The organism is Campylobacter ureolyticus (genome assembly GCF_027277485.1).
In the GTDB taxonomy this organism is placed as follows: domain Bacteria; phylum Campylobacterota; class Campylobacteria; order Campylobacterales; family Campylobacteraceae; genus Campylobacter_B; species Campylobacter_B ureolyticus_B.
The window spans coordinates 57,672-115,342 of sequence record NZ_JAPXGQ010000003.1; the positions used below are offsets into that span (position 1 = coordinate 57,672).

General features: G+C 29.9%; 61 protein-coding genes, 6 tRNA genes and 1 pseudogene (1 of these 68 only partly in view). 55 read left to right on the forward strand and 13 right to left on the reverse strand.

Going from position 1 to position 57,671, the window contains the following annotated elements; genetic code table 11:
• The first annotated feature begins 33 nt into the window (after positions 1–33).
• Genes O6B72_RS02245 through O6B72_RS02270 form a run of 6 tightly spaced genes read left to right on the forward strand, consistent with a single transcriptional unit; the run spans position 34 to position 5,274 of the window.
• On the forward strand, positions 34–1,338 hold the full coding sequence (locus O6B72_RS02245; protein ID WP_269492082.1) for a hypothetical protein: 1,305 nt from the start codon (positions 34–36) through the stop codon (positions 1,336–1,338).
• A gap of 3 nt (positions 1,339–1,341) precedes the next feature.
• On the forward strand, positions 1,342–1,953 hold the full coding sequence (gmk, locus tag O6B72_RS02250; protein ID WP_269492083.1) for a guanylate kinase: 612 nt from the start codon (positions 1,342–1,344) through the stop codon (positions 1,951–1,953).
• Between the two features lie 17 nt (positions 1,954–1,970).
• Complete coding sequence (locus tag O6B72_RS02255) at positions 1,971–2,180, forward strand: Sec-independent protein translocase subunit TatA/TatB (RefSeq protein WP_018712766.1); 210 nt, start codon at positions 1,971–1,973, stop codon at positions 2,178–2,180.
• A gap of 5 nt (positions 2,181–2,185) precedes the next feature.
• Positions 2,186–3,781: an arginine--tRNA ligase gene (gene argS / locus O6B72_RS02260; protein WP_269492084.1), complete on the forward strand. Its 1,596-nt coding sequence runs from the start codon at positions 2,186–2,188 to the stop codon at positions 3,779–3,781.
• Between the two features lie 3 nt (positions 3,782–3,784).
• A complete protein-coding gene (cmeU, locus tag O6B72_RS02265) occupies positions 3,785–4,018 on the forward strand; it encodes a CmeU family protein (RefSeq protein WP_269479784.1) in 234 nt (77 codons plus the stop codon).
• On the forward strand, positions 4,015–5,274 hold the full coding sequence (locus tag O6B72_RS02270) for a hypothetical protein (RefSeq protein WP_269492085.1): 1,260 nt from the start codon (positions 4,015–4,017) through the stop codon (positions 5,272–5,274). The genes cmeU and O6B72_RS02270 overlap by 4 nt, the downstream gene beginning before the upstream one ends.
• On the opposite strand, the gene O6B72_RS02275 is transcribed toward O6B72_RS02270, so the two are convergent.
• Genes O6B72_RS02275 through ribA form a run of 4 tightly spaced genes read right to left on the reverse strand, consistent with a single transcriptional unit; the run spans position 5,267 to position 6,973 of the window.
• Positions 5,267–5,650 carry a hypothetical protein gene (locus O6B72_RS02275; protein ID WP_101636975.1) on the reverse strand — a complete coding sequence of 128 codons (384 nt, stop codon included), beginning with the start codon at positions 5,648–5,650 and terminating at the stop codon, positions 5,267–5,269. The genes O6B72_RS02270 and O6B72_RS02275 overlap by 8 nt on opposite strands.
• 3 nt (positions 5,651–5,653) lie before the next feature.
• Positions 5,654–5,854 (reverse strand): PP0621 family protein, encoded by a 201-nt coding sequence (locus O6B72_RS02280; protein ID WP_101636973.1) that lies wholly within the window; start codon positions 5,852–5,854, stop codon positions 5,654–5,656.
• Positions 5,847–6,413, reverse strand: coding sequence for a 16S rRNA (guanine(527)-N(7))-methyltransferase RsmG (rsmG, locus tag O6B72_RS02285; protein WP_258298801.1), 567 nt, complete (start codon positions 6,411–6,413; stop codon positions 5,847–5,849). Before rsmG ends, O6B72_RS02280 begins: the two co-directional genes overlap by 8 nt.
• Positions 6,410–6,973 (reverse strand): GTP cyclohydrolase II, encoded by a 564-nt coding sequence (ribA, locus tag O6B72_RS02290; protein ID WP_050335490.1) that lies wholly within the window; start codon positions 6,971–6,973, stop codon positions 6,410–6,412. The genes rsmG and ribA overlap by 4 nt, the downstream gene beginning before the upstream one ends.
• A gap of 164 nt (positions 6,974–7,137) precedes the next feature.
• Here ribA and hemB point away from each other — a divergent pair, with 164 nt between their 5' ends.
• From hemB to O6B72_RS02475, 37 genes are all read left to right on the forward strand, one after another.
• Positions 7,138–8,103, forward strand: a complete 966-nt coding sequence (gene hemB / locus O6B72_RS02295; protein WP_269492086.1) for a porphobilinogen synthase — start codon at positions 7,138–7,140, stop codon at positions 8,101–8,103.
• A gap of 8 nt (positions 8,104–8,111) precedes the next feature.
• Positions 8,112–9,035 (forward strand): ornithine carbamoyltransferase, encoded by a 924-nt coding sequence (argF, locus tag O6B72_RS02300; RefSeq protein ID WP_269492087.1) that lies wholly within the window; start codon positions 8,112–8,114, stop codon positions 9,033–9,035.
• Between the two features lie 9 nt (positions 9,036–9,044).
• Complete coding sequence (locus O6B72_RS02305; protein ID WP_269492088.1) at positions 9,045–9,509, forward strand: DUF2603 domain-containing protein; 465 nt, start codon at positions 9,045–9,047, stop codon at positions 9,507–9,509.
• Entirely contained in the window at positions 9,484–10,857 is a 1,374-nt protein-coding gene (hemN, locus tag O6B72_RS02310) for an oxygen-independent coproporphyrinogen III oxidase (protein WP_269492089.1), read from the forward strand. The genes O6B72_RS02305 and hemN overlap by 26 nt, the downstream gene beginning before the upstream one ends.
• Complete coding sequence (locus tag O6B72_RS02315; protein ID WP_269483727.1) at positions 10,854–12,116, forward strand: (Fe-S)-binding protein; 1,263 nt, start codon at positions 10,854–10,856, stop codon at positions 12,114–12,116. Before hemN ends, O6B72_RS02315 begins: the two co-directional genes overlap by 4 nt.
• Before the next feature lie 76 nt (positions 12,117–12,192).
• Positions 12,193–13,653 carry an aldehyde dehydrogenase family protein gene (locus tag O6B72_RS02320; protein ID WP_018712754.1) on the forward strand — a complete coding sequence of 487 codons (1,461 nt, stop codon included), beginning with the start codon at positions 12,193–12,195 and terminating at the stop codon, positions 13,651–13,653.
• Positions 13,654–13,791: 138 nt separating this feature from the next.
• Positions 13,792–13,867: transfer RNA gene (locus O6B72_RS02325), tRNA-Thr, on the forward strand.
• 37 nt (positions 13,868–13,904) lie between these two features.
• A tRNA-Tyr gene (locus O6B72_RS02330) sits at positions 13,905–13,989 on the forward strand.
• A gap of 6 nt (positions 13,990–13,995) precedes the next feature.
• Positions 13,996–14,072 (forward strand) — tRNA-Gly (locus tag O6B72_RS02335).
• 125 nt (positions 14,073–14,197) lie between these two features.
• Positions 14,198–14,272: transfer RNA gene (locus tag O6B72_RS02340), tRNA-Thr, on the forward strand.
• Positions 14,273–14,344: 72 nt separating this feature from the next.
• Positions 14,345–15,544 (forward strand): elongation factor Tu, encoded by a 1,200-nt coding sequence (gene tuf / locus O6B72_RS02345; protein WP_024962200.1) that lies wholly within the window; start codon positions 14,345–14,347, stop codon positions 15,542–15,544.
• 60 nt (positions 15,545–15,604) lie between these two features.
• Positions 15,605–15,763 carry a 50S ribosomal protein L33 gene (gene rpmG, locus O6B72_RS02350; RefSeq protein ID WP_016646688.1) on the forward strand — a complete coding sequence of 53 codons (159 nt, stop codon included), beginning with the start codon at positions 15,605–15,607 and terminating at the stop codon, positions 15,761–15,763.
• An 8-nt stretch (positions 15,764–15,771) separates the two neighbouring features.
• A tRNA-Trp gene (locus O6B72_RS02355) sits at positions 15,772–15,847 on the forward strand.
• Between the two features lie 15 nt (positions 15,848–15,862).
• A complete protein-coding gene (secE, locus tag O6B72_RS02360; protein ID WP_018712752.1) occupies positions 15,863–16,042 on the forward strand; it encodes a preprotein translocase subunit SecE in 180 nt (59 codons plus the stop codon).
• Between the two features lie 9 nt (positions 16,043–16,051).
• A complete protein-coding gene (gene nusG, locus O6B72_RS02365; protein WP_016646689.1) occupies positions 16,052–16,582 on the forward strand; it encodes a transcription termination/antitermination protein NusG in 531 nt (176 codons plus the stop codon).
• A gap of 18 nt (positions 16,583–16,600) precedes the next feature.
• Positions 16,601–17,026, forward strand: coding sequence for a 50S ribosomal protein L11 (gene rplK / locus O6B72_RS02370; RefSeq protein ID WP_016646690.1), 426 nt, complete (start codon positions 16,601–16,603; stop codon positions 17,024–17,026).
• Between the two features lie 56 nt (positions 17,027–17,082).
• Complete coding sequence (gene rplA, locus O6B72_RS02375; protein WP_018712751.1) at positions 17,083–17,784, forward strand: 50S ribosomal protein L1; 702 nt, start codon at positions 17,083–17,085, stop codon at positions 17,782–17,784.
• A gap of 98 nt (positions 17,785–17,882) precedes the next feature.
• Complete coding sequence (gene rplJ / locus O6B72_RS02380; protein ID WP_024962198.1) at positions 17,883–18,362, forward strand: 50S ribosomal protein L10; 480 nt, start codon at positions 17,883–17,885, stop codon at positions 18,360–18,362.
• Positions 18,363–18,387: 25 nt separating this feature from the next.
• Complete coding sequence (rplL, locus tag O6B72_RS02385) at positions 18,388–18,765, forward strand: 50S ribosomal protein L7/L12 (RefSeq protein WP_018712749.1); 378 nt, start codon at positions 18,388–18,390, stop codon at positions 18,763–18,765.
• Between the two features lie 92 nt (positions 18,766–18,857).
• On the forward strand, positions 18,858–22,997 hold the full coding sequence (gene rpoB / locus O6B72_RS02390; RefSeq protein WP_269492090.1) for a DNA-directed RNA polymerase subunit beta: 4,140 nt from the start codon (positions 18,858–18,860) through the stop codon (positions 22,995–22,997).
• Positions 22,990–27,498 (forward strand): DNA-directed RNA polymerase subunit beta', encoded by a 4,509-nt coding sequence (gene rpoC, locus O6B72_RS02395; protein ID WP_101636955.1) that lies wholly within the window; start codon positions 22,990–22,992, stop codon positions 27,496–27,498. Before rpoB ends, rpoC begins: the two co-directional genes overlap by 8 nt.
• A gap of 87 nt (positions 27,499–27,585) precedes the next feature.
• Positions 27,586–27,984: a DoxX family protein gene (locus tag O6B72_RS02400; RefSeq protein WP_101636954.1), complete on the forward strand. Its 399-nt coding sequence runs from the start codon at positions 27,586–27,588 to the stop codon at positions 27,982–27,984.
• Between the two features lie 13 nt (positions 27,985–27,997).
• On the forward strand, positions 27,998–29,143 hold the full coding sequence (gene iadA, locus O6B72_RS02405; RefSeq protein ID WP_101636952.1) for a beta-aspartyl-peptidase: 1,146 nt from the start codon (positions 27,998–28,000) through the stop codon (positions 29,141–29,143).
• Between the two features lie 123 nt (positions 29,144–29,266).
• Positions 29,267–29,641: a 30S ribosomal protein S12 gene (gene rpsL, locus O6B72_RS02410; protein WP_016646697.1), complete on the forward strand. Its 375-nt coding sequence runs from the start codon at positions 29,267–29,269 to the stop codon at positions 29,639–29,641.
• Between the two features lie 77 nt (positions 29,642–29,718).
• Positions 29,719–30,189, forward strand: coding sequence for a 30S ribosomal protein S7 (rpsG, locus tag O6B72_RS02415; protein ID WP_016646698.1), 471 nt, complete (start codon positions 29,719–29,721; stop codon positions 30,187–30,189).
• A 12-nt stretch (positions 30,190–30,201) separates the two neighbouring features.
• Complete coding sequence (fusA, locus tag O6B72_RS02420; protein WP_101636951.1) at positions 30,202–32,277, forward strand: elongation factor G; 2,076 nt, start codon at positions 30,202–30,204, stop codon at positions 32,275–32,277.
• Between the two features lie 52 nt (positions 32,278–32,329).
• Complete coding sequence (locus O6B72_RS02425) at positions 32,330–32,764, forward strand: GyrI-like domain-containing protein (RefSeq protein ID WP_269492091.1); 435 nt, start codon at positions 32,330–32,332, stop codon at positions 32,762–32,764.
• A 4-nt stretch (positions 32,765–32,768) separates the two neighbouring features.
• A tRNA-Arg gene (locus tag O6B72_RS02430) sits at positions 32,769–32,845 on the forward strand.
• A gap of 661 nt (positions 32,846–33,506) precedes the next feature.
• Complete coding sequence (locus O6B72_RS02435) at positions 33,507–33,839, forward strand: Fic/DOC family N-terminal domain-containing protein (protein WP_269492092.1); 333 nt, start codon at positions 33,507–33,509, stop codon at positions 33,837–33,839.
• A 62-nt stretch (positions 33,840–33,901) separates the two neighbouring features.
• Complete coding sequence (locus O6B72_RS02440) at positions 33,902–34,333, forward strand: Fic family protein (protein ID WP_269492093.1); 432 nt, start codon at positions 33,902–33,904, stop codon at positions 34,331–34,333.
• A gap of 249 nt (positions 34,334–34,582) precedes the next feature.
• Positions 34,583–34,825 carry a type II toxin-antitoxin system RelB/DinJ family antitoxin gene (locus tag O6B72_RS02445; protein WP_269492094.1) on the forward strand — a complete coding sequence of 81 codons (243 nt, stop codon included), beginning with the start codon at positions 34,583–34,585 and terminating at the stop codon, positions 34,823–34,825.
• Positions 34,825–35,088: a Txe/YoeB family addiction module toxin gene (locus O6B72_RS02450; protein ID WP_269492095.1), complete on the forward strand. Its 264-nt coding sequence runs from the start codon at positions 34,825–34,827 to the stop codon at positions 35,086–35,088. Before O6B72_RS02445 ends, O6B72_RS02450 begins: the two co-directional genes overlap by 1 nt.
• 571 nt (positions 35,089–35,659) lie before the next feature.
• On the forward strand, positions 35,660–35,911 hold the full coding sequence (locus tag O6B72_RS02455; RefSeq protein ID WP_269492096.1) for a hypothetical protein: 252 nt from the start codon (positions 35,660–35,662) through the stop codon (positions 35,909–35,911).
• Positions 35,905–36,216 carry a plasmid mobilization protein gene (locus O6B72_RS02460; protein WP_269492097.1) on the forward strand — a complete coding sequence of 104 codons (312 nt, stop codon included), beginning with the start codon at positions 35,905–35,907 and terminating at the stop codon, positions 36,214–36,216. Before O6B72_RS02455 ends, O6B72_RS02460 begins: the two co-directional genes overlap by 7 nt.
• The gene (locus O6B72_RS02465; RefSeq protein ID WP_269492098.1) at positions 36,210–36,716 is read left to right on the forward strand and encodes a relaxase/mobilization nuclease domain-containing protein; all 507 of its coding nucleotides are present in this window, start codon (positions 36,210–36,212) and stop codon (positions 36,714–36,716) included. The genes O6B72_RS02460 and O6B72_RS02465 overlap by 7 nt, the downstream gene beginning before the upstream one ends.
• Complete coding sequence (locus tag O6B72_RS02470; RefSeq protein WP_269492099.1) at positions 36,698–37,246, forward strand: hypothetical protein; 549 nt, start codon at positions 36,698–36,700, stop codon at positions 37,244–37,246. The genes O6B72_RS02465 and O6B72_RS02470 overlap by 19 nt, the downstream gene beginning before the upstream one ends.
• 127 nt (positions 37,247–37,373) lie before the next feature.
• The gene (locus O6B72_RS02475; protein ID WP_269492100.1) at positions 37,374–38,720 is read left to right on the forward strand and encodes an ATP-binding protein; all 1,347 of its coding nucleotides are present in this window, start codon (positions 37,374–37,376) and stop codon (positions 38,718–38,720) included.
• Positions 38,721–38,750: 30 nt separating this feature from the next.
• Here O6B72_RS02475 and O6B72_RS02480 read toward each other — a convergent pair whose 3' ends face one another.
• Positions 38,751–39,290, reverse strand: coding sequence for a tyrosine-type recombinase/integrase (locus tag O6B72_RS02480; RefSeq protein ID WP_269492101.1), 540 nt, complete (start codon positions 39,288–39,290; stop codon positions 38,751–38,753).
• 327 nt (positions 39,291–39,617) lie between these two features.
• Here O6B72_RS02480 and O6B72_RS09515 point away from each other — a divergent pair.
• The 3 genes and pseudogenes from O6B72_RS09515 (at position 39,618) to O6B72_RS02495 (ending at position 41,230) form a co-directional block, all read left to right on the forward strand.
• Positions 39,618–39,885 (forward strand): annotated as a pseudogene (locus O6B72_RS09515) (SulP family inorganic anion transporter).
• 59 nt (positions 39,886–39,944) lie between these two features.
• The gene (locus tag O6B72_RS02490; protein WP_269492149.1) at positions 39,945–40,232 is read left to right on the forward strand and encodes a hypothetical protein; all 288 of its coding nucleotides are present in this window, start codon (positions 39,945–39,947) and stop codon (positions 40,230–40,232) included.
• Complete coding sequence (locus O6B72_RS02495) at positions 40,223–41,230, forward strand: SulP family inorganic anion transporter (RefSeq protein ID WP_269492103.1); 1,008 nt, start codon at positions 40,223–40,225, stop codon at positions 41,228–41,230. Before O6B72_RS02490 ends, O6B72_RS02495 begins: the two co-directional genes overlap by 10 nt.
• A gap of 36 nt (positions 41,231–41,266) precedes the next feature.
• On the opposite strand, the gene O6B72_RS02500 is transcribed toward O6B72_RS02495, so the two are convergent.
• The 5 genes from O6B72_RS02500 to rpe all read right to left on the reverse strand — a co-directional run bounded on the left by O6B72_RS02500 (position 41,267) and on the right by rpe (position 46,499).
• Positions 41,267–42,286: an AI-2E family transporter gene (locus O6B72_RS02500; RefSeq protein ID WP_050335386.1), complete on the reverse strand. Its 1,020-nt coding sequence runs from the start codon at positions 42,284–42,286 to the stop codon at positions 41,267–41,269.
• Positions 42,287–42,516: 230 nt separating this feature from the next.
• Positions 42,517–43,779, reverse strand: coding sequence for a saccharopine dehydrogenase family protein (locus O6B72_RS02505; protein WP_269490925.1), 1,263 nt, complete (start codon positions 43,777–43,779; stop codon positions 42,517–42,519).
• A gap of 171 nt (positions 43,780–43,950) precedes the next feature.
• Positions 43,951–45,081 (reverse strand): alanine racemase, encoded by a 1,131-nt coding sequence (alr, locus tag O6B72_RS02510; RefSeq protein ID WP_269492104.1) that lies wholly within the window; start codon positions 45,079–45,081, stop codon positions 43,951–43,953.
• A complete protein-coding gene (locus tag O6B72_RS02515; RefSeq protein WP_269492105.1) occupies positions 45,082–45,861 on the reverse strand; it encodes a 3'-5' exonuclease in 780 nt (259 codons plus the stop codon).
• Complete coding sequence (gene rpe / locus O6B72_RS02520) at positions 45,858–46,499, reverse strand: ribulose-phosphate 3-epimerase (protein WP_269492106.1); 642 nt, start codon at positions 46,497–46,499, stop codon at positions 45,858–45,860. The genes O6B72_RS02515 and rpe overlap by 4 nt, the downstream gene beginning before the upstream one ends.
• 159 nt (positions 46,500–46,658) lie before the next feature.
• Between rpe and rpmB the strand changes: the two genes are divergently transcribed.
• Genes rpmB through argJ form a run of 3 tightly spaced genes read left to right on the forward strand, consistent with a single transcriptional unit; the run spans position 46,659 to position 49,178 of the window.
• Positions 46,659–46,850 (forward strand): 50S ribosomal protein L28, encoded by a 192-nt coding sequence (rpmB, locus tag O6B72_RS02525; protein WP_018712735.1) that lies wholly within the window; start codon positions 46,659–46,661, stop codon positions 46,848–46,850.
• 23 nt (positions 46,851–46,873) lie between these two features.
• The gene (locus O6B72_RS02530; RefSeq protein ID WP_269492107.1) at positions 46,874–48,004 is read left to right on the forward strand and encodes a potassium channel family protein; all 1,131 of its coding nucleotides are present in this window, start codon (positions 46,874–46,876) and stop codon (positions 48,002–48,004) included.
• The gene (argJ, locus tag O6B72_RS02535; RefSeq protein WP_269492109.1) at positions 47,997–49,178 is read left to right on the forward strand and encodes a bifunctional glutamate N-acetyltransferase/amino-acid acetyltransferase ArgJ; all 1,182 of its coding nucleotides are present in this window, start codon (positions 47,997–47,999) and stop codon (positions 49,176–49,178) included. The genes O6B72_RS02530 and argJ overlap by 8 nt, the downstream gene beginning before the upstream one ends.
• Positions 49,179–49,267: 89 nt before the next feature.
• Here the strand turns inward: argJ and O6B72_RS02540 are convergent, their stop codons facing one another.
• A complete protein-coding gene (locus tag O6B72_RS02540) occupies positions 49,268–49,696 on the reverse strand; it encodes a hypothetical protein (protein WP_269492110.1) in 429 nt (142 codons plus the stop codon).
• A gap of 132 nt (positions 49,697–49,828) precedes the next feature.
• Here O6B72_RS02540 and O6B72_RS02545 point away from each other — a divergent pair, with 132 nt between their 5' ends.
• Positions 49,829–50,398, forward strand: a complete 570-nt coding sequence (locus tag O6B72_RS02545; RefSeq protein WP_269492111.1) for a PAS domain-containing protein — start codon at positions 49,829–49,831, stop codon at positions 50,396–50,398.
• A gap of 102 nt (positions 50,399–50,500) precedes the next feature.
• On the opposite strand, the gene lon is transcribed toward O6B72_RS02545, so the two are convergent.
• Positions 50,501–52,927 carry an endopeptidase La gene (lon, locus tag O6B72_RS02550; RefSeq protein ID WP_269492112.1) on the reverse strand — a complete coding sequence of 809 codons (2,427 nt, stop codon included), beginning with the start codon at positions 52,925–52,927 and terminating at the stop codon, positions 50,501–50,503.
• A gap of 16 nt (positions 52,928–52,943) precedes the next feature.
• On the reverse strand, positions 52,944–53,582 hold the full coding sequence (locus O6B72_RS02555; RefSeq protein WP_269492113.1) for an outer membrane protein assembly factor BamD: 639 nt from the start codon (positions 53,580–53,582) through the stop codon (positions 52,944–52,946).
• Positions 53,583–53,837: 255 nt separating this feature from the next.
• Between O6B72_RS02555 and O6B72_RS02560 the strand changes: the two genes are divergently transcribed.
• From O6B72_RS02560 to O6B72_RS02580, 5 genes are all read left to right on the forward strand, one after another.
• On the forward strand, positions 53,838–54,650 hold the full coding sequence (locus O6B72_RS02560) for a prepilin-type N-terminal cleavage/methylation domain-containing protein (RefSeq protein ID WP_269492114.1): 813 nt from the start codon (positions 53,838–53,840) through the stop codon (positions 54,648–54,650).
• Positions 54,651–54,654: 4 nt separating this feature from the next.
• Entirely contained in the window at positions 54,655–55,533 is an 879-nt protein-coding gene (locus tag O6B72_RS02565) for a type II secretion system protein (protein WP_269492115.1), read from the forward strand.
• The gene (locus tag O6B72_RS02570) at positions 55,533–55,991 is read left to right on the forward strand and encodes a hypothetical protein (protein ID WP_269492116.1); all 459 of its coding nucleotides are present in this window, start codon (positions 55,533–55,535) and stop codon (positions 55,989–55,991) included. Before O6B72_RS02565 ends, O6B72_RS02570 begins: the two co-directional genes overlap by 1 nt.
• 75 nt (positions 55,992–56,066) lie before the next feature.
• On the forward strand, positions 56,067–56,600 hold the full coding sequence (hpf, locus tag O6B72_RS02575; protein ID WP_269492117.1) for a ribosome hibernation-promoting factor, HPF/YfiA family: 534 nt from the start codon (positions 56,067–56,069) through the stop codon (positions 56,598–56,600).
• Between the two features lie 121 nt (positions 56,601–56,721).
• Positions 56,722–57,671 carry the 5' portion of a coiled-coil domain-containing protein gene (locus O6B72_RS02580; RefSeq protein WP_269492118.1) on the forward strand. Its footprint extends 6,055 nt past the window's final position, so 950 of the gene's 7,005 nt are visible here — the first part of the coding sequence; its start codon is at positions 56,722–56,724; its stop codon lies off the right edge, out of view.

A 57,671-nucleotide genomic window follows, 5' to 3' on the forward strand; every position in this document is an offset into this window, starting at 1 on the left:
ATCATAAAATATATTATAGGAAGGAAGTGCCAAATGAAAATTTTACTAAAAAGTGAAAATCCAGCAGTTTTGTCAATAGTTGAAATTTGTTGTGAGAGAGCTGGTTTTGATAGACCTTATGCCAAGGATGATGGTGAGTTTGATTTGGTGATACAAGATTGTGATAAATTAGAAGATATAACTGATAATAAAGAAACTCTTTTTTTAATTCCAAGAAATTTTGAAAATGAGGTAGGAAATGTAAATTTCATTATAAAACCTTTTTTACCCACTGAATTAATTAAATTTTTAAAAGATTTTGAAAGCAAAACAAATTTTAATGAAAAAAAGTCTTCATTAAATACTGAAGAGAGTCTAAATGATAAAATTAATTCACTAGCGAGTGAAGAAAACTTAAACGATAAAACTATGACTTTAAAGAATGAAGATAAAGCAAATGAGCTTAAAGAAATCGGCTCTTTAATAAATGAAATCGACGAGATGGATAGTTTAAAAACAAATGACGAAACTCTAGAAGAAGATTCTTTGGACGAAAATAAATTAGATGATTTACTTAAAAATTTAGATGATGATATGCCTTTAGATGAGCTAGTCAATGAGCTTGATGTGAATATTGATAACGAACTTTCTTACAGTGAAGATAAAAAAGAAGAAGTAAGTGATTTTGAGATTAAACCCATTCCCATAGATAGTGAGTGCCAAGACGAAAATTTAGATGATGTAATAGAGAATCACGATAAAGAAAAAAAATTAGAGCAAGAAGAGTGCGAAGTAGAAAAAACAGAAGACAATAAAGAGCTTGCAACTATTCCATTGGTTATGCACAATGAAGAAGATTTGGAAGATGAAATTTCTAAAGAAGATGAAGAATCAAAAAATATAGAAGAAGTTTTGAAAAATGAAGATTTAAAGACTATTGATGAGCTTTCTTTTTTTGATGAATATGATGAAGTACAGCCACATAATCCCCCACTAACAGCTCTTGATATTGAGGAGCTTGATGATAGGTGTGATGATGATACAAACAACCAAGATTTTAAAGATGAAGAATTAAATAATTATGACATTGATGATGAATTTGAAATCAAATTTGATGAGTGCAGAAACCAAGATGAGAAATCTTGCGAAACAAAAGATGATGTTTGTAAAAATCAAGGATTCGTAGGTTTAAATGACCTATTAAATAAAAAAGAAAATGAAATTTCAAACGAAAGTCTTAAAAAAATTGCCAAGAAAGAGATGGAAAAAGAACTTGAAGAAGCTTTAAAAAATGGCAAATTTAAAGAGATTTTTAAAGATATGCAAATTAAAATAAAAATTTCTTTCAAAGAAGACTAATAAGTGAAAAAAGCGATAATAATATCAGGACCAAGTGGAAGTGGAAAAAGTTCACTTATAAATAGGCTTTTAGAAGATGAAAAAGATATCTATTTCTCTATCTCGAGCACTACAAGAAATATTAGAGAGGGTGAAAAAGATGGAGTGAGTTATCACTTCATAAGTGAAGATGCCTTCAAAAAGGGTATTGAAAATGGTGAGTTTTTAGAATGGGCTCTTGTTCATAAAAATTATTATGGAACATCTTTAGTGCCAGTTCAAAAAGCATTAAGTAGTGGTAAATTTGTTATTTTTGATATAGACGTTCAAGGTTTTAAACTCGCAAAAGAGCGCTTAAAAGATGATATAGTTTCTATTTTTATAACAACTAAAAATAAGGGCGATTTAAAAAATAGACTTATCAAAAGAGGAACTGACTCAAAGGAAGACATAGAGCGAAGAGTTATAAATGCAGCAACTGAGATGGAACATTTAAACGAATATGATTATCTTATAATAAATGATGATTTTAATGAGTCTTATAAGGCTTTAAAATCAATATTTAACGCTATTAGGTATAATACTAAAAATTTAGAGCTTAGTGATATTATTGACAATTGGATATATGAAAATTAATTTTTAAGGAGAATGGTATGGTTAGTATGCAACAATTATTAATTGTTTTAATAATTATAATTTTGCTTTTTGGTGCAAAGAAAATTCCAGAACTTGCAAAAGGCGTTGGACAAGGAATAAAGGTTTTTAAAAAAGAGATGGAGAGTGAAGAAAAAACTGAAAAAGTTGAAGCTCAAAAAGACGAAGTTAAAAAAACTGATGAGATAAAAGAAGAAACAAAGGCTTAATAGTTTTGAAAGATATAATTTTCGACAAAATAAAAGAAATATTAAAAAAAGACTTTGTTTTAGAAAAGCCAAAAGATAAAAACTTAGCTCATTATGCTACACCTTTAGCTTTTTCTTTAGCAAAAGAATTTCGTAAATCACCAAAATTAATAGCTGATGAGCTTGCGTTAGAGTTTAACAATAGTGATATTTTTACAGCTAGTCCCCTAAATGGATATTTAAATTTTCGCTTAAAGCCTGAATTTTTAGATAAGCTTGCTACAAATGCTTTAAATTCAGGCAAAAACTTTGCAGAAGGTAAAGATAAAAAGGAAAAAATTTTACTTGAATACGTGAGTGCAAATCCAACAGGTCCTCTTCATATAGGTCACGTAAGAGGGGCTGTTTACGGAGATACATTAGCAAGAGTTGGAAGATATTTAGGATATGATATCACAACCGAATATTATATAAATGATGCTGGAAATCAGATAAACATGCTTGGGCTTTCTATATTTATAACAGGCGCAAATAAATTTTTAAACGCTAATTTAGATTTTGAAGAAAATTGCTACAAAGGTGATTATATAGAAAATTTATCAGATGAGGCCTTAAAAGAGTTCGGAAAAGATATTTTTAAAGATAGGCAAAATATAGAAAAATTAAGCCTTTGGGGAAAAGATAAAATGCTTTTGCTAATAAAAGATAATCTTTTAAAGGCTAATATTAAAATTCAAAATTGGGTTAGTGAAAAAAGTTTTGAAAATGAGCTTTTTGATACTTTAGATTGCCTTAAAAAAAATGGCGGAGTATATGAAAAAGACGGTAAAATTTGGATAAATTCTAGTGCACTTGGTGATGAAAAAGATAGAGTCATTATAAGAGAAGATAAACGACCTACTTATTTAGCAGGCGATATTGTCTATCACTACAATAAATTTAAAAGAGGATATGATCACTATATAAATATTTGGGGAGCTGATCATCACGGCTATATAAAAAGAGTAAAGTCAAGCATTCATTATCTTGGATTTGATGAAAATAAGCTTGAAGTTATTTTGGCGCAAATGGTTAGCCTTTTAAAAGATGGTGAAACTTTCAAGATGAGTAAAAGAGCCGGAAACTTCATACTTATGAGTGATGTTTTGGAAGAAATTGGAAGTGATGCTTTAAGATTTATATTTATAACTAAAAAGTGTGACACGGCTTTAGAGTTTGATGTTTCAGAACTTAGTAAAGAAGATAGTTCAAATCCTATATTTTATATAAATTATGCCCATGCAAGAATTCATCAAATTTTTGCAAAAAGTGGAAAAAAAATAGACGATATAAAAGAAGCTAGTATTTTAAATTTAAATGACGAAGCTTTAAATTTATTATTTGAAGCACTTACTTTAAATGAAGTTTTAGAAGACGCATTTTTAAGTAGAAATTTGCAAAAAATTCCTGATTATCTTAAAAATATAGCTTCAAATTTTCATAAATTTTATAATGAAAACAGAGTTTTAGGCAGCGACAATGAAGATGCTCTTTTAAAAGTTTTTGCTGTTGTGGCACTTTGTATAAAAACTGGCTTGTCTTTGATGGGAATTGAAGCTAAAAATATAATGACAAAGGAATAAATTTTGCAAAAAGAAGAAAAAAAAGAAGTTGTTAAAAAACTAAGGGAGTTATTTAGCTCAAGAGATGAGTTTTTTAACTATCTCGATTCTAAAGCTTCAAAGATACCAAATACAGATGTTTTAGATTTTGGAGACAATAAAGAATTAAAAGAAATTTATGCAAAATTTTACTCCTATGATTACTCTATAAGAAAGCTTTTGCCTTATCTCTATAAGGCTTATGAAATAAAAATATGAAAATTATTTTAATTTTATTTTTAGGTATTTTTCCTATTTTTGCAAGCACTCTTGAAATTTATAGTGATAAAGCCATACTTACAAAAAATATTAAGGAAAATAGTTTTATAGTTCCTTTCGAGCTTGATCAAAAAGATCTTAGTATAAACTCTAATTGCAATATAGAGGAGATAAGTTTTGGAAACAAAATAGAAGATGAAATCTCTTTAAAAAAACAGAGTTTACAAAATAAGTTAAAAGCACTAAAAGATAGTTATGAAATTATAAAAAACTCAAATTTAAACACTATAAATGACATAAAAAATTTAAGTGGCATTTTAAATGATAGCCTTACATCTCAAGCTGAGATTTCAAAAGAGATTGATAGTTTATCAAATGAACCAGCTTTTTATACTAAAAAAGTTACAATAAAACAAAGTTGTAAAAACCCAAAAACAACTATAAGCTATCCACTAAATGATGCCTTGTTTAAAACTTTAAATAGTGTAAATTTTAAAGATGGTAAAATTTCCATAAAACAAAGTTTAATAATTTCAAATTTAAAAGAAAACTTAGATGATGTTTTTATAAAAATCTATCCATATAGTGTAAAATCAAGCAAGACTCCTGGAAAATTTACACCTACTTTTATATATAGCGAGGAAACAACGAAAGTTTTCGATGCACCAGCTACGATGAGTATAGCTAAAAATGATTCCTTAAAAGCTTCAAATTTAGAAGTTAGCCAAAATCAAAATAAAATTAATTTTTTTGAAATTTCAAAGCAGCACTTAAAAGCCCTAAAAGAAAATATCATTATTTTAAATAGCCAAGTATTGGATGCAAATTTAACAAACTATATTGATGCATATAGTGGCTCAAAAGCTTATATTGCTGCCAGTTTTAGTCCTAAAAATGATATAAATGAGGCTTTAACTCAGTTTTTTTTAAATGATGTTTTTGTGCAAAATTCCTATGAAAGCAAGATATCAAAAAATAAAATTTCAACTTATTTTTTTGGGCTTAATAATTTAATAGAGGTCTCAAAAGTAGATCTAAATAATAATGAAGCAAAATTTAATATAAAAAATAACTCATCAGTAGATCAAAATATAACTTTTGTAACAAAAATTCCAGTAAATGTAGAGGTTGAAATTTTGGGTGATTTAAATGGAAGTGCTGGTTCAAATGGCAAAATAGAAAAAAATTTTGTACTTAAAAACAATGAAGAAAAGGTTATAAATTTTGGCTATAAGGAGATTAAAACTTCTAAATAATATAATTTATAATGTTTTTATAAATTACGGCATCTACTTTTAGGTTTATAGCATTTAGCAGGTCCTTTTCATAATTTTCAATAATTATGGCTATTTTGCTATCAAAAAGATAAAACTCAGCTAATTTTACAACTTCTTTTGCTATTGAAATATTATTTTTTTCTATGATTATAAATTTGGCTTTTAGTGCATTTGCTAAAATAGCTTCATTTAAATTCCTAGCAATGACGCTAAAAGTTTTGCCATTGTCTTTAGCATTTTTTATAAAATCTTCATTGTACTCAAAAATTAAATTATCAAAATTTAAGATATTTTCAACTGTTTGAATTAAATTAAAATTCTTGTATTCTATTAGTTTATGTCCTATTATTTGCATATTTTATTCCTTGTTTATGCACTCTTTGCAGATATAATCTCCATTTTTTATAACGCTTTCTTTTATGTCGATAAAAGTACCACATTTTTTGCATTCTACAAAATTTTGTATTTTTTTATCGCTATTTTTTGGTCTTTGAAATCTTGGTAATATAAAAAAATAAATTATTGCTATGATAATTCCAAGCATTAATATTTTAGCCATTTTTCTCTCCTTTAAAAGTTAGAAATACTCTATTTTGATATCTGTTAAGTCTATAATCTTTTAAATTTTTTATCTCATTTTCTGCATTTGAGCCTTTGTATAGTAAAAATAAAGTTTCTTTGTTGTAAAAACCTTTACAAATTTCTAAAAGCAAATCAGCTCTCATTAAAGCTCTTGATGTTATTAAATCAGCTTGAAATTTAGTTTCATCTTCTATTTTTTTCGAGTGTATTATAACATTTTCAAGTTCTAGATTTATTTTTGCATATGTTAAAAAAGATGATTTTTTAACATTTGGTTCAAATAAATGCCATTTACAATCTTTCAAAACAAGAGCTAAAAAAATAGCAGGAAATCCAGCACCGCTTCCAACATCAATTGCTATTTTTGGCGAGTTTGTTATAAATTTAAGTCCATTTAGGCTATCTTGCATTACAAATTCTAAATTTTCATACTTTGTAAGGCTATGGATTTTATTAAATTTAGATAGAATTTTACCAAATTTTTCAGTTTTTTGTTTAAAATTTGAACTATGAATAATTTCATCAAGATTAGTCATAAAAGATGTCCCATTTGACTTTTTTTAACTTTTAAATACTCCTCATTATAACTATTTGGTTTAATTATTAGAGGAATTCTTTTTTCTACTTTTATAAAATGAAGCCCTTTTAATTTATCTGGATTATTTGTTAACATATTTATTTTATCTATTTTGTAGTGTTTTAGGATAAAATCTACAATTTCATAAGTTCTTTCATCTGCCCTAAAGCCAAGTTGATGATTTGCCTCAATTGTATCAAGACCTTTATCTTGTAAGGCATAGGCATTTATTTTATTAAAAAGACCTATATTTCGCCCTTCTTGTCTTAAGTAAATTACCATTCCACCATTTTTAGAAATGTATTCTAAACTTTTTTGAAGTTGTTCCCCGCAGTCGCATTTAAGACTTCCAAGAGCATCTCCTGTTAGGCATTCTGAGTGTATTCTTACATTTACAATTTCGTTTAATGGCTCTTTTAAAATAACCAAATGTTCTTTTTCATTTTCTTTAAAAGTTTGCACTTTGAACTCGCCAAATTTAGTTGGTAAATTTGCTAAATTTGAGATTTTTATATCCATTTTTATCCAATCATTTGAAATTTAAGCTTGCATTATACCTAAATTTGACAGGTCTTTTATAATGAAATTAAAATATTAAAATTAAATTTTTAATAGATTATTTACTAGCTATATGATAAAATATAAACTTATTTTGATATTTGATAGATATAAAAGGATTATAGATGTTTAGAAGATTTAGAAGATTAAGAAGAAATGTAGCAATTAGAGATTTGGTAAGAGAAACACATTTGAGTGTTGATGATTTGATTTATCCACTTTTTGTTGTTCCAGGAAGTAGAGTAAAAAAAGAAACTCCTTCTATGCCAGGTGTTTTTCAGATGAGTATTGACGAGCTTTTAAAAGAATGTGAAGAAGTTGTAAATTTAGGTATAAAATCTATTTTATTGTTTGGAATTCCTGATGTAAAAGATAGTGTTGGAAGTGATGCATTAAGTGATGATGGAATTATTGCAAGAACTTTAAGAGCTATAAAAGAAAAGTTTCCAAATTTATATGTTGTAACTGATCTTTGCTTTTGTGAGTATACTGATCACGGACATTGTGGAATTTTATGTGGAGATACAGTAGATAATGATGCAACACTTGAAATTTCAGTTAAACAAGCTTTAATTCATGCTAAAAATGGCGCTGATATGATAGCTCCAAGTGGTATGATGGATGGAATAATAGAAAACCTGAGAAAAGGACTTGATGAGAATGGCTATGAGAGTTTACCTATTATGGCATATTCAACCAAATTTGCAAGTGCTTATTATGGACCATTTAGAGATGTAGCAGAAAGTAGCCCTAGTTTTGGAGATAGAAAAACTTATCAAATGGATCCAGCAAATCGACTTGAAGCTATAAACGAAAGCTTGGAAGATGAAAAAGAAGGAGCTGATATTTTGATGGTAAAACCAGCACTAGCATATTTAGATATCATAAGAGATTTGAAAAACAAAACATTACTTCCAGTTTGTGCCTACAATGTAAGTGGTGAATATGCCTTGTTAAAAGCTGGGGAAAAAGCAGGTGTAATTGATTATAAAAAAGTAATGCTTGAAACTATGATTTCTATAAAAAGAGCAGGAGCTGATTTAATTATAACCTATCACGCTAAAGAGCTAGCTAAAATTTTAAATAAATAGAAGATATTATGAAAGATTTTTTAACTCTAAATGACTTTAAAAAAGAACAAATCTTAGAAATTTTAGAAATTGTAAAAAATATAAAAAATGAAGTAAAAAAAGGTATTTTTACGCCTTATTTAAAAAACCAAACTCTAGCAATGGTTTTTGAAAAAAATTCAACTAGAACAAGGATAAGCTTTGAAGTTGGAATGTATCAACTTGGTGGACATGCACTTTTTTTAGATAGTAAAACGACTCAGTTAGGGCGTGGTGAGCCGATAAAAGATACAGCAAGAGTAATATCATCTATGTGTGATATGGCTATGCTTAGAGTCTACAGACATGCAGATTTAAAAGAATTTGCCAAATTTGCGGAAATTCCAGTTATCAATGGACTAAGTGATCTGTTTCATCCAGTTCAATTAATGGCTGATTATCTAACTATGATGGAACTTAATGTTGGTAAAAACATAGTTTATATTGGCGATAGTAATAATATGTGCAACTCATGGCTAAATTTAGCAAGCATTATGGGTTTAAATTTAAACGTTGCAATTCCAAAAAATTATAAAATAAATGATGAAGTTTTGAAGATAGCAATGAACAATGCAAAAATAAGTGGTGCAAAAATAACAATAACAAATGATCCAAAAATTGCAATAAAAGATGTAGATGTTGTAGCTACTGACACTTGGTTTTCAATGGGTGATGAGGTTAGCAAGGATCAAAAAGTAAAAGATTTTGAAGGTTTTTTAATAGATGAAGATTTAATGAATTTAGCTAAAAAAAATGCAATTTTACTTCATTGCCTGCCAGCCTATAGGGGATATGAAATAAGTGACAAGGTCTTTGAAAAGCATAGTAAAGAGATTTTTTTGGAAGCTGAGAATAGACTTCACGCACAAAAAGGTATTATGGTTTGGCTTAATAATGTGTGTAAAAACTCATAAGAGGTGAAAATGGATAAAGAAATAGAAAAAATAGAGCAAGATTTTGGAAAAGATCAAACGATTTTTGAAATTTTAAATACCGAAAATAGCGATAAGAAGACTATTATGCTAAAGAAAGGCTCATGGAAAAATAGATATCCATGGTTTGGTATAGATGCTGATAAAAATATTTATTCAGTTTTATCGCTCAAAAGCCTAACATCACTTATAAATAGCTATAAAAATGCTGCAAGGGAAAATTTTGATTTAAAACTTGAAAAAAGTATAGCAAGGACTTTGCCGATTGATTTTGGAGACGTTTGGAGTGTTTGTATGGAAGAAATTAAAAAACTTGCTTTATTAGATCCTGAACTTCAGGTTTCAAATTTAGATCTTGATAAAATAGTTGATAATGTAAAGATTAAATATCCAAATTTATTTGTTGATATTGATAATATGATAAGGGGAAATGTTGAAAACTTTAAACACAATTGATTTTGATGCATATGCAAAATATTCAAAACCAGGACCAAGATACACAAGCTATCCAACTGCTTTGGAATTTAGTGAAAAATTTACCTATGATGAATATTTAAACGAGTTAAAAAAACAAGATAAAAATAGACCACTTTCTTTATACTTTCATCTTCCATTCTGTCGTTCTGCCTGTTATTTTTGTGGATGTAATGTAATTTATACAAGCAAGCAAGATAAAATGACAAGATATCTTGATTATGTTGAAAAAGAGCTTTTAATTTTAAGTAAAATCGTAGATACTTCAAGAGTTGTATCTCAAATGCATTTTGGTGGTGGAACACCTACATTTTATGATGCACAAAGTCTTGATAGATTAATAACATCTATAAAAAAATATTTTAAAAATTTTAGCGATGATGCAGAGATTAGTTGCGAGATTGATCCTAGATTTTTAACGGACGAACAAAGTGATGTTTTGATAAAACATGGGTTTAATAGGATAAGTTTCGGAGTTCAGGATTTTAATGAAAAAGTTCAAAAAGAAATTCACAGAATCCAGTCTTTTGAGCTTACTAAAAATGCCATTGATATGGTTAGAAAAAAAGGAATAAATTCAGTTAATATAGATCTAATTTATGGACTGCCTTATCAAAATTTAGAAACCTTTAAAGAAACTCTAAGATTGTCACTTGAGTTAAATCCTGATAGATATGCAATTTTTAATTATGCACATGTTCCATGGATTAAAAAATCTATGAGAAAATTTGATGAAACAACTCTTCCTCATCCTAGTGTTAAGCTTGAAATTTTAAAATTTACACACGATTATTTGACATCAAATGGCTATAAAATGATTGGCATGGATCACTATGCAAAGCCAGAAGATGAGCTTTTTAAAGCCTTAGAAGATGGGAGTTTGCATAGAAATTTTCAAGGATATACAACCAAAGGTGGTGCGGATTTAATAGGAATAGGACTTACAAGCATTGGCGAGGGTATTAGACATTATGGACAAAACTATAAAGATTTAAAAGAGTACGAAGAGGCAATTGATAATGGAAAATTACCATATTGTAAAGGAATTTTACTAAATGAAGAAGATATTTTAAGGAAAGAAGTTATAATGAGTTTAATGAGTAATTTCTATCTTAACATCAAAAAAATTGAAACTAAATTTAGTATAAAATTTAAAGAGCACTTTAAAGAAAGTTTAGAAGATTTAAAAGAATTAAGCGAATTTGTTGAAGTCAGCGATGACGCTATAAAAGTAAATCCAACAGGTACTTTACTCATAAGAAATATTGCAATGTGCTTTGATGAATATATGAAAAATATAGCAAACAAGAGGTTTTCAAAAACAGTATGATAAAAGAAATTTCAAATGAATGTATAAAATGTGGTAAATGTATACAAGTTTGTACGATTTATAATATAAATCGCGATGAAACAACATCTCCAAGAGGGTTTTTGGATCTTTTAGGGGCATATAAGGATGGGAATTTAGTTCTTGATAAAAATTTAAAAACTATATTTGAGAGTTGTTTTCTATGTACAAATTGTGTTGACGCATGTCCAAAAAGCATAAAAACAGATGCTGCGATTGAAAGCGTGAGAGTTGATATCGCCAAAAAGTATGGCATTGCATGGTATAAAAAGATGGCTTTTTGGTTCTTAAGTCATAGAAAAGTTTTAGATATTTGTGCAAGAATGGGATATGTTTTTCAAAGCTGTGGCTTTAAAATAAAAAAAGAAAATTTTTCAAATTCTATGAAACCACGTTTTAAAATGCCTCTTGTAAAAAAAGAAAGATTGCTTCCAACTGCTTCTAAAAAAAGTTTTCTAAACTCACATGAAGAGTTTATAGATAATGGCGGAGAAAAAACAATTGGACTTTTTATCGGCTGTATGGGAAATTATGCTTATACAAATATTGGAGAAAGTATTTTAAAAATTTGCGAAAGTCTAAAAATAAATTTAGATTTAATGAAAAAACAAGTTTGTTGTGGTGCAGCTATGTATTTTACTGGAGATAATAAAACTACAAAAAAACTCGCTAAGAAAAACATAGTTTATTTTGAGGAAATGCTTAAAAAAGTTGATGCCATTATAATACCTGAAGCTACCTGTTCTGGTATGATAAAGGTTGATTACGCTCATTTGTTTTATGATGAGCCAAGCTGGCAAGAAAGAGCTATAAAATTACAAGATAAGATATTTTTGGCGAGTGAGTATTTTTATAAACACACAGATTTAAAAGAAATTTTAGCAAAAAAAGAAAAACTAAATTTAAAAATCACCTATCACGATCCATGCCATGCTAAAAAAATGCAAGGCGTTTTTAAAGAGCCGCGTGAACTTTTATCTAATAATTTTACTCTTTTAGAGATGGAAAATCCTGATATGTGTTGTGGATTTGGTGGTGTTACAATGCAAACAAATAATTATGACTTAAGCAAAACTACAGGCCTTAAAAAAGCCCCGATGATACAAAAAACAAAGGCAGATTTTGTAAGTGCTGAGTGTAGTGCCTGTAGAATGCAACTAAACAACTCTTTAAATTTAATATCATCAGATATAAGGTGTGTTAATCCAGTTGAATTAATTGCAAAAGCTCTTACTTTTTAATAAATATTATCAAAAAGTAAGTAAAGTGTTTAATTAAGTACCTTATAATTTCTCCATATTATTTAAAGGAGAAATTATGGTAAATTTACAAGAAAAATATAATTTATTTATCGGTGGTGAGTTTGTAAAATCAAGTGCCAATGAAACACTTGAGGTTTTCAATCCAGCAAATGGTAAAAAACTTGCAGACATTACCGATGCTACAAAAGAAGATGTTGATTTAGCTGTAAAAGCAGCGAGAAAAGCTTTTGAAAAGTTTAGACGATCAACTGTTAATCAGCGTTCAGAAATATTAAACAAAATCGCAGACATTATAGATGAAAATAAAGAATTTTTAGCAAAAGTTGAATCTATGGATAACGGAAAGCCAATTAGAGAAACTTTAAATGTTGATATTCCTTATGCTGCTGATCATTTTAGATATTTTGCTGGTGTTATTTTAGCACAAGAAGGTAGTGCAAATGTTCTAAACGAACAAATTTTAAGTATGGTTTTAAGAGAGCCAATTGGTGTTGTAGGACAAATTGTTCCTTGGAATTTTCCATTTTTAATGGCCGCATGGAAATTAGCGCCAGTTATCGCAGCCGGTGATACAACTGTTTTTAAACCATCAAGTGAAACAAGCTTAAGTGTTTTAGAGCTTATGAGACTTATTAAAGATGTTTTACCAAAAGGTATTGTAAATGTGATTACTGGAAAAGGTAGTAAATCAGGTGAGTGGTTAAAAAATCATCCAGATCTTGACAAATTGGCTTTTACAGGCTCAACTGAAGTTGGTAGAGATATTGGAATAGCTGCTGCAGAAAGAATAATCCCTTCAACTCTTGAATTAGGTGGAAAAAGTGCAAACATAATATATGCTGATGCGTGTATGCAGAAGGCTCTTGATGGCGTTCAAATGGGTATTTTGTTTAATCAAGGTCAAGTTTGTTGTGCCGGAAGTAGAATTTTTGTTGAAGAAAGTATTTATGATGAGTTTATTGAAAAAGCAGTAGAGAAATTTAAAAATATAAAAGTGGGTGACCCGCTTGATCCAAATACTCAAATGGGTGCACAAATTAATAAAAAACAAGCCGATAAAATTTTAAGTTATATAGATATTGCTTTAAGTGAAGGGGCAAAAATTGCAGTTGGTGGTAAAAGATCAGCTGCTGGAGATGCTTTTGTAGAGCCAACTTTGATAGTAAATGCTAAAAATGATATGAGAGTTGCGCAAGAAGAAATTTTTGGACCAGTAGGCGTTGTTATTAAGTTTAAAAACGAAGATGAACTTATAAAAATGGTAAATGACAGCGAGTATGGCTTGGGCGGTGGAATATTTACAAACAATATTACAAAAGCTCTAAATACTGCAAGGGCCATGGAAACTGGAAGGGTTTGGATAAATTGTTATAATCAAATTCCAGCAGGTGCACCATTTGGTGGATATAAAAACTCAGGAATTGGTAGAGAAACACATAAAATGATTCTTGAGCATTACACTCAAGCAAAAAATATAATGGTAGATTTAACAGGAAAAACATCCGGTCTCTATTAATAAGCTAATAAAATAACCCCTTTTTATAAATAAAGGGGTTATAAATTAATTTTTTCAGTTATATTTTTATAAATTCCTTGACATAGAAAAAAAAATAAGATACAATACACCTTTACAATTTAAAAAATTGTATTTGGTGCTGGTGTAGCTCAGTTGGTAGAGCTACTGCCTTGTAAGCAGTAGGTCGGCGGTTCAAGTCCGTTCACCAGCTCCATTTTTTAAAAAACAGTGTTTGACCAGATATGTAAAGGGGTGAGATACTCAAGTGGCCAACGAGGGCAGACTGTAAATCTGCTGGCTTCGCCTTCCGTGGTTCGAATCCACGTCTCACCACCATTGTTTGCGGGAGTAGCTCAGTTGGCTAGAGCATCAGCCTTCCAAGCTGAGGGTCGCGAGTTCGAGCCTCGTTTCCCGCTCCAAAATTTAGGATTTTAAAACTGGGAGCTGTATGTATTATTTTTTATTACAGTTGCTAGCTTTAAGTTTCCAAATAGTTGTTTGTGTATGTTAAATTTGTTTAATTCTACTTTTGCCATGAGTTTATGCTCATATGGCTCAGAGGTAGAGCACTTCCTTGGTAAGGAAGAGGTCGTGGGTTCAAGTCCCACTATGAGCTCCATCAAAATTATAGAATAGCAAACAAACACAAATTTTTAAAAAGTATAAAAAACATTAATTAATGGAGGAAAAAATGGCTAAAGAAAAATTTACGCGTAACAAGCCACACGTTAATATCGGTACTATCGGTCACGTTGACCATGGTAAAACTACTTTAACTGCTGCTATTTCTGCAGTTCTTTCAAGAAAAGGTCTAGCTGAGCTAAAAGACTATGATAACATAGACAATGCTCCTGAAGAAAAAGATCGTGGTATTACAATTGCAACTTCACACATAGAGTATGAAACTGCAAATAGACACTATGCTCACGTTGACTGTCCTGGACACGCTGACTATGTTAAAAACATGATTACTGGTGCTGCACAAATGGATGGTGCTATATTAGTTGTTAACGCAGCTGATGGTCCTATGCCACAAACTAGAGAGCATATCTTACTTTCAAGACAAGTTGGTGTTCCTTACATAGTAGTTTTCTTAAATAAAGCTGATATGGTTGATGATGCTGAGCTTATTGAACTAGTTGAAATGGAAGTTAGAGAGCTATTAAATGAGTATGGCTTCCCTGGCGATGATACACCTATCATTGTAGGTTCAGCTTTAAAAGCTCTAGAAGAGGCAAAAGCTGGTACTGAGGGTGAGTGGTCAGCTAAAATAATGGAACTTATGGATGCAGTTGATAGCTATATTCCAACTCCACAAAGAGACACTGATAAACCATTCCTAATGCCTATTGAAGATGTATTCTCAATTTCAGGTCGTGGAACAGTTGTTACAGGTAGAGTTGAAAAAGGTGTTGTAAAAGTAGGTGATACTATTGAGATTGTAGGTATTAAACCAACTCAAACAACAACTGTAACAGGCGTTGAAATGTTTAGAAAAGAGATGGAACAAGGTGAGGCTGGTGATAATGTAGGAATACTTCTTAGAGGAACAGGTAAAGATGATGTTGAAAGAGGTATGGTTTTATGTAAACCAGGCTCAATTACTCCTCATAGTAAATTTGAAGCTGAGGTTTATATTCTAACTAAAGAAGAAGGTGGAAGACATACACCATTCTTTAATAACTATAGACCACAATTCTATGTTAGAACAACAGACGTTACAGGTTCAATTACTCTTGGTGAAGGCAAAGAAATGGTTATGCCAGGCGATAACGTTAAAATAACAGTTGAGCTTATTCACCCAGTTGCACTAGAGCAAGGAACAAGATTTGCTATCCGTGAGGGTGGTAGAACTGTTGGTTCTGGTGTTGTTGCAAAAATTATAGAGTAATTTTTTTACAAAAAAGAGTGAGCTTGTCTCACTCTTATTTTTTATTTAAGGAAGTCCCATATGAGAATAAAAGTTGGTTTAAAATGCAGTGAGAGTGGAGATATAAACTACACTACATATAAAAATAGTAAAACTACTACTGAGAAACTGGAGCTTAAAAAGTATTGTCCAAGACTTAAAAAACACACAGTTCATAAAGAGGTTAAACTAAAAAGTTAAGATTAGTTAGGGCAATAGCTCCAACGGTAGAGCGTCGGATTCCAAATCCGCAGGTTGGGGGTTCGAATCCCTCTTGCCCTGCCACCAAAAGGTTTAATGATGGAAAAAATTAAAAGTTATATATATCAATCAAAAATAGAACTAGATAAGGTAATATTTCCAACAAAAGAGCAAATTAGGAATGCTTTTGTGATGGTTATTATCGTAGTTTTTGCTGTATCTGTATTTTTGGCTTTGGTTGATTTAATTATGTCTTTTACCATTTCTAAGATAGTGTGAGGTGTGATGATGGCACACAGATGGTATGCTATACAGACTTATGCTGGTTCTGAAATGAGTGTAAAGAATGCAATTGAGACTTTAGTAGAAAATCAAGGATTGCAAGATAAAGTGGAGCAAGTTGTTGTTCCAACTGAAGATTTAATAGATATTAAAAATGGCAAGCAAACAATAAAGGAGAAAAGCCTTTATCCTGGTTATTGTTTTGCTAAACTTGATTTAGATACTGCACTTTGGCATAAAATTCAAAGCTTGCCAAAAGTTAGTCGTTTTATTGGCGAAAGTAAAAAACCTTCAGCCTTAAGTGATAAAGATGTTGAAATGATTTTGGATAAAGTTAATAAAAGAGCTGCACCAAAACCAAAAATTTCTTTTGATGAGGGTGAAAGCGTGAGAATAAAAGAAGGTCCTTTTGCAAATTTTATTGGAACTGTAGAAGAGTATGATATGATACATGGAACTTTAAAGCTAAATGTTTCTATATTTGGTAGAAGTACCCCAGTTGAAATATTATATTCACAAGTTGAGAAAATTGTTTAAGATTAAGGAGATAGTCTAATGGCTAAGAAAGTAACAGGTCAGATTAAACTACAAATTGCTGCTGCAAAGGCAAATCCAAGTCCTCCGGTAGGTCCAGCACTTGGTCAGCAAGGTGTAAATATTATGGAGTTTTGTAAAGCTTTTAATGAAAAAACAAAAGATATGGCAGGTTTTAACATTCCTGTTATAATAACTGTTTATGCTGATAAAAGTTTTACATTTGTGACAAAACAACCGCCAGCAACAGATTTAATAAAAAAAGCTGCTGGAATTAGCAAAGGCTCAGATAATCCTCTAAAAAATAAAGTTGCTACTTTAACAAAAGCACAAGTTTTAGAGATAGTTGAGAAAAAAATTGCTGATTTAAATACAACAGACAAAGAGCAAGCTGCTAGAATTATAGCTGGTTCTGCAAAATCTATGGGTATAACCGTAGTTGATTAAAATCCTTTTACCACCAAGGATAAAAAGGTGGAAGCAAAATTAATGCGGAGAAATTTATGAGAAAAAATTCAAAAAGATTTACGGAATTATTAAAAAAAGTTGATTCTGAAAAAAATTACTCGCTTGAAGAAGCGGTATCTACTGTAAAAACACTTTCATCTGCTAAATTTGATGAAACAGTTGAAATAGCATTAAAGCTAAATGTTGATCCAAAATATGCAGACCAAATGGTAAGAGGTTCAGTTGTTCTTCCATCAGGCACAGGTAAAGTGGTAAGAGTAGCAGTTATTGCAAAAGATATTAAAGCTGATGAAGCTAAAAATGCAGGTGCCGATATAGTTGGTGATGATGATTTGGTTGAAGAAATTCAAAAAGGTAACATCAATTTTGATGTTTTAATAGCTACACCAAATCTAATGGGTTTAGTTGGTAAAGTTGGTAGAATTTTAGGACCTAAAGGTCTTATGCCAAACCCAAAAACAGGCACTGTTACAATGGATGTAGCACAGGCTGTTAAAAATGCAAAAGGTGGACAAGTTAACTTTAGAGTTGATAAGCAAGGTAACATTCATGCAGGCATTGGCAAAGTAAGCTTTTCAAAAGAAGAGATTATGGCAAATTTAACTACTTTTATTAAAGAGATAAATAAACATAAGCCTGCCACTGCAAAGGGTAGATATGTTAAAAATGCAGCTTTATCACTTACAATGAGTCCATCAGTTAATCTTGATTCACAAGAAATAATTGATTTAAAATAAGATAAATAATATATTTTAGATTAGAGATAGCCAGAGGCCTTTGGGCTTAATTGAAGTAATTCTCTCTGCTTGAAATCACTGATCGGAAAGGAGAAAAGTTGACTAGAGAAGATAAGGTAGCTCTTGTTTCAAAGCTAACTGAAAGCTTTAAAGAAGCTGACGGTGTTATTGTAGCTGATTATAGAGGAATTGGTGTTTCTTCACTTGAAGAGTTAAGAAAAGCAGCCAAAGAATCTGATGTAAAAGTTCAAGTTATAAAAAACACATTAGCTGGAATTGCTTTAAATAGTGTAGAAAAAACAGGATTAGAGTTAAAAGATACCAATATTTTTCTTTGGGGCGATCAGCTAAATGTTTCAAAAGTAGCTTTCAAATATGCAGAAAAAAATAAAAATTTTATTATAAAATCTGCTCATATTGATGGCGAAGTTTGTGATGTTAGTAAAGTTGAAGCACTTTCCAAACTACCAGGTCGCGAAGAGCTTATTGCAATGCTTTTGCAAGTTTGGAATGCACCGATTCAAAATTTTACAATCGGCTTAAATGCGCTTAAAGAAAAAAAAGAACAATCAGCATAAATAATAAAAATTTAGGAGATAATAAATGGCAATTACAAAAGAAGATGTATTAGAATATATTTCTAATTTAACAGTTTTAGAGTTAAGTGAATTAGTTAAAGAATTTGAAGAGAAATTCGGTGTTAGTGCAGCACCAGTAATGGTTGCAGGTGCAGCAGGTGGTGCAGCAGGTGGTGATAGTGCAGATGAAAAAACAGAATTTGATGTTGTATTACTTGATGCAGGTGATAAAAAAATCAATGTTATTAAAGTTGTAAGAGCTCTAACAGGATTAGGACTTAAAGAAGCAAAAGATGCTACTGAAAAAACACCTTCAACTCTTAAAGAAGGAATCAGTAAAGAAGATGCTGAAGCAGCTAAAAAACAACTTGAAGAAGCTGGAGCTAAAGTCGAGCTTAAATAAAACAAAAATGAAGGGAGTAATTTTCCCTTCAAAACATTTCGTGCTAACTTTAGCACCAATTTTTCTTTCAAATTTTGCCATGAGGTGGTCAAATGCTAAATAGCCTATATTCTGGAAATCGTCTTAGGGTTGATTTTTCAAAAGCCAAAAAAGAGATTGATATTCCAAATTTATTACAATTACAAAAAAAGAGTTTTGATAGTTTTTTATATAAAAAAGACAGTGTTGAAAGCGGTATGGAAAGAGCCATAAAATCAATTTTTCCTATACACGATCCACAAAACAGACTTAGTTTAGAATATGTTGATTATGAAATTTTAAAACCAAAGTATTCAATTAGAGAATGCGTAGAAAGAGGATTAACCTACTCCGTAAGCTCAAAAATGAAAATTAGACTTGTTATTTATGATAAAGATGAAAAAACTGGAGAAAAAACAGGAATTAAAGAAATAAAAGAACAAGAGATATTTTTAAGAGATATTCCTTTAATGACTGATAGAGTTTCTTTTATCATAAATGGAGTTGAAAGAGTTGTTGTAAATCAACTTCATAGAAGTCCTGGTGTTATTTTTAAAGAAGAAGAGAGTCCAACAGTATCAAACAAAAGAATTTATACAGCACAAATAATACCAGATAGAGGTAGTTGGCTTTATTTTGAATATGATGCAAAAGATATTTTATATGTCCGTATAAATAATAAAAGAAAAATGCCTATAACTATTTTATTTAGGGCACTTGGATATGGAAAACAAGATATTATAAAACTTTTTTATCCTATAAAAACACTTCGTGTTGAAAAAGGTAAATTTTTAACAAAATTTGATCCAAAAGACTATACAACAAGGTTAGAATATGATATAAAAGATCCAAAAGGAAACATTGTTCATCAGTCTGGAAAAAGACTTACTCCAAGTAAGGCTAAAAAACTTATTGATGATGGTTTGGAATATGTAGAATATCCAATTGATGTATTGCTTGAAAGATATCTTTTTGATCCTATTATAAATAATGAAAGTGGAGAAATTTTATACGATACTTTATCATTGCTTGATGAAACAAAGATAGAAAAAATTTTAAAATCACAGAAAGAAATTACCATAATAAATGACCTTGCTGATGGTGTTGATAATAGTGTTATTAACTCATTTCTGCAAGATGGCGACACCCTAAAAACACTTCAACAACTTGAAAAAATAGATAATGAAAATGATCTTGCAGCAATTAGAATTTACAAAGTTATGCGTCCTGGTGAGCCTGTTGTAAAAGAGGCAGCAAGAGAGTTTATAAATGATCTTTTCTTTAATCCAGAAAGATACGATTTAACAAAAGTTGGTCGTATGAAAATGAATCACAAGCTTGGTATTGAAGTCCCTGAGTATGTAACTGTAATGACAAGTGAAGATATTATAAAAACCGCAAAATATCTAATTGGTGTTAAAAATGGAAAAGGCTTTATAGATGATAGAGATCATTTAGGAAATAGAAGAATTAGATCTATTGGAGAGCTTTTGGCAAATGAAACTCATCTAGGTCTTGTAAAGATGCAAAAAACTATAAGAGACAAATTTACAACACTTAGTAATAATGTAGATGAGTTAATGCCACATGATTTAATAAATGCAAGAATTATAACAACTACATTGATGGAATTTTTCACAGTTGGGCAGCTTAGCCAATTTATGGATCAAACAAACCCATTAAGTGAAATAACCCATAAAAGAAGACTTTCAGCTCTTGGACAGGGTGGTCTTGTAAAAGAAAGAGCAGGATTTGAGGTAAGAGATGTTCATCCAACTCATTATGGTAGGATTTGCCCTATTGAGACACCAGAAGGACAAAACATCGGTCTTATAAATACACTTGCTACTTATGCAAAAGTGAATGACTTAGGTTTTGTTGAGGCACCTTATAGAAAAGTGGTAAACTCAAAAGTAACTGACGATATAGTTTATTTAACAGCTACACAAGAAGAAGGAATTGTAATAGCGCCTGCCTCAGCTAAAGTTGATGAGGATGGAAATTTACTTGATGAGTTTTTAGAGGCTAGAAAAGATGGTGAAAATATATTAGCTAGAAAAGAAGAAGTAGGTTTGATTGACTTATGTTCTGGCATGATAGCTGGTGTTGCAGCTTCACTTATTCCATTTTTGGAGCACGATGATGCAAACAGAGCTTTGATGGGTTCAAACATGCAACGACAAGCAGTTCCGCTTCTAAAGCCAATTGCTCCAATTGTTGGAACAGGTATGGAAGCTACCATTGCAAGAGATTCTTGGACAGCTGTAAAAGCAAAAAGAGCTGGAATTGTAGAAAAAGTAGATAGTAAAAACATATTTATTTTAGGTGAAGATGAAAGTGGTCCTTTTATAGATCATTACTCAATGGAAAAAAACTTAAGAACAAATCAAAACACAATGTTTTCTCAGCATCCAATTATTAATAAAGGCGACGAAATAAAAGCTGGTCAAATCATAGCAGATGGTGCAAGTATGCATGATGGCGAACTTGCTCTTGGTAAAAATGCTCTTGTTGCATTTATGCCTTGGCATGGATACAACTACGAAGATGCCGTTGTTATGAGTGAAAAGATGATTAGAAATGATGAATATACAAGTATTCATGTTTATGAAAAAAGTATTGAAGCAAGAGAATTAAAAGATGGTGTTGAAGAGATAACTAGAGACATTCCTAATGTAAAAGAAGAAGAGCTTATCCATCTTGATGAAAGTGGAATCGTAAAAATTGGTACTGAGGTAAGATCTGGAATGATTTTAGTTGGTAAAGTAACCCCAAAAGGTGAAGTTAAGCCAACTCCTGAAGAGAGACTTTTAAGAGCAATTTTTGGAGAAAAAGCGGGTCATGTTGTAAATAAATCATTATATGCAAATTCCTCAACTGAAGGTGTTGTTATAGATGTTAAGATATTTACAAAAAAAGGATATGAAAAAGACTCAAGAGCTATAAAAGCGTATGAGGCTGAAAAAACAACCCTTGAAAAAGAACACCATGATAGACTTTTGATGTTAGATAGAGAAGAAACTTTAATGGTTTCATCTTTACTTGAAAAAAAGCCATTAAAAGAAGATGGAAAACTTGGTAAGTTGGAATTTAAAAAAGGTGATTTCGTTCCAAGAAGTGATCTTGAAGAAAGTAATAGATTTGCTTTAAATAGCTTTATAAAATCTTACGAAAAATCAATTCAAACCGAATATGATGATATAAAAAATCACTTCCAAAACGAGAAGAAAAAGCTAAAAGAAGATCATGATGAAAAGCTTGAAATTTTAGAAAAAGATGATATTTTACCAAGTGGTGTTGTAAAACTTGTAAAAGTTTATATCGCAACGAAGAGAAAGCTAAAAGTTGGTGATAAAATGGCTGGTCGTCATGGAAATAAAGGTATTGTTTCTAATATAGTTCCAGAAGTTGATATGCCATATCTTCCAAGCGGAAAAAGAGTTGATATAGTTTTAAACCCATTAGGTGTTCCAAGCCGTATGAATATTGGACAAATTATGGAGAGCCACTTAGGTTTAGTTGGTGTAAAACTTGGCGAACAAATTGAAAAAATGATGGAAGAAAAAACAGGTGAATGGATTAAAAATTTAAGAGCAAAAATGATTGATATCGCAAGTACTTCAAAACTTATGAATGCTAAAAAAACTTTAGAAAAATTAAGCGATGATGAACTTTTAAAATATGCAAGAGATTGGAGTCATGGTATTAAATTTGCTGCACCTATTTTTGAAGGTATTGTGCCTGAGGATTTTGAAAAGTTATTCAAAATGGCAAATATTGATCCGGATGGTAAAACAGAACTTTATGATGGAAGAACTGGTGAAAAATTTAAAGAAAGAGTAAATGTAGGTTGTATGTATTATCTAAAGCTTCATCACCTTGTTGATGAAAAAGTTCATGCAAGAAGCACAGGGCCATATTCTCTTGTTACACAACAACCTGTAGGTGGTAGAGCACTAAGTGGTGGTCAAAGATTTGGAGAAATGGAAGTTTGGGCATTAGAAGCTTATGGTGCGGCTTACACATTAAGAGAAATGCTAACAATTAAATCAGATGATATTGATGGTAGACTTGAAGCTTATAAAGCTTTAATTAGAGGTGAAAATGTTCCATCAGCAGGTGTTCCTGAAACATTTTTTGTTTTAACAAAAGAGCTTAAATCATTAGCACTTGATATAAATATATTTAAAAAAGAGGATGAGGATAATGAGTGATTTCGCAAAAATTGAGATAACTGAAAATAAAAGACCTCACGACTTTGATGCAGTTCAAATTCAGCTTGCAAGCCCTGAAGAGATAAGAGCTTGGAGTCATGGAGAAGTAAAAAAACCTGAAACAATAAATTATAGAACTCTAAAGCCTGAAAGAGATGGGCTTTTTTGTGCTAAAATTTTTGGACCAATAAGGGATTATGAGTGTCTATGTGGCAAATATAAAAAAATGAGATTTGAGGGGCATAGATGCGAAAAGTGTGGTGTTGAAGTAACAAGCTCTAAAGTTAGAAGAACTAGAATGGGACATATTGAGTTAGTTACTCCGGTTGCACATATTTGGTATGTAAACTCACTTCCAAGTAGAATTGGTACTCTTTTAGGTGTTAGAATGAAAGATCTTGAGAGAGTTTTATACTATGAAGCTTACATAGTAGATAATCCAGGTGATGCATATTACGATAATGAAAATACCAAAAAAGTTGAGAAATATGAAGTTTTAAATGAAGAACAATATCAACTTTTAAGTAGTAGATTTTATAATACAGGCTTTAGTGCTGCAATGGGTGGAGAAGTTATACATAAGCTTTTAAGTGAGCTTGATTTAGTTTCCATAGTTGCAGAACTTAAAGAGGCTATGGAGTCAACAAAATCAGAGGCTAGAAAAAAAGATATTATAAAAAGATTAAAAGTTGTAGAGAGCTTTTTATCTTCTAATAATAAACCAGAATGGATGATGATAACAGCTCTTCCAGTTTTACCAGCTGAGCTTAGACCTTTGGTTAGTCTAGATGGTGGTAAATTTGCAGTAAGCGATGTAAATGATCTATATAGAAGAGTAATAAATAGAAATACAAGGCTTAAAAGACTTTTAGAACTTGACGCTCCTGAAATAATTATAAGAAATGAAAAAAGAATGCTTCAAGAAGCAGTTGATGCTCTTTTTGATAACGGAAGACGCGCAAATGCTGTAAAAGGAGCAAACAAAAGACCTTTAAAATCTTTAAGTGAAATTATAAAAGGAAAACAAGGAAGATTTCGTCAAAATCTACTTGGAAAAAGGGTTGATTTTTCAGGTCGTTCAGTTATTGTTATTGGGCCAAATCTAAAAATGGATCAATGTGGTCTGCCAAAAACTATGGCACTAGAACTTTTCAAGCCACATTTAATTGCAAGACTTCAAGAAAAAGGATATGCTGCAACTGTAAAGCAAGCTAAAAAAATGCTTGATGACAAGGCAGTTGAGGTTTGGGAATGCTTAGAAGAGGTTGTTAAGAACTATCCTATCATGCTAAACCGTGCTCCAACACTTCACAAAATGTCAATTCAAGCCTTTCATCCAGTATTGGTTGATGGAAAAGCGATAAAGCTTCACCCACTTGTTTGTGCTGCTTTTAACGCTGACTTTGATGGAGATCAAATGGCTGTTCACGTGCCACTTTCTCAAGAAGCCATCGCAGAATGTAAAGTTTTAATGCTAAGCTCAATGAATATATTACTTCCTGCAAGTGGAAAAGCAGTTTGTGTTCCTTCACAAGATATGGTTTTAGGACTTTATTATCTATCTTTGGAAAAAGAAAATGCAAAAGGAACAAATAAAATTTATTCAAGCGTTGATGAGGTTATGATAGCTGTTGATAGTGGATATTTAGATGTTCATGCAAAAATAAAAACTATGATTGATTCAAATACAGTATTCACAACAGCAGGAAGACTTATTTTAAAATCAATTATTCCTGATTTTATAGATGAAAAAATGTGGAATAAAATTTTAAAGAAAAAAGATATTGCGAATTTAATTGATCAAGTTTATGAAAAGGGCGGGCTTGAAGTAACAGCAAAATTCTTAGATGATTTAAAAGATTTAGGATTTGACTGGGCTACAAAGGCTGCAGTAAGTATTTCTATGGCGGATATAATAACTCCAAAGTCAAAAGTAAAATATGTAGAAGAGGCCAAAAAAGAGGTTAAAGAAATACAAAGTCAGTATGGCGTAGGTCTTTTAACAGATAGTGAAAGATATAACAAAATCATCGATATATGGACAAACACAAATACTAAAGTCGCAAGAGAGATGATGAATTTAATTGAAAATGATCAAAGTGGATTCAACTCTATTTATATGATGGCAGATAGTGGAGCTAGAGGTAGTGCTGCACAAATTCGTCAACTTGCTGGTATGAGAGGACTTATGGCAAAACCTGATGGAAGTATTATTGAAACTCCAATTACTTCAAATTTCCGTGAGGGATTGAATGTGCTTGAGTATTTCATTTCAACTCACGGTGCTAGAAAAGGTCTTGCAGATACTGCGTTAAAAACTGCAAATGCTGGATATTTAACAAGAAAACTAATTGATGTTGGTCAAAATGTTAAAATTACAATGCATGATTGTGGAACCCATGAAGGTATTGAAATAGCGGAAATAACTGCAAATGGTGCTTTAATAGAGAGCTTGGAAGATAGAATTGTTGGAAGAGTTTTAAGTGATGATGTAATTGATCCAATCACAAATGAAATACTTTTTTCTCAAGGTACTTTAATAGATGCACAAATTGCAAAAGAGATAACAGAAGCCGGAATTAAAGCAGTAAGCATTAGAACACCAATTACTTGTAAAGCTAAAAAAGGTGTTTGTGCAAAATGTTATGGAATAAATTTGGGTGAAGGTAAAATGGTAAAACCAGGAGAGGCAGTTGGAATTATTGCAGCTCAATCAATTGGTGAGCCAGGAACTCAGCTAACACTTAGAACATTCCATGTTGGTGGAACAGCCTCAACAGAGCAACAAGATCACCAAATTCTAGCAAAAAGTGAGGGTTTTGTAAGGTATTACAATATAAAAACTTACGAAAACAAAGGAAAGCAAATAGTTGCAAATAGAAGAAATGCGGCTATTTTAATTGTTGAACCAAAGATAAAAGCTTCATTTGATGGAGTTTTAGAAGTTGAAACTTCATATGAAGATGTTATTTTAACAGTAAAATCAAAAGATAAAGAAGAAAAACATACTATTAGAAAACATAATATTGCAAAAGTAAATGAGTTAGCAGGAGTTAGCGGTAAGATAGAAGGCAAGTTTTATCTTCCATATAAAAATGGTGACAAAGTAACAGCTTCAGAAAGTATAGTTGAAATTATAAAAGAGGGTTGGCACGTTCCAGGCCGTATCCCATATGCAAGCGAAATTCATATAGATGATGGTGAACCTATTAGTCAAGTAACAAAAACTAGTTCAAGTGGAACACTTAAATTTTATATTCTTGATGGTGCTTCACTTACAAGAATTAGAGATATTAAAAAAGGTTACGAAGTAAAAGAAAAAGGTCTTTTTGTGGTAGTTGCTGATGATGACGATAGAGAGGCTGCAAGATATTATATCCCTAGGACTTCTATTGTTGAATTTGACGATAATAGCAAAGTAAAAAATGGTGATGTCATATTTAAACCTAAGAAAAATGAAAAAATTATAATAGCTCAGTGGGATCCATATTCAACTCCAATTATTGCAGAAGATAGTGGTGTTGTAAGTTTTGAGGGGATTGAGCCAGGATTTAGTGCAACTGAACAGTATGATGAGCTTACAGGACAGACTCGTTTAGTTGTAAATGAGTATTTGCCACAAGGCATAAAGCCAACTATTAGTGTAGTTACTGATAGCAAAACTCTGACTTATCAAATAGAACCAAAAACTGTTATTTATGTATCAAATGGGCAAAAAGTAGCTTTGGCTGATACTTTAGCAAAAACTCCAAAAGCCGTAGCAAAATCAAGCGATATTACTGGAGGTCTTCCAAGGGTTAGTGAGCTTTTTGAAGCTAGAAAACCAAAAAATGCAGCTGTTATAGCTGAAATTGACGGTGTTGTTAAATTTGGAAAGGCACTTCGTTCAAAAGAAAAGATTATTATTGAATCTCCTGATGGTCTTGAGGTTGAACACACAATTGATAAATCTCTTCAAATCCAAGTAAGAGAAGGTGAGTTTGTTCATGCTGGTGAAAAGTTAACTGATGGACTCATAAGCAGCCAAGATGTTCTTAGAATTTTAGGTGAAAAAGCACTCCATCAATATCTAATAAGCGAGATTCAACAAGTTTATAGAAGCCAAGGTGTTGCTATTAATGACAAACATATTGAGATTATTGTTTCTCAAATGTTAAGACAAGTTAGTATTTTAGATAGTGGAAATACAAGCTTTATTGTAGGAGATTTGGTAAGTAGGCGTAAATTTAGGGCTGAGAACCAAAGAGTTATGAAAATGGGCGGTGAGCCAGCTATTGCAGAGCCTATTTTACTTGGTGTTACAAGAGCGGCTATTGGAAGCGATAGTTTTATTTCAGCTGCATCTTTCCAAGAAACTACTAAAGTTTTAACCGAATCAAGTATTTCTGGTAAATTTGACTATCTAGAAGATTTGAAAGAAAATGTTATTTTAGGAAAGATGATTCCTGTTGGAACAGGACTTTATAAAAAAGATAAAGTTAAAATAAGATCTAATAAATAACTTTAAAATGCTAAATTTCAAAAGGTCGTCCCTTTTGAAATTTAGATAAATTTTGTATAATGACATAAATTTATTTAGGAGAAATTTATGTCTAAATATTTAAATTATCCAAATTTTGGATTATTAATTCTTAGAATATTTTTAGGAATTTGTGTTTTATATCATGGACTTTTTAAACTAAAATTTGGAATAGAGCCTGTTGCTTCACTTCTTATAAGTGCTAAAATACCTTCATTTTTATCTTATTTTGTATATCTTGGTGAAATTTTAGCACCAGTTATGATAATATTTGGAATTTATACCCGCTTTGCCTCTATTATGTTAATAGCAACATCTTGTACGATTTTGTATGTTGCATATATGGATAAGCTTTTCGCTGTTACAAATTTTGGCGGACTTGTACCTGAGATAGTTTATCTTTATTTAGGCGCATCTTTGTGCTTATTGTTTTGTGGTGGTGGTAAATTTAGCATAAAAAATGATTAAAGGATTTTAAAATATGTTACTTATAAAAAATGTAAAACTTTATACTCCTAAATTTGTAGGAAAAAAAGATATTTTAGTAGCTGGTGAAAAAATTATTCACATAGATGATGAAATAAATATAACGAATTCTTTTATAAAAATTATAGATGCTTCAAAATATATAGCTATTCCTGGTTTTATAGATAAGCATGTGCATATAACTGGCGGTGGCGGGGAGGGAGGTTTTTCTTCAAGAGCACCTGAAATAACTCTTTCAAGACTTATTGATGGAGGTATAACAACAGTTGTGGGACTTCTTGGAACAGATAGCACTACAAGAAGTGTTGAAAATTTAGTAGCAAAAGCCTATGCCTTAAAAGAGGAGGGAATTTCATGCTACGCTCATACTGGTGCTTATGCATTTCCAAGCCCAACTCTAACTAACAGCATTGAAAAAGATATAATTTTTATAGAGCCTATTATTGGTATAAAACTTGCTATTTCAGATCATCGTTCGGCAAGTATTACAAAAGATGAACTTGCAAAAATAGCTAGCACTGGAAGAGTAAGTGGTATGATAGCTAAAAAAAGTGGTCATACAACTTTACATGTTGGTGATGGCAAAAAAGGACTTGGCTTAATCTATGAAGTTTTAAGCGAATTTGATATCCCAATAACCTTTTTTCAACCAACTCATGTCAATAGAAATGAAAGGCTTTTTGACCAAGGAAAGCAATTTTTAAAAGATGGCGGATATGTTGATTTGACATGCTATAGTCAAGATAGATTTACACCACTTAAAGCCTACAAAGAACTAACCAAAGATAATATCCCTCTTGATAAACTAACTTTTAGCTCTGATGGATATGGAAGCTATTCAAATTATGATAAAGATGGAAAACTCATAAATATGGGAGTTGCTACCGTAAAAGCATTATATAACGAATTTTTAAATTTTATGAAAGCAGGTTATAAGATAGAAGAAATTCTTCCTTTTGTAACGGTAAATGTTGCAAAAAGTATAGGACTTGATAATTTCAAAGGTCAAATTTTACCTAGTTATGATGCTGATATTCTATTGTTAGATAAAAATTTTGATATCAAATTTGTTATTTCAAGAGGTAAAATTTTAAAAGATGATACTGGTTTTATAAAAAAAGGTAATTATGAAGAAATTTAAAAATCATCTATTTTGCAATAGTGACTGTTAAATCTTTGATATTTAGCAGGTTTTAACATTTTTTAAGCAGTTTTTAGATAACATTAGGTCTTTTTAATAAATTTAATGATGAAAGGAATTATTGTGCCAACCATTAATCAATTGGTCAGAAAAGAACGCAAAAAAGTGATTCAAAAATCAAAATCACCAGCGTTACAAAATTGTCCTCAAAGAAGAGGAGTTTGCACTAGGGTTTATACAACAACTCCTAAAAAACCAAACTCAGCTTTGAGAAAAGTTGCCAAAGTTAGGCTTACAAGTGGATTTGAAGTTATTAGTTATATAGGTGGTGAAGGTCACAACCTACAAGAGCACTCTATCGTTTTAGTAAGAGGCGGAAGAGTAAAAGACTTACCTGGTGTTAAGTATCATATTGTTCGTGGAGCATTGGATACAGCAGGCGTTGCAAAAAGAACTGTTTCAAGATCTAAATACGGTGCTAAACGCCCTAAAAAATAGTTTAGCTAACAAAAACAGACTAGCCCTTGATTTGGCTAAGTTTGAGTAAAATTTTATAAATTTGAAGGAAAAATAATATGAGAAGAAGAAGAGCTCCCGTTAGGGAAGTAATGCCTGATCCTATTTATGGCAATAAAGTAGTCACTAAATTTATTAATGCACTTATGTATGATGGTAAAAAAAGCACTGCAACAAGAATAATGTATGGTGCTTTAGATCTTATCGATAGCAAAAGCGAAGATGTAAAAGGTATAGATGTTTTTAATGATGCTATTGAAAATGTTAAGCCTATTTTAGAAGTTAAATCAAGAAGAGTAGGTGGTGCGACATACCAAGTTCCTGTTGAGGTTAGACCAGTAAGACAACAAGCTTTGGCTATTAGATGGATTATTTCATTTTCAAGAAAAAGAAGTGAAAGAACTATGATAGAAAAATTAGCTTATGAGCTTATGGATGCCGCAAGTTCAAAAGGTGCTTCATTTAAGAAAAAAGAAGACACATATAAAATGGCAGAGGCAAATAAAGCTTTTGCTCATTACCGCTGGTAAGGAGCTATTATTATGGCTAGAAAAACACCTTTACATATGGTTAGAAATATCGGTATCGCTGCTCATATTGATGCCGGTAAAACAACAACAAGTGAGAGAATTTTATTCTTTACAGGAGTTAGTCATAAAATTGGCGAAACTCATGAAGGTACAGCTACAATGGACTGGATGGCTCAAGAAAAAGAAAGAGGCATCACAATTACATCAGCTGCTACAACATGTTTTTGGAAAAATCACCAAATCAACCTTATAGACACCCCAGGACACGTTGATTTTACAATAGAAGTTGAAAGATCAATGAGAGTTTTAGATGGTGCTGTTGCGGTATTTTGTTCAGTTGGTGGTGTTCAACCTCAAAGTGAAACTGTTTGGAGACAAGCAAACAAATACCATGTTCCAAGAATTGTTTTTGTCAATAAAATGGACAGAGTTGGAGCTAATTTCTACAATGTTGAACAACAAATTAAAGATAGACTAAAAGCAAATCCTGTGCCGCTTCAAATTCCAATTGGTGCAGAAGATGACTTTAAAGGCGTTGTTGATTTAATAAATATGAAAGCTTTAGTTTGGGAAGATGAAACAAAACCAACAACTTATGTTGAAAGAGAAATCCCAGCTGAACTACTAGATAAGGCAAAAGAATACCATGATAAATTAATTGAAGCTGTTGCTGAGACCGATGATGCATTAATGGATAAATACTTCAGTGGTGAACAATTAAGTGTAGATGAGATTAAAGAGGGTATTAAAAAAGCTTGTTTAAATTTAAGTATGATTCCTATGATGTGCGGAACCGCTTTTAAAAATAAAGGCGTTCAACCACTTCTTGATGCAATTGTTGATTATTTACCAGCACCTGATGAAGTTGCTGATATTAGAGGCGAGTATGAAAACGGAGATGAGGTTTTTGTAGAATCATCAGACGATGGTGAATTTGCTGGACTTGCATTTAAAATTATGACAGATCCTTTTGTTGGTCAACTTACTTTTGTTAGAGTTTATAGAGGTATCCTAGAAAGTGGAAGTTATGTTTATAACACTGTAAAAGGTAAAAAAGAAAGAATTGGAAGAATTCTTAGAATGCACTCAAATAAAAGAGAAGAGATTAAAGAACTTTATGCTGGAGAAATTGGTGCTGTTGTAGGACTAAAAGATACTCTAACAGGTGATACATTAGCTGGAGAAAAAGATCAAGTAATACTTGAAAAAATGGATTTTCCAGATCCAGTTATAAGTGTTGCGGTTGAGCCTAAAACAAAAGCAGATCAAGAAAAAATGGGCATTGCGCTTCAAAAATTAGCTCAAGAAGATCCAAGCTTTCAAGTAAAGACTGATGAAGAAAGCGGTCAAACTATTATTAGTGGTATGGGTGAGTTACACCTTGAAGTTATCGTTGATAGAATGCTTAGAGAGTTTAAAGTTGATGCTGAAATAGGTAAGCCACAAGTTGCATATCGTGAAACTATTAGAAAAACAGTTGAGCAAGAATATAAATATGCTAAACAATCAGGTGGTCGTGGTCAATATGGTCATGTTTATTTACGACTTGAACCGCTTGAGCCAGGCACTGGATATGAGTTTGTTAACGATATTAAAGGTGGTGCTATTCCAAAAGAATATATTCCAGCTGTTGACAAAGGCTGCCAAGAAGCAATGCAAGGTGGAGTTTTAGCAGGATATCCAGTTGAGGATGTTAGGGTAACTGTATATGATGGAAGTTATCACGAAGTTGATAGTTCTGAAATGGCATTTAAACTAGCTGCTTCAATGGGCTTTAAAGAAGGTGCTAGAAAAGCAGGAGCTGTTATACTTGAACCAGTTATGAAAGTTGAAATTGAGACACCAGAAGAATATATGGGTGATGTTATAGGTGATATCAATAAACGCCGCGGTCAAGTTAACAATATGGGCGATAGAGGTGGAAACAAAATAATTGATGCATTTTGCCCATTAGCTGAGATGTTTGGTTATTCAACAGATTTAAGAAGTCAAACTCAAGGTCGTGCAACTTACTCAATGGAATTCGATCACTACGATGAGGTTCCAAAAAATGTAAGCGAAGAGATAATTAAGCAAAGAAACGGCTAAGATACAATTCAAGGGTGGGAAATAGATTCCTACCCTTTAAAAAAAGTTAAGTATGCGTGAATTTTATTTAGATAAATCACTGAAGATTACTGGATATAAGGTTACCACAAATAATAGGCTTGAACTAAATCAAAATACAGCTGCAATTCCAAATTTATGGAAAAAGTTTAGCAATAGTGATTTATTCAATGATGTGAATTATGGTGTTTATTTTAATTATAAAAATAAACATTTTGATGATTATGATTTGTTAGTTGGTTCCACAAAGTCTTTAAGTGGAGTTTGCAAAGATTGTGATTCGATAGAAATACAAAGTGGTAAATTTTTAGTTTTTGAAGCTGATGTTAAGCAAATAGCGACCGATGTAAGTAGTCTTTGGATGAAAATTTGGAACTATTTTAAGACATGCGATATAAAACGCTCTTATTTGAGCGATTTTGAAAAATATATAGATAATAAAGTAGAAATTTATATTTCCATTTTATAAATTTGTCCTCATAGCTCAGCTGGATAGAGCGCAAAATTCCTAATTTTGAGGCCGTGAGTTCGAATCTCGCTGGGGACACCATTTTTTATACTTATTAAGATTATATTAATATTCTAAATATGTTTTTACAAATCTTAGAATCTGAAGTTGTGGGTTTTAAATTTTACTTTAAAAACTAAATTTTATTGATATTATTGAGGCTTTAAATTTTTATTTCAATCTTGGTTTTTGTTTTATATTTGCTCTTACTTTTTTCAAAATTTTTAGTTTATCACATAGTATTATTGTTCGTTTAAAATTATTTCAGTTCATAAATTTTGTATAAATTATAAATTTATTTTGCAAAAGACTAAACAAAAATATATTTTTTAAAAAAATGCAGCTTTTGAAATAATATATAAAGTATTTTTTATCTAGGCGAGGATACTATTTGTCTGACAAATCTCGTTAGCTAAGAACCTTTCTTAAGAGCTTTTGAAAGCAAAAATTCATATTTATAGTTTTTAAAAGATAGATATTTTTAAGATAAATTTAATAAAAATGAATTTTTATATAGCTATATTTTAATAGTTTTTACATATAAAGATATGAAATATTTATTATAAAAAATAAGAATATTATTTTAGTCAACTTTGTATTATTTTATTAATTGGATTTAACTCTGTCTATCGAACCTTAATTATGGATAAATGATTTATAAAATATAGTATAATTAAACTATAAAATTTAAAAGAGCAACATAATGGATAAAAAAGAGTTTATACCAAAAGAATTGCCACTTGATATAAAATTAAATGCTGAAAATTATCAACTTTTAATTAGTGCTTCAAGAGAACTTGGAAAATTAAATGGTTTTATAAATACAATACCAAATCAAAATATTTTGATAAACTCTCTTGTCCTACAAGAGGCAAAAGACTCTAGTGCTGTAGAAAATATCATCACTACACATGATGAACTTTTTTTAGCTCAAATGGATGAAAACTCAATCACGCAAAGTGCAAAAGAGGTTATTGGATATGAAGCTGCTTTAAAAAAGGGCTTTGATCTTATGAAAAAGACAACTCTATATTAAACAAACATATTTTTTACACAAATGGTAATGTTTTATATCTTACATATAATGGACTTTTAGATTTGCCAATTTTATATTTAAGTGCATATATCATACAAAATAAAACGCAATATTATAGACTTTTAGAAAATGTCAGTAAAAATAATAGCTGGAATGAGTGGATAAGCTATATTTTAACAGCAGTTAAAAAAACATCTATTGCAACTATAAAAATCATATCTCAAATAAACGAAGCAATGCAAACTTTTTCAGCCAAACTCCAAGCCACTAACAGTAAAATTTACAGTAAAGACTTTGTGGAGCTTTTATTTTCTTATCCATATACAAAAATAGAATTTATCTCTCAAAGGCTTGGCATTACTCGTCAAACAGCATCAAAATATCTTAAAATTTGTGAAGATACTGGCTTATTGGAATGCTTAAAATTGGGAAATACAAATTTTTATATAAATATTAGTCTTTTTAATATATTAAAAAAAGGTATAGAGTGTTAAAATTTATAGATTTTTTTAACATAGCTTAGTTTGTTTGTTAAAATTTATAGATTTTTTTAACATAGTTTAGTTTGTTTGTTAAAAAAATAATAAAGATTTTTTATTAATAGTGTTTTTATAATTAAATTTCTATTGATTTAAATTAAAAATAGCATTCTTTGAAATTTAAATAATTTAAAACAGTTATTTTAATATCTTTACATTGTAATAATAAAGTGCTACAATACTCATAAAATAAAGGAGATAAAAATGGCAACTGTAACAATAAGAGTAAGTGATCATGATAAAAAGAAAGTTGAACAAATTTTTAGTGATTTAGGACTTAATATAAGTAGTGCAACAAACGCATTTTTTAAACAAGTGATTTATAACGGAGGAATTCCATTTGAATTAAAAGTTGATCCATTTTATTCGAAAGAAAATTTAAAAAGGCTTGAAAAAAATGCTAAAGAAATGGAAGAAACTGGTGGAAAAATTAAGGATATATTTTAATGTTAAAAGCCTTTACAGATGATGCGTGGGAAGAGTTTTGTTATTGGCAAAAAAAAGATAAAAAAGTTTTTAAAAGAATTATTGATTTAATTAAAGATATTGATAGGAATCAATATAATGGCATAGGCAAGCCTGAGAGATTAAGTGGTAATTTATCAGCATACTATAGTAGAAGAATTGATAGCAAAAATCGCATAGTTTATAAAATAGAAAATGAAATAATAAAAATAATTCAATGCGGATCACACTATAAAGATAAATAACAATCTTTAAAGTTATATAATCTGTTCATAATTTTAGGGATAAATTTAGAGAAATTTTAAAATGTTTTTGTATAGATGCAGTAAAAATAGTTTTAGTTTGTAATATTTCAAAAAATGTAATAAATAAAATTCTAAAATAGATAAAAATTTCAATGATGAATGAATGTGAAAAATATCTAAATTTTAATTGTAAAATAGAAACAGATGAAAGTTACTTTTAAATTAAAAGAATAAGAGGCAAAAAAGCAGATAATAAAACATCTGTATTTTTATTTCGCTTACACTCATGACTATAAACATAAAGAATACCAAAGAGAAGACAAGTTTTATACACAGGTTGTAAAAAAATTGTTCTAGCAAATAGTTGCTTCATATTTTAGGAATTTTAGAGTAAAACATTCTAAAAACCGATAATAAAAAATCCATTTAAATTGTCTTGATCAAATCTTATTATAAATCACTCTAAATTACTACAAATCACCACATTTTAATCACAAATTTCAAAATTTATCTATTTTTTTAAAAAAAAGTGTTCCTGTTTATATAATTAAAGATAAAAAAGGAATTAAATATGGATAGTCAATTATACTTCGAACAAACTTTAAAAAGTTTAGAGCGACAGTTTCCAAAAAAAATGTCCTTAAACAGAAGAGAAACTGCCAGAGCTCTTGGAATTGCTGTTTCAACTCTAGATTTAAGAATAAAAGATGGTAGGGATTTGCCATCTTTTATTAAAGTAGGAAGTGCAAAAAATTCAAGATTAGTTTTTACGCTTATTTCAATAGCAGAGTATTTAACAAATGCAAGGCAAAAAGTATGTTAAAGCATAGATTAACTATTAGGATTAATGATGATTTGTTTGAGAAAATAAAATCTCAAGCAAATTTAACTGGACTAAGTATTTCTCGCTATATTAGGCAGGCTTTATTTAAAACAAAACCTCCTACGCATAAATTTGATAAAGAGGTAGTATATAAACTATCCGAAGTTGGTAGCAATCTTAATCAATTGGTGTATAAAATAGACAACAAAGAGTGTGTAAGTAATGAAAATATACTAAAAATTCTTATAGAAATTTATAATGTTTTAAATGAAATTTCAAAAAACATAGGAGATAAAACATGGTAGTTAAATTTTTTAGAAACAAAAGTGGTGGTTCCGTAAAGGGAATAGATTATCTTTTAAATTATAGAGTTAAAGATGGTAGTGCTAGTTTACTAAAAGGTTATCTAGACCTTACAAAAAATATAATAAAAAACATCAACAAAAAACAAAAAGTATGTATTGGTTGTTTGAGTTTTGAAGAAGCAAATATAGAATTTAGCAAAAAAATAGAAATTATGAATGAGTTTGAGAAATTAATTTTTGGTAAGGCCATAGATGAATACAATATCCTTTGGGTAGAACATCGTGATAAGGGTAGGTTAGAACTAAACTTTGTAATCCCTAAGATAAATCTAAAAACTAAAAAAAGTTTTAATCCGTATTGGCATAAAAAAGATTTTTATAAGGTTGATTCTTGGCAAAATAGCATAAATCTAAGATTTGGCTTTAGTAATCCAAAAAATCCTAAAAAAGAGCATTTTTTAAAAGGCTCAAAAAAACAAATTTGGATAAAAAATATTTAGATTTAGAACAAAATATAAACTTATTTTATAAAAATGGAAAATTTAAATGTAGAGATGATTTAATATCTTTTATAAAAGATAATGGTTTTACAGTAACTAGAATAGGTAAAGACTATATATCAGTAAGATGCTTGGGTGCTAAAAAATCAAGACGTTTTAAAGGTGAAATTTTTAGTGAAGAATTTATTGATTTAAATTCATTAAATGAGCTTAAAAAGCAAAAACAAGAAAAAATAGAAAAATATGAAAACATAAATAAAGGAAAGATAAATGAATCAAACAGTTATAGAAGAAATTCTATTACAAAATCTAGAGAAAAAAGAGAAGGAATTTACGCAGATATTAGATCTGTTATCAAAGACATTGACGAATTTAGAAAACGTTATGAAAGATTTGCAAGGGAGTATGGAGAAAACGAATCATGTATTAGACAATATGTCGAATCTACAAGCGGAGTTTTATCGGCTTTTATGGAAAAAACAAAGCTAGTAAAGGATAATTATAGTGATATGGATTTAGAGATAAAATAAATTTCTGCTTCATCTTAACTAGAGATTATAAAAGCAAAGATAGTTTTTATAATCTTATTTTTAAGTTAGTTTTGATATTATTATAATTTAAAAACGATAAAATAATAAAAATAAAAAAGAGATTATTATGTTTGTAAATAGAAGTAATGAATTAAAAATTTTAAATGATGATTATAAGAACAATAAATTTTCTTTGACTATTCTTTATGGAAGAAGAAGAGTTGGAAAAACTACTCTTTTAAAAGAGTTTTTAAAAGATAAGCCAGCAATTTATTTTTTAGCAACCTTAGAAAATATTGGTTTAATTATAGAAAGATTTAAAAATTTAGTAGCTGAGTATTTAAAAGATGATTTGTTAAAGTCACTTGAAATAAGCGATATAAAGCATATTTTTTCTTATATTGCAAGATCTAAATTTGATAAAAAGCTAGTTATTATAATAGATGAGTTTCAGTATCTTAGCAAGCTTGATAGCTCTGTGCCATCGCAGTTTCAATTCATCGTTGATGAAATACTTAAAAATAAAAATATTCATCTTATCCTTTGTGGCTCACTTATTTCTATGATGTATTCACAAACTCTTTCATACTCATCACCACTTTATGGAAGAAGAACTAGCTCTATCAAACTTGAAGCTTTGAAATTTAAGTATTTAAGTGAGTTTTTTCCAAGCAGATCAAAAATAGAGTTAATAGAGCTTTATAGTATTTTATATGGAGTTCCTAAATATTTAGAGATATTTAAAGATAGTGGCAATATCTTTGAAAATATTCAAAAAAATATATTAAATCTAAACTCATATCTTTATAATGAGCCACAATTTATTTTACAAAATGAAGTAAATGAAGTAAGCACATATTTTTCAATTTTAGAAAGTATTGCAAATGGTAAGCATAAACTAGGCAATATTGCAAATAGATTAAATAAAAATGTACAAAACATTACATCTTTTATTTCAAAGCTTATAGAGCTTGATATTATCTACAAAGATGTTCCAATCACTGAAAACAATCCAAATAAGAGCAAAAAAGGACTTTATTTTATAAAAGATAACTTTTTTAGATTTTGGTTTAAGTTCGTTTTACCATATAAAAGTCAGCTAGAGTTTGGAAATACAAACTATGTTTTAGAAAAAATAAAAGAGAGCTTTAATGGCTTTATATCGCCAGTTTATGAAAATTTATGTATAGAGTATCTTTTAAATAATTACGATTTATTAAAATGTGGTAGATGGTGGGATAGGGATATAGAAATTGATGCTGTGGGTATAGCAAAAGATTATTTGATAGTTGCTGAGTGTAAATACTCAAATAAAAAAGTAGGAACTGACATTTTACAAAGCCTAAAAGAAAAATCTAAAAATATAAAAACTACTCTTAAAATTAAGCATTATGTTTTATTTAGTAAAAGTGGCTTTACAGATGCTCTTAAAAATTTAAGTGATGATAGTGTTGTTTTAGTGGAGTTAGTGTAGAGAAATTATATTGCTCTATAAATAAATAGCCTAATTATAAAGCTTTTTAACCATATCTTTTCCACTATCAGGAGCAAGTTTAGCATATCTTAAAGTATGGTTTATATCTGAGTGATTCATAAGTTTTTTAATTGTTAAAATAGGAGTTCCTTTAATGGCTAGATGAGAAGCAAATGTATGTCTTAGTGTATGTATCACAACTCTATTTGCAAAATCATCATTTGCTAAACCTTGATTAAAAAGCTTATTTAAGAGTGGTTGAACTACATTTTTAATAGTGGCATAAGGCTTATTTATAAGAAAATCATTTGGTGATAGTGTATTATAGATTTTATTTATTAAATTTAGTGCTTCATCACTTAAAAATCCAGTATATCGTTTTTTATCACTATTTTTTGTTTTAAAATCGGTTATATTTACACTTTGTGAAGATAGGGACAAATCTTTTTTCTTTATATTTAGTATGCCTTCAAGTCTTGCACCAGTACAAAGTGCTAATTCTATAAATAGTTCTAAGTCAAAGTCATTTTTCTTTTTTATTTCATTTCGTATGTATTTTAAGAATTGCATTTTTCCAATCTATTTTTTCTTTGTCTTTATAACAATATATAGTGTATACAATATTTTAAAAAATCTTAAAATATAAAAGTTCCTATTTTGGATAGTTTAATATAATTTATAGTGTTTTATAGTGGCCTAAGAATTGCCTATATGTAAATCTAGCAACCAAATCACAGTAATAGCATTTTATAATATAAAAAGATATAATGTTTACTAAGATTTAAATAGGCGAATTGTATTTATTAATAATTTATGCAGGTAGATAATATGAAAGATTTTATTCCAGAGTTTTTTATAAGCTTAAAAAAATATAATTTTAAGATGTTTTTAAACGATATGGCAGCAGGTATTATAGTAGCTATTGTTGCATTGCCACTATCTATAGCTCTTGGAATCGCATCAGGAGTAACACCTGAGGCTTGTTATTGGGTGTTTTATCGTAGCCATTTTGGGTGGGTCAAAATTTCAAATAGCAGGGCCAACTGGCGCATTTATAGTAATTGTTTATAGTATCATAGAACAACATGGTATTTTAGGATTAACTATTGCAACTATTATGGCAGGCATAATGCTTGTAATTATAGGCTTTTTAAAAGGTGGATAAATTATAAAATTATTCCGTATCCAGTTGTAGCAGGATTTACAAGCGGAATTGCTGTAACAATTTTTTCAAGTCAAATAAAAGATATTTTAGGTTTGGGCGTTGAAAAAATTCCAGCTCAATTTATGGAACAAATTTTGTGTTACATACAAAATATTCAAACACTAAATTTATACGCAATTTTGATAACTATAGTATCTATTTTTATAATTATTCTATGGCCAAAAATTCCAAAAATTGGTAAATTAATACCTAGTATGTTAGTTTCGGTGGTTGTTTTAACGCTTTTGGTTCAGTTTTTACACTTCCCGCTGAAACTATTGGTTCAAGGTTTGGAAGTTTGGATTTAAAAATAACTTTTGTAAATATTAATGGAATTAGCTTTGAGCTTATCAAGTCTTTAATACCAGCATCTATAACAATTGCAGTTTTAGCTGGCATAGAATCACTTTTATCTGCGGTGGTTGCAGATGGTATGACAAATGATAGGCATAATTCAAACATAGAACTTATTGGACAAGGTTTAGCAAATATTGCCTCTGCGGCCATTGGCGGTATTCCTGTAACTGGAGCAATTGCAAGAACTGCAACCAATATAAAAAATGGTGCAAAAAGCCCTGTTTCTGCTATTATAAGCTCAATTGCCTTATTTAGTATGGTTATGATTTTACTAAATTTTGTAAATCTCATACCTATGGCATCTCTTGGTGCGATTTTGCTGATAATTTCATATAATATGGGTGAATGGGAGTATTTTAAGCAAATCAAAAAAGCGCCAAAAAGTGATTATTTTGTATTTATTGCGACATTTTTATTGACGGTATTTTTTGATTTGATTATTGGTATATCAGTTGGTATGATATTTGCTTTGATTATATTTATGAAGCGAATGAGTGATTTAACAAATTTTGAAATGATCACAAAAGATTTAAAACATGCTGATGGTAAAATATTAGAAATTCCAAATGGGGTTCTTGTTTATAACATAAATGGTCCTTTTTTCTTTGGTGCTGCAGAGAAATTTTCTAATATGCTACTAGATATAGTTAAACCTAAATCAAAAATAATTATTATAAATTTAGAAAATGTTCCTTTAATTGATGCTACTGGATATAGAGAATTAAAAATTTTTTATAATAATTGTAAAAAAAATGAGTTGAACATATATTTTTGTGGAATAAGAAACAAGGTTTATAAAATTTTAAAAAATTATGGTTTTATAGATGAAATACAAAAAGAAAATATTTTTAAAGACTTAAAAGCAAATATTGATTATTTAAAGGATTTTGAGCCTAAAGAGTTATATCTAAATAAAAAAGTAGATTCTTTAACTAGAGATAACAAGTAGTCTAAAAGGCTCAAATAAATCTATATAAAGTAACAGTTATTTTTCAGCTTTATTGCTTAACATTACAGCTATAAATTCTGTTTTAGGATTGATTTTAAGTGCGATTTGAATAGTCATGGTTAGTGGAACTGCTAAAAAAAGTCCACCCATTCCCAAAACATAACCCCATAAAAGTAAACTAAAAAGCACAGTTATAGTTGAAATTCCAAGCTCTTCACCAACTAATCTTGGCTCTAAAATTACTCCAAAAATAGTATTTGTTGCTATATATAGCACTACAACCCAAATAGTATCTGAAAAATTTCCACTTATTAATGCTACAAAAACAGCCGGTACAGCAGCTACAAAAGAACCAATTGTAGGTATATAATTCATTATAAAAGCAACTATTCCCCATAAAACCGCATATGGAATGCCTAAATAATAAAGTCCAAAACCTATAATAAGCCCAGTTGCTACTGAAACTATTGTTTTTATAAAAAGGTATCTTTTAAGATTATAAACAAAAGAATTTACAAAAACAACAGCATTTGAATATTTACGGCTTAGATATTTTACTTTTTCTTGCATAACTCTTGTTTCAAAAAGCATGAATGCAACAAGTAAAAGTATAAAAAGCCACATAGACATCATTGAACCTGTTTTTCTAACAAGTGAACTTGTTGTCGTAATAATTTTATTGGATTCTAAGTTAAACATATTTGGATCAAAAACTATCATATCTTTAAAATCTGTGTTGTTTAGTTTTTCCATCCATTCACTTAACAATACTTGAAATTTTCTATTAAATTCAGGAAGTTGTCCTAAAAAGTCAAACATCGTAGTAACTGCAACACTTCCAATAAATGCTAAAAATCCAAGCAGTAAAAATGCTACAAATATAAATGAAATAGTTCTTGGAATTTTAATTTTTTCTAAGGCATCTAAAACAGGAGAAGTTACAATTGCTATAAATGTAGCTAATAAAAAAGGCACTACTACTGAGTTTGCAGCTTTTAAGCCTGCAAAAATTATGATTATGGAAGCAAGAGTCATTAAAGTTGTTTGTAATCTCAAAATAAATTCCTCAAATTTACTAAATTTCGTAATTCTATCAAAAAGATATAAAAATATAATAAAACTTTTGAACTGCTTGATAGAAAAGTAAGTTGATGCTACAAATCAAAGTACAAAATTGATTTTTATTTCAATTTTATAAACTATGAATTGTGTTATCAGCTTACTTATTTATAAGTGTATTTTTGGAAAAATAACAAATTTAAAAAACTCAAATTTGCTTTATATTTTTAAATTTCGCCCACTTTATAGCTTTCACCTGGTTTCATCTCAATTATCTTCCAAGGAAGTCCTTGCTTGTTAAGTTCATCCATAAAAGGTTTTGCATCAAATTCCTCCATATTAAACACGCCCTTACCGTTCCATTTATTTTGGGCTATCATTTTTGCACCAATCATCGCTGGAACTCCTGTTGTATAGCTTACTCCTTGAGCTCCAGTTTCAGCATAACACTCTTCATGGTCGCAAACATTATAGATGTAAATTTGTCTTTCTTTGCCATCTTTTACTCCGCGAATCACACATCCGATATTGGTCTTGCCTTTTGTTCTTGCGCCTAAGCTTGCAGGATCTGGTAAAAGTGTCTTTAAAAACTGAATAGGAACTATTTTTACGCCATTATGTTCAACTTCATCTATGCGAAGCATTCCAACATTTTCAAGACATTTCATATGGGTTAAATAGCTTTGTCCAAATGTCATAAAAAATCTAATTTGTTTTAAACCTTTGATATTTTTGCTAAGGCTTTCAAGCTCTTCATGATATAAAAGGTAGCTATCTTTTACGCCAATTTCTGGATAATCCCATTTAAAGCCAATCTCCATAGGCTTTGTCTCTACCCATTCATCATTTTTCCAGTTTGTTTTTCGCTCATTTACGGAATCATTAGTTTTTTTCCAATATCGTCCATTTGCTGAAACTTCTCTTAAATTTATCTCTGGGTTAAAGTTAGTAGCAAATGCATATCCGTGGTCTCCAGCGTTGCAATCAAGTATATCAATGTAGTGAATTTCATCGAACAGATATTGCTGTGCATAGGCACAAAATACATTTGTAACACCTGGGTCAAAGCCACTTCCTAGAAGTCCTAAAACCCCAGCTTTTTTAAACTCCCCATCTTTTGCCCATTGAAGTTTATACTCAAACTTAGCAGTATCTGGATGCTCGTAATTTGCAGTATCAATGTAGTTAATTTTAGCTTTTACGCAAGCGTCCATTAGTGTTAAATCTTGATATGGAAGTGCAACATTTAATAAAATTTCAGCACCTGTTTTTTTGATGAGACTAACAACTGCGTCTGTATCATCAGCATCAATTTGTGCGGTTTGAATCTCTACTCCAAGGCGCTCTTTTATAAATTTTGCTATTTTATCACATTTGCTTTTTGTTCTACTTGCAAGAGTTATTTTGCTAAATACGTCATAATTTGCAGCAGCTTTGTAGGTTGCAACTTGGCTAACTCCACCAGCTCCTATTATAAGTAAATTTGCCATTTTTATCCTTTTAAAAAAATTTAGATATTTTAGCAAATAAACAATAACATTTCAAAATTTATATTTTAAGAATTTTGTACAATTGGCAGTTAAAGTTCAATATTTAATTATTTTAACTATATAATACATTTTAACTTAATAAAAATAAGTGATTTTAAAAGAAAGATAAATTCAATCTATAATTTTGCCATTTTTGTAATAAATTCTTTTAACTCTTGAAGCTACTAAAGATAAAATTTCATAACTTATAGTATTGCATCTTCTGGCTAAATTTGAAGCGTTAAAATCACCTTCATTAAAAATTGTTGCATATTCACCAACTTTAACTTCCATATTAAAAGGTACTTTTACCATACACTGGTCCATGCATATTCGTCCAACTACCGGGCATTTTACATTATTAATTAAAACCTCTGGATTATTTTGCTCTCTTAGAAACCCATCGCCATAACCGATGCAAATCGTTATAATTTTTTCATAATCTTTTGTTATGTAAACTCCACCATAACTAATTGGAGTATTTGGTTTTAAAATTTTAATATTTGAAATCATAGCATAAAGGCTCATAACAGGCTTTAGGTCTACGCTTTTTTTAACTTCATCTGATGGATAAAATCCAAAGCCAACTATTCCACTTCTTACCATATTTAAATTTGCAGTTTGTATATCTAAAATAGCTGCTGAGTTCGAGACATGTTTTAATGGTATTTTAAGTCCATTTTTTTCAAAATCATAAATTTGAGCATTAAATCTTTTAAGTTGTAGGTTTGTAAAGCTTTTGTCAGCACTATCTGATTTAGCAAAATGAGTAAAAACACCAACTATTTTTATATTTGATAGTTTTGAAATTTTTAAACAAGTTAAAGTTGTTTCTAAAATGCTTTTTTCATCGCGTACTACAAAACCAAGTCTTGCCATTCCTGTATCAAGCTTGATATGAATTTTGGCCTTTAAATTGAAGGATTTTGCTATTTCATTTATAGTGGTTGCATATTCGTAGTTAAAAACACAAAGCTCAAGGTTGTTTAATAGAGCTTTTTTTACTTCATCACTATATCCAAGGAGCAAAATAGGCAACTTTATACCATTTTTTCTTAACTCTTCACCCTCATTTACTCTTGCTACTGCTAGATAATCAGCACCAAACTCAGCGTAACTTTTAGCTATTTCTACGCTTCCATGCCCATAGGCGTTTGCCTTTATAAGAGCACAAAACTTTATATCATCTCCAACAAATTTTTTTAAATTTAAAAAATTTTGTTTTAAATTATCTAAATTTATTTTTGCAAAAACTACTGACATTTACTCTTTCTTCTCTACTATTTTAACGCTTTTTGCTGTTTTTGAAAAATGTATTAAATCTTCTACGGTTTGAACTGTCCAAGGAAGTTTTTCAAGTGCGACTTTAAATATTATTGCTGCGCTTATTGCATCATTTAATGCTCTATGATGAGCGTTATGAATACCTAAAAGCTCTTTTAATGAGCCAAGTCCGTATTTAGCAGATGGTATTGTTCGTCTGGCTAACTCAATAGTGCAAATTCTCCTATTTAAAAGCACACCATAGTCTAATTTTTCCAAACTTTTGCTTATGAAATCATAATCAAATTTAACATTATGAGCTACAAAAGTACTAGTTCCCAAAAAAAGTTTAAATTTTTCAAGCACGGTGGCTAAATTTGGAGCATTGTCTAAATCACTAACTTTAATTCCAGTTAATTCACTAATTTCCTCAGGAATAAAATCAGCTTTTATAAAGCTTTCAAATTTATCTAAAATTAGACCATTTTTTAGTTTTACTGCTCCTATTTCTATAATTTGTCCATCTTTTATGCCACCATTTGTCTCAATATCTGTAATGCAAAAAATTTCATCTTTAATCTCTTTATCTTTTGTAGCAATTGTTACTTTTCCATTATCCTTTTTTACTACTTCAAGTCCTGAAGCATACCACATATCAAAATCTTTTGGGTTGAATTTTATATCATCGATCTCACTTGCCTTTGTTAAAAAATCATGATAGTTAATTGATTTTTGAGAAAGTAAATCTATAAAATTTTCTAATTTATTATTTTTTTTCATACTTTTAAAGATCTAATTGCGGTTTTATAGTCATTTGATGAAAATATATAGTTTCCGGCTACTACTATATCAGCTCCAGCCTCATCAAGTTCAGCTACATTAAGTCCATTTACACCGCCATCAACTTCTATCATACAAATTGAGTTTGTTTTATATATAAGTTCTTTTAATTCTTTTATTTTATCTATTACGATAGGCATAAATTTTTGTCCACCAAATCCTGGGTTTACACTCATTAAAAGAACCATATCAACGCTATTTATAATATGCTTTAGTGAGCTTATCGGTGTGTGTGGGTTTAAAACAATTGCAGGAGAAATTCCATTATTTCTAATGTATTCTATTAATCTTAAGGGATGGTTTTCAGCCTCAATATGAAATCCTAGAAATTTAGGTTTAATCCCTAAAAACATCTCTACAAAAAAGCTTGGATTTTCAACCATTAGATGAATATCTAAAGGTACGGAACTTGATTTTTTAGCTGCATTTACTACAACAGGTCCAATTGTTAAATTTGGTACAAAATGCCCATCCATTACATCTATATGTATAAGATCGGCTCCAGCTTCACAAACTGCTTTTATTTCACTTTCTAAATTTGCAAAATCAGCTGATAAAATACTTGGCGCTACATACATTTAAATTCCTTAAATTTTTTATAACTAATTTTAAAATTTGAATTTTACCCTTTTAAATCATAAAAACTAATAAAATACGAAATTTAATAAATTTAAGTAAGATTTGAAGATTTTTTGGTATAATCAACCTTTTAAATTTAAGTTTTCAAAGGATAAAATATGGCAAAAAGATGTGCTATTACAGGAAAAGGCCCATTGGTAGGTCATAGCGTAAGTCACGCTAACAACAAAAATAAAAAAAGATTTTTACCAAATCTTAGAAGCATAAGAGTTGTTTTAGAAGATGGAACAACTAGAAGAATAAAAGTTGCAGCTTCAACCTTAAGAACTATGAAAAAACAATCCAGATAGTTTTTATATAAAAGTTTGTTAAAATGTCTTTTTGGGATAGGGTTCGTAAATTTCTCAACTGGACAAGATCTTCAAAACCTGATGTAAATCTTAACTTTGAGCTTTACGAACAATTAAAACCGTTTAGATTACCATTAATTCTTATTGTTTCGCTTATGCTAATTGGAACTTTGGGATATATGGTTTTTAGCGGTTTTTCTTTAAGTGATGGATTTTATCAAGCAGGGATGACCTTTACAACTGTCGGATTTACCGAAGTTGCTGAGATTTCTCCAGCTGGGAGAATCTTTACTGTGGCATTTATTTTTGCTGGTTTTGGGGCTTTTACATTTTCTTTAGGTGTTGTTATAGAAAGCCTAAAAAAAGGTTTTTTAGTAAATGCCATTAGGGAGAGAAATATGGTAAATAAAATAGCAAGATTAAAAAATCACTTTGTTATTTGCTATCACAATATCTATACAATTGAGCTTGCAAAGCAATTTAGAGAAAATCATATCCCTTTTGTTGTTATTGACACAAGTGATGATTTGAGTAAGATTGCTCATGAAAACAAATATCCTTATTTTATACAAGGCGAACCTCATACTGAACTTTCACTTTTAAAATCTCATCTTTCTAGTGCAAAAGGCGTTATTGCACTTAGTTCAAATATAGCTGATAATATTGCAATAATTGCAACCGTAAGATTATATGAAAAAGAACTCGAACTTAAAAAGCCATATTTTGTTATGAGTGTTTCTGATAATGATTTAGACGCAGATAAACTTAAAAAGCTTGGTGCAGACTCAGTTATACTTCCATCAAAACTTGCCGCTCAAAGACTTAGTGCTATAAGTGTAAGACCAGATATGGAAAATATCTTAGAAAGATTTTTATACAAAAAAGACTCTTTAATTGATATTGAAGAAATTGTAGTTCCAAGTCATTCTTGGGTTAGATTTAAAAGACTTCGTGAAACTAGACTCAGAGAAATTACAAGTGCTGATATAGTTGGAATAAAAGATGAAAATAATAAATTTACTCCTATGCCTGGTGGTGATGCTATAATAGGCACAAATGCTACACTTTTAGTTATAGGCACGGCTGAGGGGATAAATTATACAAGAAAACTTATAAATGGTAGATATAAACCGCAGGAGTTAAAATATGTTTGATATAATTTCACTAAAAGGTGGGCTTGAAAATGTTGATGGGTTTTATTTTGATGGCGTGCATTCAGGCGTAAAGAAAAAAAATAATGATTTAGGTTTTATAAGAAGTGATAAAGAATTTTTAATAAGTGCGTGCTTTACTACGAACAAATTTAAAGCTGCACCAATTAGACATTTTTTAAGATATCCTCAAAATTTTAAAACAAATTTTATACTTTTAAACTCAAAAAATGCAAATGCTATGACTGGTAAAAAGGGTATAGATGATATTGATGAAATTTTTAAAGAACTTGGTAAAAAAATAAAATTAATTAATCCTATAATGAGTTCTACGGGTGTTATTGGCCAAAGGCTTGATAAGGAAAAAATTATAAAAGGTTTAGATCAGTTTGATTTTTATGCTAGAAACTCAGATGATGTTGCAAAATCTATAATGACAACCGATAAGTTTAAAAAAGAACTTAGTTTTAGAGTTGATTTAGAAAATGGCAAGAGTTTTAATATAGCTGCTATTTGTAAAGGTGCAGGCATGATAAATCCAGCAATGGCTACTATGCTATGTTATATTTTAACTGATGCTAATATTTCAAAAGATGATATGGATGAACTTTTAAAGTCAAGCATTGAAAATAGTTTTAATTCTGTTAGTGTGGATGGTGATACATCTACAAATGATACTGTTATGCTTATAAGTAGTGGTAAAAAAGACTATGATAAACAAGCTTTTAAAACTGCTCTTGATATGATAACTTTAAATTTAGCTTTAATGCTTGTAAAAGATGGTGAAGGCTCAAGCAAAGTCGTAGCTTTTGAAATAAATGGAGCTAAAGATGATAAAGAGGCTATGAAGGCAGCTAAGGCTTTATCAAATTCATTGTTGGTAAAAACAGCAATTTTTGGAGAAGATCCAAACTGGGGACGAATAGCTTCAACCATTGGAGCAAGTGGCATTGAGTGCAGTGAAGAGAGTTTGGTTATAAAATATGATGATGTTTTAGTTTATGATATTAATCACCCTGAACTTGATGAAGAAAGAGAGCAAAAAGCTCACGCTGTAATGCAAAAAGAAAGTTTTAAAATAAGTTGTGATTTAGGCATTGCAGACGGTAAATTTTGTGCTTATGGGTGTGATTTGGGTCACAAGTATGTTGATATAAACGCAAGCTATAGATCTTAAATTTTTTATAAAAAAAATTAAAAAATATAGTAAAAATTATTTTTCGCATATAAGCAAGTTTTTTAAATATTAATTTTTATAAAACTTGCTTAAAATTTATCATCACCTAAGGCATTTAGTCTTGCAAGAACTGTGTTGCAGTATTGGGCTAATATTTTTTGTATATTTTCTAGGTCATCAAATTTCGATTTTAAGACTTCTCTATCCATTTCGCTTATTTTATTTACTTTAAGTCTTCTTGCACTCAAATCTTTTATATAAATTTTGTATATGGCTATGCAAGTATCTCTCCATAGGTAGTAGTTTTTAATGACCTCGCTATATAAAATAGAGCCTAAGAGTTCTTGAAATTTATAATTTGTATTGCTTATGACTTCATCAAATTTATTCTCTTCACCAATAACATCAACTATTTCTTTATCTCTTTCATGTCTTATGCAATTTTTTATTCTTGTCATTATGAAATCTTGATGATTTGCGGCACTTTTAAAAGCATTGATTGTTTCACTCTTGCTCACTTTTATTCCTTTACAAGATTTTTGTTTGTATTATATCATAATTTCAGTTAAAAAAAATTTAAGATTTGATAAATTTAATTTTAAGTTACATTGTCGTATAATGTTTAAATTTTATTAAGAAGAGGTGATGTTATGCAAAGACCTATGCCAAAAGATAAAGAAATTCCACTAAATCCTAATAAGTGGATAATTTCAAAAACAGACCCAAAAGGCGTTATAACTTATGCAAATGACTATTTTGTAGATGTTTGCCAATATAGCAAAGAAGAGCTTATAGGACAACCACATAACATAGTTCGCCACCCTGATATGCCAAGGATAGCATTTAAACTTATGTGGGATACAATAAAACAGAATAAGGATTTTAAAGCTTTGGTTAAAAATTTAGCCAAAGATGGAAGATACTATTGGGTTTTGACAAAATTTGAAACTGTTGTTGACCCAGTATCAAATGAAATTGTATCTTATACAGCTTATAGAAAGGCAGCTCCTAGAAAGGCCATAAAAGAGATAATTCCTATCTATAAAAAACTTGTAGAACTTGAGAAAGTTGGTGGTATGGAACAAAGTGGGGAGTATCTATCTAAATTCTTAAAAGACAATAACACTACTTATGAAAAGTTTTTAGATAAAATTACAGAGGGAAAGACAAATATTTTTGATAGTTTATTAAAATCCATAATGAGTATTTTTAAAAAATAAATTTGGATTATCCCACATTATGATTTTTAGAAAAATGATGTGGGATTTACGAGTCTAAAAAAATATTCATACAAATTGATTATAAAATTTTTATCTTAGCTTTTAAACTAATGCATTTTTTAAAACATCATCTATAATATCAACCGGTATTATTTCAATGGCATCTTTTACTTCATTTGGAAGCTCATCAAGATCTCTTTCATAGTTTTTTCTAGGAATTAATGCTTTTTTTATACCTGCTTTATGAGCTGCAATTAGTTTTTCTTTAAGCCCTCCAATAGGTAAAACTTTTCCACTTAGGGTAATTTCACCTGTCATTGCAATATCAGCTTTAACTTTTTTATTTGACAAAATAGAAGCAATAGCTACAGCCATTGTAATACCAGCACTAGGACCATCTTTTGGGGTTGCACCTTCTGGAACATGTAAATGAAGATCAAAAAGATTATAGATTTGTTCGTTGTTGTTTATTTGATTTTGACTATTTTCACTTTTTTCATTTTCACTTACATTCATATGGGCTTTTTCATATAGCTTTTTTGGAATTTCAAGCTTATTTTCATCTATTAAGACTTTTACTACGCTAAAAGCAATTATGGCGGATTCTTTCATTACATCACCAAGTTGCCCAGTTATATTAAGCTTTCCTTTACCTTTTATTTTAATAGCCTCTATTTTTAAAACATCTCCTCCAACTGCCGTCCAAGCAAGACCATTTACTATGCCAATCATATCTTTTTTGTCAACAGTATCTATTTCAAAGACTTTTTTGTCTACAAATTCCTCTAGATTTCTATTACTTACTAAGACTTTTTCGTTTTTTTCTTGATTTAGAATTTTAACTGCTGTTTTTCTTAAGATGTCTGCTATTTTTCTTCTTAAATTTCTAACACCACTTTCTCTTGTATAATCACTTATAAGTAGTTTTAATGCTGCATCAGTTATATTTACATCACTTGCTTTAAGTCCGTGTTTTTTAAGTTCTTGCGGGATAAGATATTTTTTTGCAATTTGAAATTTTTCTTGTGGTGTGTAAGAGCTTAAAAATATAAACTCCATTCTATCTCTAAGTGCAGGAGGGATACTTCCTACATCATTTGCTGTTGCTATAAATATAATCTTGCTTAAATCAATATTAAAATTTAAATAATAATCTCTAAAATTATTGTTTTGTTCAGGATCGAGCACCTCTAATAAAACTGCTGTTGGATCACCTCTAAAATTTCTTGAAATTTTATCTATTTCATCAAGCACCATAACAGGATTCATTTGTTTTGCATCAATTAATCCTTGAACTATTCTTCCAGGCATTGCACCCACATAAGTTCGTCTATGGCCACGAAGCTCATTTACATCTTCAAGTCCGCCAAGAGCTATTCTAACAAGTTCTCTTTTTAGAGCTTTTGCAACTGAATTTGCAAGGCTTGTTTTGCCAACTCCGGGAGGTCCTGCAAGACATAAAATTATGCCATTATTTACTTTATCTTTCAGTCCACGAAGTTCCAAAAGCTCACGCAAAGCAAAATATTCAACCATTCTGTCTTTTGGTTTTGTGAGTGCGTAATGATCACTATCAAGTTGTTTTTTAACATCACTCATAGAGCTTTTTTTCTTTGCTAGATTTTCAAAAGGAATTTCTAAAACCCAGTCTAAGTAGCTTTGAGCCATTGATGCATCAGCTGAGTCAGGATGAAGCCTTGCAAATTTGTCAATCTGTTTTTTTATCTCTTTATACGCCTCATCACTCATAAATGGTTTTTTAAGATCAAGTTTTTTTCTATATTCTAAGACTTCTTCTTCTTTTTCATTTTCATTGCCAAGTTCTTTTTGAATTTGCTTTAATTGCTCTTTTAAAAAATACTCTTTATTTGTTTTTTCTATTTTTGAGTGAACTTTTGACTTTATCTCTTTTTCAAGTCTATTTGCCTCTATTTCTTGTATGATATAATCAATTGTATCAAAGTAAAGCTCTTCTAAATTTTCTTTTATAAAAAAATCATAGGCTTTATCTTTTGTGAGTCTTAAAGCACTTAGAGTTAAATCAAGAACCCTTATAGCATCACTGCTTTCTTCAATTGTCCTTAATAAATCTTGCGAAAAGTAGCCATTCATTGAATTTAGTGTTTTTATTTTTTGTTTTAAAATATTTAAAAGCGGTTCTATTTTATTATCAGTTGAAATTTCTATTTCTATTTGCTTTATTTCAGCCAAAAGTGGCTTTTGTGAAATTTCTTTTATAATTTTAGCTTTATAAGCCCCTTGAAATAAAATTTTAACTCTTCCATCTGGGAGATCTACTTTTCTCATTATATTTCCAACAACACCGGCATTATAAATATTTTCAAATTTATTCTTTGAAGTGGCATTTTCCCTTTCATTAGCTACTAAAATCATAGTTTCATTTTTTATAGCAAACTCCAAGGTTTCAAGCTCATCGCTTTCATGAATAAAAATAGGTGTTATCATGAATGGATATAAAAACTGCCCATTCATTGTAATAATAGGCAAAGTATTTTTTGAAATTTTCATCTATTTCCTTTTAGTCTTATTCGAAAAATGCTCTATACCAAGGAAGATTTGGAGCTGATAAATTTGCATCTTTTAAAGCCGAGTTTTGAAGTTTTTCTTCATAAATTTTAGCTGATACATCTCTTCCTTTTTGAACATATAAATCTTTTATATTTTCATTTAGATGATAAACTGCGAGTTTAAATTTAATAAGCATAGTTTCTAAAAGTGGTCTATATTGTGTATTTGGATACTCCGATAAGAAGTTTTCAATTTCTATTATGCTATATTGCATTAAATTTTGATTTCTATTTGGCCTTTGAAAAGAGTCATAATTTGCTTTTATTTTTAAAAACTTTGCATATTCTATTTTTTCTTTTGTTCCATATCTTCTTATGTATTCATCTAAAAGTTCATTTGCTCTTGTGTATTTACCTTCATCTGTATTTGCTAGTGCCATAACCAAAAGTGTTGGCTCAAGAAGTGGTGAGGCGACATGTTCGCTTGCAAATTGATTGTAGTGCTTATCAGCCTCTTTTAAGTCATTTGCTTTTATGTCTGCCATGATATGGTTATACCAAATTTCAGGTCTTAGATTGTAAAGTCCAGATGATTTTGTACTACAACCTATCATAAAAATGAGTACAAAAAAAAGAGTTAAAATTTTAACTTTCATAATTAAAATCCTTGTTTTAAATTTTTAAATCATTTATTTTACACTTTTACTCTTTATAATCGGTTAATTTAATTAAATTTATTTTTAAAATTTGCAAATTTATTTAAATATTCAATTTATTTAAAACAAATAGTTATATAATAAAAAATTAAATTTAAATATTTCAGATAGATTTTTAACTATTTATGATATAATCACGATAAATTCAGTATAACTTTTCTAAAATGTTAGAATAGTTTTTAAGAGGTGGTTTTTATGAAAATAGTTAAAAAAATAGTGTTTTACAGGTCCTTTGGTTTTAATATCCAAAAAGGATCTTTCAAAAAAGGTTTTTCATTAATAGAACTTGTTCTTGCTATAGTTGTAGTTGCTATAACTTTAGCCGCACTTCCAAATATTGTAGCACAAACACAAAAATCAAATGAGTTGGCTATAAAACAAGAGCTTGCATATAGTGCTAAAACATTAATGGGTAGAATTATCTCAATGCCTTGGGATAGCACAGCTTTTAGAACCATGTGTGAAGATGATGGCAGAACATGTGGTAGCCCAGAAGCAGTTGAATCTTATTTGAGGGAAAAAAGAGGTAATATTAGAATTCCTATTTATAACGCTATACCATTAAATGGCATAAATGGGGCTAGAAGTAGACCAGGAAGCTTAATAGCAGATGGTTCAGGATTTGATAAACAAAATAGAATAATAGATAGAAATAAAATATATAGGTCTGGTCATAACTCCTACGGTTTTAACCAACAAAGAAACGACATAGATGATTTTGATGGCTCTCTTATAACTAGGAATAAAAAGGCTTCAAATGAAGATTTTATCTCAGATATGCGTTTTGATACAGAAGTTCGTTATGTAAATGACTCTGCGAATTTTTCACTTAGCGATAAAGGCAGTCGAATAAATGGTGGAACACCTACAAATATAAAGCGCATAAAAGTAACAGTTGAGGATACAGCAGAAGCTGCAGGAACTGGAGAGTATAAATCAACGATGTATTTTTATGCTCCAAATATTGGCATGAATAAGCCTATGACTACTGAGTATAAAGGAATGTAAAATGATGGAAAAAGCTTTTACTTTAATCGAACTTATACTTGTTATTGTTATACTTGGCATCTTATCTTTGATAGGAACTAATATTTATACAAATGTTTATAAAAATTATCTTACCTCAAAAATAGTAGATGAGACAGAAAATAAAACTCAACTAGCACTTGATCAGATAGCTTCAAGATTAAGTGATAGAGTAAAACAAGCAACAATTGGTAGAAAAAGTTCAGATTTAAATGATGTTGTATTAGTCTATAGTTCAGGTCTTCAACACGATCATGATATTTTAGAGTGGATTGGGCAAAGTACCCAAAGTAGGAATTTAGCAGGAGTAAACATAGATAGCTCTATAGGTTGGAGTGGGTTTTTGGACATTGGCATATACGAAAATAGCAGACGTATACTCATAGGTGGTAGGCTACCAGCCACAAAAGAGGTTATAAACACTATATCAAGAGGTGGAGATCAAAATTTGGCAATGATATTTCAAGGTATAGAGACTACCAAAGAATTAGGTTATGGATTTAAAGGTGAAAATCCAGATAAAACCATGGTTTTTAATATGCCTGATAATGGTGCAGAAATTACTCTTGCAAGAGGTTATATGGGTGGGCAAATTTCAGATAGATATCAAATATCTCACTCAGCTTATGCTATAGTTCCTGAAAATGGAAATTTATACCTATACTATGACTACAGACCTTGGATGGGGCAAACATATGCAAACGGCATAAAAACTCTTTTAGTCGAAAATGTTACTTTGTTTAGGTTTAGAGGATTTAGTGCAAGTGGAATGGATTTAAAGCTTTGTTTAAATGCTAATTCTGAAAAATATGGTGTAACCGATAATAATAGATTTGTTGTTTGTAAGACAAAGGTGGTGTTCTAATGAAAAAAGGTTTTAGTTTAATAATGGCGATATTTTTTGTTATGCTTATAGCAACCTTAGGTATGATGTCACTATCTCTATCTTCAAAGATAGTAAAACAATCAGGTGATGTTTATTTAAAAGAGCAAGCAGAATTATATGCTATGAGTGCTACAAGTTTAGCAGTTTTAGATATGCAAGGAACTGATTATTCTAGTGAGTGTCTTACAGAAAAAGCATATGATTTTGGTGATGGGTTTGTGGCAACAGTTAATATATTTTATCTTGATAATGACATGCCTAGATGTAGTGCCAATGCCAAGTCTTCAAATCATATTGATAAAAGCAACATGGGTTTAAAAGATGTTAATGACAATGATGCTAATTACTATAATGTAGCTTTAATAGATGTTATGGTGCAAAATACTGATGGCATAGATCCTGTTAGATTTCATAGAAGAACAGTTCAAAGACCATAAAATATTAAAACTATAAAAAATTAAAAAAACAAGATAAAAAAAATATGAAAGTAATTTTAAGGAGAAAGAAAAGACATGAATACAAGCATAGTTGGAAAACAGTTTGAGTTAACAGATACTATAAAAGAGTACTTAGAAAAAGCGTTTGAAAATTTAGAAAAATATAATCTAAACATAGTTTCAACAAGATGTGTTATTTCAGCGGATGAAAAGCAAGGAAGAAAAGGTTTTGTTGTAAATTTATCTATAAATTTGCCAAAAAAAGAAACTATTGTTATATCTCAAAAAGATAAAGATCTTTACGCTGCTATAGATAGCATTATAGAAAGAGCATCTAAGGTTTTAAGAAGACAGCACGATAAGTGGAAAACTCATAAAAATAAAGATGAGCTAAAAGAGATAGTTCTTGATAAAAGCCATGATATAGATCTTAGTGAGCATATAGATGAGATAGTTGAGGCTGAGCTTGAAACTCATAAGCCATTAGAAATTGATGAAGCACTTTTTACTTTAAAAAATAGCAATGACCAATTTTTAGTATTTAATGACATGAATGCTAAAATGAGAGTTTTATATAAAAGAAAAGATGGAAAATTTGGACTATTTTAGTTATTTTAAGGCTGAGAAAATTCAGCCTTAAAAACTTTTGATTAATAAGGATATATTTTAAATTTATAAAAGCTTTAAGATTAAGGTTTTTATAAATTTAAGCCTTTTAAAGGAGAAAGTTATGAAAACAAATGTGTTTTTTAAATGGATAGTGGCACTTTTTACTTTTTTAAGTTTAGCCACTGCACAAGGAGTTAATGAGTATGGTATGCTTCCATGCCCAAATGGCACTAATGTTTGTCCGCCAAAGAGTGATGGCTCTGTTCGAGGTAAGCTTAAAAAGCTTGATAAAGCTGTAGGTATGTCTGAAGATGTGTTCTATCAAACAAATTTGATAGATATTGGTGGTGGTGGATTTTCTGGTTTCAAAAAAACGCCATCTTATACAGATCTTGTTTTTGGTGATTATACTGTAGCTGGAAATAGTGTTTTAAAGTTTGAGTATGTAAGTGGTTGGTCTATGGACCACTATCCATCAAAATATGAAAAGCAAGGTGATAGTAATATTTTTAAGATAAATAGTTCAAAATCTACTTTGTATTTGCCAGCCAGCGTAAAACCTGAAAATATTAAATACGCAAGAGCTACTTGGACTGGAAGTATTCACAATAACAAGGCTTTTCAAGATACTGGTGGAACTAAAAACATATTTGGTTTTAAATGTGATCAAGCAAAAGATGTAACTATTTTAAAAGAACATAAAAAACCTTTAAGCCCTGAATGGCTTATAAATATGTGTAGTAAAAACACTAACGGTGAAAATATTGATTGTGGTGCTATACCTACTATGATAGTAGATGGTGTTTATAAGCCAGAGTTCAAGTATGAAGGCTATACTGATAAAAAAAATATCTGGCATTCTTATGAGCCTTATAAGAATTTTAATCTCAATGAGTATAGCGACCCAGGAAACTATATGGAATATGTTGAAACTGGTCAAAAACCACAGCAAGAAAAACAAAAACCTTTCTTTACTTGTACTAAACCTGATGTTATGCCTGTAGTTAAAATCTCAGACCTTAGACCTATCGATATAGTTAATTCTTGTAAAAGAACATTAGATAGTAACAA

Bases quoted from the DNA above. Each gene is read 5' to 3' on its own strand.
- fusA (WP_101636951.1), top strand. From the start codon at position 30,202: ATGGCTAGAAAAACACCTTTACATATGGTTAGAAATATCGGTATCGCT.
- rsmG (WP_258298801.1), bottom strand. From the start codon at position 6,413: ATGACTAATCTTGATGAAATTATTCATAGTTCAAATTTTAAACAAAAA.
- hemB (WP_269492086.1), top strand. From the start codon at position 7,138: ATGTTTAGAAGATTTAGAAGATTAAGAAGAAATGTAGCAATTAGAGAT.
- O6B72_RS02465 (WP_269492098.1), top strand. From the start codon at position 36,210: ATGGTAGTTAAATTTTTTAGAAACAAAAGTGGTGGTTCCGTAAAGGGA.
- argF (WP_269492087.1), top strand. From the start codon at position 8,112: ATGAAAGATTTTTTAACTCTAAATGACTTTAAAAAAGAACAAATCTTA.
- O6B72_RS02320 (WP_018712754.1), top strand. From the start codon at position 12,193: ATGGTAAATTTACAAGAAAAATATAATTTATTTATCGGTGGTGAGTTT.
- O6B72_RS02560 (WP_269492114.1), top strand. From the start codon at position 53,838: ATGAAAATAGTTAAAAAAATAGTGTTTTACAGGTCCTTTGGTTTTAAT.
- rplA (WP_018712751.1), top strand. From the start codon at position 17,083: ATGAGAAAAAATTCAAAAAGATTTACGGAATTATTAAAAAAAGTTGAT.
- O6B72_RS02545 (WP_269492111.1), top strand. From the start codon at position 49,829: ATGCAAAGACCTATGCCAAAAGATAAAGAAATTCCACTAAATCCTAAT.
- O6B72_RS02255 (WP_018712766.1), top strand. From the start codon at position 1,971: ATGGTTAGTATGCAACAATTATTAATTGTTTTAATAATTATAATTTTG.
- ribA (WP_050335490.1), bottom strand. From the start codon at position 6,973: ATGGATATAAAAATCTCAAATTTAGCAAATTTACCAACTAAATTTGGC.
- rplL (WP_018712749.1), top strand. From the start codon at position 18,388: ATGGCAATTACAAAAGAAGATGTATTAGAATATATTTCTAATTTAACA.
- O6B72_RS02450 (WP_269492095.1), top strand. From the start codon at position 34,825: ATGTTAAAAGCCTTTACAGATGATGCGTGGGAAGAGTTTTGTTATTGG.
- O6B72_RS02515 (WP_269492105.1), bottom strand. From the start codon at position 45,861: ATGAAAAAAAATAATAAATTAGAAAATTTTATAGATTTACTTTCTCAA.
- tuf (WP_024962200.1), top strand. From the start codon at position 14,345: ATGGCTAAAGAAAAATTTACGCGTAACAAGCCACACGTTAATATCGGT.
- rpoC (WP_101636955.1), top strand. From the start codon at position 22,990: ATGAGTGATTTCGCAAAAATTGAGATAACTGAAAATAAAAGACCTCAC.
- O6B72_RS02435 (WP_269492092.1), top strand. From the start codon at position 33,507: ATGGATAAAAAAGAGTTTATACCAAAAGAATTGCCACTTGATATAAAA.
- O6B72_RS02530 (WP_269492107.1), top strand. From the start codon at position 46,874: ATGTCTTTTTGGGATAGGGTTCGTAAATTTCTCAACTGGACAAGATCT.
- iadA (WP_101636952.1), top strand. From the start codon at position 27,998: ATGTTACTTATAAAAAATGTAAAACTTTATACTCCTAAATTTGTAGGA.
- rpmG (WP_016646688.1), top strand. From the start codon at position 15,605: ATGAGAATAAAAGTTGGTTTAAAATGCAGTGAGAGTGGAGATATAAAC.
- O6B72_RS02280 (WP_101636973.1), bottom strand. From the start codon at position 5,854: ATGGCTAAAATATTAATGCTTGGAATTATCATAGCAATAATTTATTTT.
- O6B72_RS02445 (WP_269492094.1), top strand. From the start codon at position 34,583: ATGGCAACTGTAACAATAAGAGTAAGTGATCATGATAAAAAGAAAGTT.
- hpf (WP_269492117.1), top strand. From the start codon at position 56,067: ATGAATACAAGCATAGTTGGAAAACAGTTTGAGTTAACAGATACTATA.
- O6B72_RS02455 (WP_269492096.1), top strand. From the start codon at position 35,660: ATGGATAGTCAATTATACTTCGAACAAACTTTAAAAAGTTTAGAGCGA.
- rpsG (WP_016646698.1), top strand. From the start codon at position 29,719: ATGAGAAGAAGAAGAGCTCCCGTTAGGGAAGTAATGCCTGATCCTATT.
- rpoB (WP_269492090.1), top strand. From the start codon at position 18,858: ATGCTAAATAGCCTATATTCTGGAAATCGTCTTAGGGTTGATTTTTCA.
- rplK (WP_016646690.1), top strand. From the start codon at position 16,601: ATGGCTAAGAAAGTAACAGGTCAGATTAAACTACAAATTGCTGCTGCA.
- secE (WP_018712752.1), top strand. From the start codon at position 15,863: ATGGAAAAAATTAAAAGTTATATATATCAATCAAAAATAGAACTAGAT.
- O6B72_RS02460 (WP_269492097.1), top strand. From the start codon at position 35,905: ATGTTAAAGCATAGATTAACTATTAGGATTAATGATGATTTGTTTGAG.
- O6B72_RS02475 (WP_269492100.1), top strand. From the start codon at position 37,374: ATGTTTGTAAATAGAAGTAATGAATTAAAAATTTTAAATGATGATTAT.
- O6B72_RS02480 (WP_269492101.1), bottom strand. From the start codon at position 39,290: ATGCAATTCTTAAAATACATACGAAATGAAATAAAAAAGAAAAATGAC.
- O6B72_RS02565 (WP_269492115.1), top strand. From the start codon at position 54,655: ATGGAAAAAGCTTTTACTTTAATCGAACTTATACTTGTTATTGTTATA.
- nusG (WP_016646689.1), top strand. From the start codon at position 16,052: ATGGCACACAGATGGTATGCTATACAGACTTATGCTGGTTCTGAAATG.
- O6B72_RS02400 (WP_101636954.1), top strand. From the start codon at position 27,586: ATGTCTAAATATTTAAATTATCCAAATTTTGGATTATTAATTCTTAGA.
- O6B72_RS02305 (WP_269492088.1), top strand. From the start codon at position 9,045: ATGGATAAAGAAATAGAAAAAATAGAGCAAGATTTTGGAAAAGATCAA.
- alr (WP_269492104.1), bottom strand. From the start codon at position 45,081: ATGTCAGTAGTTTTTGCAAAAATAAATTTAGATAATTTAAAACAAAAT.
- O6B72_RS02275 (WP_101636975.1), bottom strand. From the start codon at position 5,650: ATGCAAATAATAGGACATAAACTAATAGAATACAAGAATTTTAATTTA.
- lon (WP_269492112.1), bottom strand. From the start codon at position 52,927: ATGAAAATTTCAAAAAATACTTTGCCTATTATTACAATGAATGGGCAG.
- O6B72_RS02570 (WP_269492116.1), top strand. From the start codon at position 55,533: ATGAAAAAAGGTTTTAGTTTAATAATGGCGATATTTTTTGTTATGCTT.
- O6B72_RS02505 (WP_269490925.1), bottom strand. From the start codon at position 43,779: ATGGCAAATTTACTTATAATAGGAGCTGGTGGAGTTAGCCAAGTTGCA.
- O6B72_RS02425 (WP_269492091.1), top strand. From the start codon at position 32,330: ATGCGTGAATTTTATTTAGATAAATCACTGAAGATTACTGGATATAAG.
- O6B72_RS02270 (WP_269492085.1), top strand. From the start codon at position 4,015: ATGAAAATTATTTTAATTTTATTTTTAGGTATTTTTCCTATTTTTGCA.
- rpmB (WP_018712735.1), top strand. From the start codon at position 46,659: ATGGCAAAAAGATGTGCTATTACAGGAAAAGGCCCATTGGTAGGTCAT.
- O6B72_RS02245 (WP_269492082.1), top strand. From the start codon at position 34: ATGAAAATTTTACTAAAAAGTGAAAATCCAGCAGTTTTGTCAATAGTT.
- rpe (WP_269492106.1), bottom strand. From the start codon at position 46,499: ATGTATGTAGCGCCAAGTATTTTATCAGCTGATTTTGCAAATTTAGAA.
- O6B72_RS02315 (WP_269483727.1), top strand. From the start codon at position 10,854: ATGATAAAAGAAATTTCAAATGAATGTATAAAATGTGGTAAATGTATA.
- O6B72_RS02555 (WP_269492113.1), bottom strand. From the start codon at position 53,582: ATGAAAGTTAAAATTTTAACTCTTTTTTTTGTACTCATTTTTATGATA.
- hemN (WP_269492089.1), top strand. From the start codon at position 9,484: ATGTTGAAAACTTTAAACACAATTGATTTTGATGCATATGCAAAATAT.
- argJ (WP_269492109.1), top strand. From the start codon at position 47,997: ATGTTTGATATAATTTCACTAAAAGGTGGGCTTGAAAATGTTGATGGG.